We start from the raw sequence: 56,569 nt of genomic DNA on the forward strand, positions 1-56,569 counted from the left end.
TTGGGGATACTTCCTCGGGGCTGGCATCGTGACGTGATTCTCCCTTCCGCCAGCAGATGATGCTGGCTTCAGGGCCTCCACGAAAGTCGGAGTGGTTCAATCGATCGGCTCACCGGCCGGCTGGCAGCGCTGGTCACAGAGCTTGCCAGCAGGCGCTCGTCTGTCACAGGCACCGGGACGTTGTGATCTCGAGGTCCACGGCCCTGCGGCTGCTTATACGCGTGCCGCTGCCGCCATCATGTACGGCCTGCTGATCACGAGTGCAGCGGTGTGGCTCTCTGAACCGCCCCGAGCGCTGACCACATGGTCGGCTCGCCTGCAGCACGCGGATAAGGCGCAGGCGCAGACCGAGTCTAGGAGCTCGCAGCTCTGATCAGCGATCGTCCAGGCAAGTTCTCCAGGCTGGGGGACGGCACTGGCCTTCGTCTTCGTCGGTTTGAGCGGCCCGTGCGTGCGGGCCTCTTCGACGCCGCCGCTGGGTGCTGGGCCGGCGGTGAGCGCGTGCACGCCGAAAACGCGCTCAGGCCACCGGCTTCCGGTGGTCAGCCGCGTACGGCTTCGCGTTCGGCGGTGATTCGGGCGGCCCACCAGGACAGCCCGCCCGCCGCGCAGCGCTTGGCGGCCGTGTCCAGGTGCGCCCGCGCCGCCTCCGGCCCGGCCGCCCCACCCAGAGGGGCCATCCGCCCCAGGTAGTAGCCGACCGGCCCGGCGCAGAACGTCCCCGCCCCGAAGGCGATCCTGTCCTCGTACGGCAGGAGCCTGCGATAGGTCACGGCGCACGCCTCCCGGTCGCCCGCGACGATCTGGGCCTCGCCCAGCAGGCACAACCCCGGCAGCTCGCCGAAGTCGCGCGGCAGCGCGTGCCAGCCCTGCTCGCGCGCCGTCTCGGCCGCCGTGCGGTCGCCCCGCGAATCGGCGATGAGCAGGCCCATCACCTGCTGATGGGCGGGGAAGGGCGAGTAGTGCGTCATCAGCTCGTCGGCGCCCTCGAAGTCGCGCATGGTGAAGTGGCGGGCGAGCAGCGCCGAGGAGAGCGTCGCGCTCGTGTGCCACAGGTTGAGCCGCTCACCGGCCTCGGCCGCCGCGGCGTACGCGTTGCCCGCGCCGTCGAAGTCCCCGTCGAGGAGGCGCCGGGTGCCGGTCCAGATGAGGTGCTGGAACCGGGGCCAGGGCAGGTCGAGCCGCTCGACCAGCACCCCCGCCCGCTCGGCGGCGCGGTCGGCGGCCGCCACGTCGAACAGATCGATCCGGGTCCGCTCTCTGATCATGTGGCCGAGCAGTTCGAACCCGGGCAGCCCGAGCCGGGTGAGCTCCTCGCCGATGGCGTCGAGCTCCGTCATGTGCTCGGGAAGCTGCACGCCCAGATAGCGCGCGTTCAGGGTGATCGCCAGCAGCTCCGGGCCGGCCTCCCCGGAGGCCACGAGACGGCGGGCCATCGCCAGGGCCTCGGCCGTGGCGGTGTCACAGCGGGGGTCGGCCGAGCCGTCGTAACGTTCCATCCCGAGGCAGCCGAGCAGCCGGCAGCGCAGCTCGGAGTCCCCCTCGGGCAGCGCGGCGAGGGCGTCCTCGATCCGCCGCACGGTGTGCAGCTCGACGTCGCCGTAGGTGTAGAACTTCCACAGTCCCGGGGCGTCCAGGCTGGTCAGCGCCCGTGCGGCGAGCAGCGGGTCACCCGACCTGTCGGCGGCGAGCACCGCCTCCGCGCGGGTCTGCCGGGCCTCGAAGCCGTGACCGGCGGCGAGCTGCGCGCGGACCAGCCGCAGCAGGAGCTCGACGTGCTCGCGGGGGTCCGCGCCGGGCAGCGTCCCGTGCGCCTCCACCGCCCGGCGCCACCACTGCGCGGCGTCCTCGTACGCGTGCCGTCCCGCCGCCTGCCCCGCCGTGGCCGACGCCCAGCGCACCGCGTCGGCCACGGCGGCGGGTCCGGCGGCCATCGCGTGCCTGGCGAGGAGCGCGAGGTCGGCCCCCGGCCGCAGTTCGAGCGCCCGGAGCGCGGCCAGGTGCAGCCCGGCCCGGCGGCGCGGCGGGATGTCGGCGTAGACGGTCTCCCGGACCAGGTCGTGGGTGAAGCGCAGGTCCTCGCCGAGAACGCGGAGGGCGGTCGCGGCGTCGAGCGCCTCGTCCACATCCATGTCCGCGTCCGGGGTGTCCGAGGCGTGCGCGACGACCTCGGCCAGCAGCCACCGGTCCGCGCCGGTGCCGAGCACGGCCGCCGCGTCGATGGCGGGGCGGTGCCGGGCGGGCAGGTCGAGCAGACGGCGGCGCAGCACGTCGGCCAGGCCCTCGGGCACCCCGGTGAGCGCCTTGTCGATGCCCTGGTCTTGGGCCAGCCGGAGGGTCTCGCGGATGAACAGCGGATTGCCCCGGGTGCGCTCGGCGAGCGCCGCCACGCTCGCCGCGTCGCGCAGCCCCGACAGCTCGGCCACCGCCGCGGGGTCGAGCCCGGCGAGCGGCAGGCGGAGGGCGTCGTGCCGCCCGAGCAGGCCAAGGGTGTCGTGCACCGCAGCAGGACCGTCGCCGGACCGTACGGTGATCACGACGGCGACCGCGCCGCGCAGCAGCAGCGCGAGGTCGGACAGCAGGCCGAGGGAAGCCGTGTCGGCCCACTGGAGGTCATCGATCACCACGAGCAGCGGCCGGTCGGCCGCGACCGCCCGCAGGTAGTTCGCGGTCGCCTGGTGCAGCCGGAACCTGGCCTCGCTCGCCTCGGCGGGCCGTCCGGCGCCCGTGGCGGGGTCGTCTTCGGGGGCGGCGTCGCCGAGCAGCACGCGCAGGGCGGCGGCCTGCGCGCCGGAAGGGGGGACCCGGCCGGCGAGATCCCGCACCACCTGCTGCCACGGCCACAGCGCGGGCGCACCGGAGGTCTCATGACACCGGCCCCAGGCGACCAGCCAGCCCTCGGCGGCCCGCCGTTCCGCGAACGCCTCCGCCAGCCACGTCTTGCCGATGCCCGGCTCGCCGGAGATCACCGCGATCCCCGGACCGCGCTGTGCCACGCCCCGGGCCGCCTGGACCACGTCGCGCGCCAGCTCGTCGAGCCGGTCGACCTGCGTCCCCCGGCCGACGGCGCGCCGTTCCGGCCGCGCTGTTCCTCCGCTCCCTGGCCGTGCCGCCTCGACATCGGCCGGTGCCGCATGGACCGGCGCCGCCTGCCGTACGGGGGCGTCGAGGGCGGGGTCCTGGGCGAGGATCGCCTCCTCCAGGCGGCGCAGCGCCGGTCCAGGGTCGAGCCCGAGCTCCTCCGCCAGGTGGCCCCGGGCCGTACGCAGCGCCTCCAGCGCGTCCGCCTGCCGCCCGAGGGCGTAGAGCGTGCGGGCGAGCAGCTCCCACAGCCCCTCGCGCAGGGGATGCGCGGCCACCAGGGCCTCCAGCTCGCCCACCACGTGGGGGTCGCCCACCCGCCCGGCGAGGAGACGTTCCCGCGTCACCAGATGCGCCTCGGCGAGCCGCTCGATCTCCGGCCGGAGCCAGGGCACGTCGCCGAACTCCTCGTACGGCGTGCCGCGCCACAGGGCCAGGGCGCGTTCCGGCTCGCCGGCCTGGGACAGGCGGACGAACTCGTCGGCGTCCACCTCGTGCGGCCCGAGCGCGTACCCCGGTGGGCGGCTCAGCAGCACGGACGAGGGCGTGCGCGGAGCGCGGCCGGGTTCGAGCACCCGGCGCAGGTTGGAGATGTAGCTGTGCAGCGTGCTCTGGGCGCGCGGCGGCGGCGCGCCGTCGTACAGGTCGTCGAGGATCGCGTCCACCGACACGGTCGCGCCCCTGGAGATCAGCAGGCGGGCCACCAGCAGCCGGGGCCGCGGCCCGCCGAGGTCGACGGGAACGCCGTCGACGTACGCCTCGACCGGGCCGAGCACCCGGAACATGACCGCCATGCCGGGATTGTGCCACGATCATCGGCCGACGCTGAGCCCGCGGACGATGCGCGCCGCTGCGCCTGAACGCATGGCAGGCGTCTCACAGGCGCCCGGCGGCCAGCACCCGGCGGTCAGGCGCCCGCTTACAGCACCCGGCGGCGAGGCGCCGGCACTCTGCCTTGAGCACAGAGCACCGCGCTTTCAAGCACCCAGCACCCCGCTTTCCGGGCGCAAAGCACCCCGCTTTCCGGGCACACGGCGCCCCGCATATGGGGTGCAAAGCACCACGCATATGGGGTGCAAAGCACCACGCGTTCAGGCGCCCAGCACCCCGGGCACGGCCTCGCGGAGGTGGGCGAGGCTCGCGGCGGCGGCCTCCATGGCCCGCCCGACCGGACCGGTGAGGACGCCGTCCCGCTTCACGACCACGCCGTCGCAGACGACCGTACGGACCAGCCCCGGGTGGCCGGCGAGGACGACGGCGGCGTACGGGTCGAGCATCGGGGCCATGGCGGGAGTGCCGGCCTCGACCACGATGAGGTCGGCGCGCTTGCCGGGCGTGAGGCTGCCGGTGACGGCCGACAGCCCGGCCACCGCGGCGCCGTCGGCGGTGACCATCCGCAGCAGGCCGGCGGCCGTCAGCGGCGCCGGGTCCTGCGTGAACCTGTGGTGCGCCAGGACCGCGCGCATCTGCGTGAACATGTCTCCCGAGGTGGCGACCTCGGTGTCGGTGCTGAGACCGGTGACGAGGCCCGCCCGCAGGAGACGGCCGGTCGCGGGCGTGCCGAGCCCGGGCATGGTCATCTCGATGAACGGCGACACGCTCGCGGTCGCGCCCGCGTCCGCGGCGGCCTTCAGCTCGTCGTCGCCGGTGGCGCTCGCGTGCACCAGCGTGATCGTCTCGTCGAGCAGGCCCTCGTCGTGCAGCCACCCGACGCTGCCGGCCTTCTCGGAGGAGCCGACGTGCATGGTGGCCCGCAGGCCGAGCTCCCGCGCGAGCAGCAGGTCGCGCCGGGCGGCGGAGGGGGCCGACATCTCGGGGCCGCGCGCCGCCAGGGCCATCGTCACGCGGGCGGTGTCGTCGCCGAGCACGTCCCTGATCCGGCGGACGTCCGCGGGAAGCTCCGCGTCGCTATGGTCGCCCACCCACGTGAGCGGGTCGATCTGCGGCCAGCCGTAGGCGAAGACGCCCCGGATGCCGCTGTCGCGCAGCGCGGCCACGGCGGCGTCGCCGTGCTCGGGGGTGTTCTGGATGTGGGACCAGTCGACGAGCGTGGTGATCCCGGCCTCCAGCGCGCCGAGCGCGCCGAGCAGGGTGCCCGCGTAGACGTCCTCGGGCCGGAAGTTCGGCCCGAACTGCAGGAACGCGGCCCCCAGGTAGTCCATCAGGCTCCAGTCCAGCCCGATGTGGCGCAGCGAGGACTGCCAGGTGTGGCGGTGGGTGTCGACCAGGCCCGGCATCACCACGCAGCCGGAGGCGTCCACGACCTCCGCCTCGGGGGACGCTTCGGCGGCGGGGCCGACCGACACGATCACGCCGTCGCGGACGACGACGTCGGCGGGGCCGTCCGGCCCCGCCGGGTCCATGCCGATCACGTGACCGCCGGTGACGATGAGGTCGTTGCTGAGAGGCATCCTTGGCTCCTTGGTCGTTCGAGGTGATGCCTCTTTGTCCCACCGCATGCTTGTGGCCGGCTCCACGCGGCGCGCGCCGCCGCGTCAAGCCGGCCACAAGTCCGTACGGAGCCCGATCAGGCGGGGCCCCGATCAGGCGCCGGATCAGGAGGTCACGGTCATGCGGGACCTCAGGATGCGGGCGCCGTCGTCTCCAGTTCGTGGACGCGCGGGTCGCCCTGGTCGGCGAAGTAGTCCTCCGGCTTGGTGCCGTCCGGGCCGTCGGCGCTCTTGAGCGCGCGGGCCACGAAGGTCCCGAGCACGGCGACGACCAGGTTGACGATCAGCGCGAGGAACCCGGCGAACACGGTGATCTTGGTGTCGAACCCGAGCTGTGACAGCGGGAAGGCCGAGCTGCCGAAGTGCTCGTGCCCGGTGGCGGGGTTGGAGATGTTGTACAGCATCAGCATCCCGGCCGCCATGCCGGCCGCCCAGCCCGCGATCAGCCCGCCCCGGTGGAACCACCGGGTGTAGAGCCCGAGGGCCACCGACGGCAGCGTCTGCAGGATGATCACGCCGCCGATGAGCTGGAGGTCGATCGAGAACTGCGGTTCGAGGAGCAGGATGCACAGCACCGCGCCGATCTTCACGACCAGCGACGCGATCTTGCTGACCCTGGCCTCCTGGGCCGCGTCGGCGTTCCGGTTGATGTACTCCTTGTAGACGTTACGCGCGAACAGGTTGGCCGCGGCGATCGACATGATCGCGGCGGGCACGAGCGCGCCGATGCCGACGGCGGCGAAGGCGACCCCCGCGAACCAGTCGGGGAAGACCTTGTCGAACAGCTGCGGGACGATCGTGTTGTTGTCCTTGCCGATGGGCGTGACCCCGGCCGCGATCGCCATGTAGCCGAGCAGCGCGATCAGGCCGAGCAGCAGGCTGTAGGCCGGCAGCGCCGACATGTTCCGCTTGATGACGTTGCGGTTCCGCGACGCGAGGATGCCGGTGACGCTATGCGGATAAAGGAACAGCGCCAGCGCCGAGCCGAACGCGAGCGTGATGTACTGGAGCTGGTTGTTGGCGTTCAGCAGGATGCCGCCGGTGCCGGTGGAGTCGAACTTGGCCTTCGCGGCGTCGAAGACCGACCCCCAGCCGCCGAGCTTGGCCGGGATGTAGATGATCGCGACCAGGATGACCAGGTAGATCAGCGAGTCCTTGACGAACGCGATCAGCGCGGGGGCGCGCAGCCCCGACTGATAGGTGTAGGCCGCCAGGACCGCGAACGCGATGATCAGCGGCCAGTCGCCGCTCAGCCCCATCGTCTTCAGCACGGCCTCGATGCCGACGAGCTGCAGCGCGATGTACGGCATGGTCGCGACGATGCCGGTGATCGCCACGAGCAGCGCCAGCGTGGGGGAGCCGAAGCGCACGCGGACGAAGTCGGCCGGGGTGACGAGGTTGTGCACGTGCGACACCGACCACAGCCGGACCAGCACGAGCATCACCATGGGATAGACGACCACCGTGTACGGCACGGCGTAGAAGCCCATGGCGCCCGCGCCGAAGACCAGGGCGGGGACGGCCACGAACGTATAGGCGGTGTAGAGGTCACCGCCCACCAGGAACCAGGTGATCCAGGAGCCGAAGCTGCGGCCGCCGAGGCCCCATTCGTCCAGCGTGGCGAGGTCGTCGGGACGGCGCCACCGGGCGGCGACGAATCCCATGCCGCTGACGATGAGGAACAGGAGCGTGAAGATGACGATCTCGGTGGTCTTCACCGGCTCCTCCTCGTGACGCGGTAGACGAGGGTGGTGGAGGCCACGCCGAGGATGATGAAGGCGAGCTGCAGCCAGTAGAACAGCGGGATGCCGAACAGCCGCGGTTCGTCGGAGTTGAACAGGGCCGGGATGAGCGGGATCACGATCGGCAACAGGAGCAGCCAGTTCAGCGGGCTCTTGTCGGGGTTTCGGCCGTGGTCGGCACGGGGGGTCGTCACACGTACTCCAATCGGACACGGACCAGGCGTGACCGGCAGATCCGCGTGACTGGCCGTCGCGCGGATCAGCGGGACGGTTTTCGGCGGAAGCGTAAGGACGCACAGGTAACAGGGACATCACCGATCGCCGAACGGTCGTGTTGGCGCGCCCAGCGACGACAGAAGCTCCTGACAATCCGATGTCCGACGCTGTCCGACAGGAACGCGCGGCTTCGCGCCAACCTCGACGCGATGGGCGTCAGCCCGCACGCGCCGGCCCGCCGCAGGCGGCCGGTCGTGTTCGCCGACCTCGTCCATCGCGGGTACACCTTCGCTACCTGTACGGGTTCCTGCGCGACTGGATCGACGACGAGCACGAGGCGTGGGACGTGATCCGGCTGAAGCTGTGCTTTCTCGGCATCACCGAACGCGGGAAGACCAGCCCGAAGACATGGCGCTGGTGGCAGGGCTGCGCCTGGACGGCGGACCTGCCGCGCAGCGCGGTCACCAACGTCTCCGCCGACCGCTTCTTCTGGTTCTATCCGGGTGACCACCAGAAGAAGCTGACGCCGTCCTTCCGCCCCACCCGCTGGGCCGACGAGACGGTCGCCCGGCCGCGGCACGACGAGAAGACCCTGAACACCCTGGCCGAGGCCGTCGCCGTCGCCGGACGCGGGGGGACCCCGGAGGTCCGTGCCGCGCTCGCCCGCGTCATGGCGCGGAAGCCGTCCTTCGCGGAACCGTGGCTGCGCTCGCTCATCCTCGAACTCCGGCACGGCTCCCGGTCGCGACGCCACGCCGTACGGCGGGGCTCACGCGGGACCCAGTAAGGTCGGTGTCCTGATGAGCGCCACTCTTGTCGCGAAGGAGCTCGCCGCCGGGCACGGCGACCGCGTCCTGTTCGCGGATCTCGATCTGGTCGTCGCACCCGGGGACGTCGTGGGGCTGGTGGGGGTGAACGGCGCGGGCAAGTCGACGCTGCTGCGCCTGCTGGCCGGCCTCGCCGCCCCCGAGCACGGCAGCGTACGGCTCAGCCCGCCCACCGCCAACGTCGGGCATCTCCCGCAGGAGCCCGAACGGCGGCCCGGTGAGACCGTCGCCGCCTTCCTCGCCCGCCGCACCGGGGTCGCCGCCGCGCAGCGGGATCTCGACGCGGCCACCGAGGCGCTCGTGAGCGGCGACCCCGGCGACGCGTACGCCGAGGCCCTCGACCGCTGGCTCGCCCTCGGCGGCGCCGACCTGGAGGAGCGGGCCGCGGAGGTGGCCGCCGACCTCGGTCTCGCGGTCGGCCTGGATCAGGAGATGACGTCGCTGTCCGGCGGCCAGGCCGCCCGGGTCGGGCTGGCCTCGCTGCTGCTCAGCCGTTATGACGTGTTCCTGCTCGACGAGCCGACCAACGACCTCGACCTCGACGGCCTGGACCGGCTCGAACGCTTCGTGACGGGGCTGCGCGCCGGCACCGTGGTCGTCAGCCACGACCGCGAGTTCCTCGCCCGTACGGTCAACAGGGTGGTCGAGCTCGACCTGGTCCAGCAGCAGGTCCGCGCGTACGGCGGCGGTTACGACGCCTATCTGGAGGAGCGCGAGGTCGCCCGCAGGCACGCCCGCGAGCAGTACGAGGAGTACGCCGAGACGCGGGCGTCCCTGGAGGCCCGCGCCCGGGCCCAGCGCGCCTGGATGGAGAAGGGCGTCAAGAACGCGCGCCGCAAGGCCACCGACGGCGACAAGCTCGGCCGGAAGTTCCGCACCGAGGCGACCGAGAAGCAGGCGGCCAAGGCCCGGCAGACCGAGCGGCTCATCGAGCGGATGGAGGTCGTCGAGGAGCCGCGCAAGGAGTGGGAGCTGCGGATGGAGATCGCCACCGCGCCCCGCTCGGGAGCGGTGGTCGCGACGCTGCGCGGCGCGGTCGCGCGACGTGGCGGCTTCACGCTCGGGCCCGTCGACCTGCAGATCGACTGGGCGGACCGGGTCGCGATCACCGGTGCGAACGGCTCGGGCAAGAGCACCCTGCTGGGCGTCCTGCTCGGCCGGATCCGCCTCGCCGAGGGGACGGCGGCGCTCGGCCCCAGCGTGGTCGTCGGCGAGGTCGACCAGGCGCGCGCCCTCTTCGAAGGCGGGGAGCCGCTGCTCGACGCGTTCGGGGCGCTCGTCGACCTGCCGCCCGCCGAGGTCCGCACGCTGCTGGCCAAGTTCGGCCTGCGCGCCGGCCACGTGCTCCGTCCGGCGGCCACGTTGTCGCCTGGTGAGCGGACGAGGGCGGCCCTGGCGCTTCTGCAGGCCCGCGGGGTGAACCTGCTCGTCCTGGACGAGCCCACCAACCACCTCGACCTTCCGGCGATCGAACAGCTGGAGTCGGCGCTCGCCTCCTACACCGGCACCCTGCTGCTCGTCACCCACGACCGGCGCATGCTCAAGGCGGTCCACACGACACGGCGCATCGTCGTCGAGGCCGGCCGGATCCACGAAGGCTGAGCGCCCGTCCGGCACGGGTCACGGCGGGACCGGCCGGGCATATTGCTCTCGCCGGATAGATCGCGCGATGTCACCATGTGGGGATGAGGAGCTGGCGCCGCGTCGTGCTGCCCGCCGCAGGGGTGGTCGTGGTCGCCGGGATCGGCTACGGGCTCACCGCGCTCTCCGAGTCGGACGCGGCGGTCAACTGGGCACAACTCGCCAGCGTGGCCCTCGGTGTTTTCACGCTGATCCCTCCCCTGGTCAGCACCTGGCGACGGCGCCAGCCAGGCGGCACGAGCACGATCGAGCAGATCGAGCGTGCCGAGCGGACGCTGCGGGTGCTCGTGCACGAGCAATGGCACGAGGAGATCGCGATGCGCGAACTCGACGAGCCGGCCCGGCTGCCGGTCCGCTGGAGGATCTCCGGTCTCGACGTGATGGACCAGGACGAGCGCGTCGACGGGCTGCGCCTGCTGCGCTCGTGGTTCGGCTTCGGACGGGTGCGCTTCGAGGGGCGCACCGACCGGATGCCGGAGATCGCCGTTCGGTTCCGCAAGCTCGCCCGGCGCCGGCTGGTGATCCTCGGCGAGGCCGGCATGGGGAAGACGACGCTGGCCGTGCTCCTGCTCAGGGAACTGCTGATGGACCCCAAGCCCGGTGATCCGGTTCCCGTGCTGCTGTCGATGTCCGGGTGGGATCCGGCGGCCGAGCCCGTGCACCGGTGGCTGGGCAGGCGGCTGCGGGAGAACTACCCCGCCCTGCGCGCCCCCGAGTTCGGCCCGGACGTTGCTCGCGGACTGGTCTCTCATCGGCGGATCCTCCCGGTCCTGGACGGCCTGGACGAGTTGCCCGACGCGGTGCGCCCGAAGGTGGTCAACGCGCTGAACGCCGCCTCGGCCGTCGAGTCGCTCATCCTCACCTGCCGCACGGGCGAGTACGTGACGGCCGTGAACCTCCGCGACGGCGCCGTGCTCGCCGGCGCTGCCGTCATCGAGCCGAGGCCCGTGAAGAGCTCGGACGTGATTTCGTACCTCCGCGACCGGCTCGCTCCGGGACAACGGGCCGACTGGACCGGGCTGCTGTCGGCGTTGAAGGCCGACCCGGACGGCCCGCTGTCCGAGGCACTCTCCACGCCGCTCGTCGTGTGGCTGCTGCACAAGGTGTACGTCGAGACCCGCGCGGACCCCGCCCCGCTGTACGACACCGAACGCTTCCCGACGGCGGCCGCCGTCACCGACCACCTGCTCGACACCCTCGTCCAGGCGAGCTTCGCGGCCGCGCCGCCCGACGACGATCCCGGTGAACGGCACGAGCACGACCACCCGTTCCGCCCCCGGCGGACGTGGGAGCCGGGCGAGGCCCGCCGGTGGCTGTCGTTCGTCGCCCATCACATGTCGGCGATCGGCACCCGGGACTTCCGCTGGTGGCACCTCCACCGGGCGATCTCACGACGCTGGAGCGTTCTCGTGGGAGGCGTCACCGTCGGACTGTCCGTCGGCGTCACAGTGGGCCTGACCAGCGACGCAGTGGTGGCGCTGCGCAGCCCGCACGAAGGCAGCCTCCGCGACGCGCTCCTGTTCGGTCTCGCGGGGGGACCGGTGGGCGGGCTCGTCGGCGGCCTCACCGGCGGGCTCATCCTGGAGCGCCTGAAGGGCTACACGCTGGAGCCGGCGTACGCCAACCTGCGCTGGCGCGGCAACGCCGGCAGGCTCGCCGGGCAGCTCGCGCTCGGCCTGGTCACGGTGCTCCCGGTCGGCCTGATCGCGGCGCTGGCGCTGTGGCGGGTCGCGGGGATGTCCGCGCGGGTCGACGGACTGATTCCCTATGCGCTCGTCATCGGCGCCATCGGCGGGCTCACTCTCGGTCTCAACAACTGGGTGACGACCCCCTCACGAACGACCGGCCGCAGGGCCCGCTGATCACGCTGCGGCGGGACCTCCAGCTCGTGTACGGGCGTTCCCTCACCTTCGGGCTGGCGCTCGGCCTCGCGTTCGGCTTCGCCGGGACGCTCGTGAACGGTTTCTCCGGGCTGCTGCGCGGCGCCGAGGCGGGCGTCGCCTTCGGGCTCGCGGGCGGTGTCGTGTTCACGCTCACGTTCGGGTTCACGGGAGCCAGCTCCACCTACCTCGTCGCCGTCACCATGCTCCGCGTCCGCGGACGGATCCCGCTACGGCTGATGAGCCTCCTGGAGGACGCCCGTCGCATCGGGTTGCTCCGCCAGGTGGGGCCCGTCTACCGGTTCCGGCACGAGAAGCTGCAGGACCGGCTCGCCCACCTTCACGTTCACAGCGATCGGCCGGAGCCGAAGTAGCGGGCCACGACCTGCGTGTGCAGCGGGAACGCCAGCTCCTGCGGGCCGTCGATCACCAGCCACTCGCTGGTCTCCGCGGTGGGAACGACCGGCGGCAGGGCGCCGGCGGTCGTGCGCGGCCCGAGGCCGAAGACCAGCAGGGTGCCGTCGGGCGCGCTCACCGTGTCGAACAGCCGCACTCCGGCCGCGTCGACGGCGACGCCCGTCTCCTCGCGGAGCTCCCGGGCGGCGGCCTGCTGCCAGGACTCGCCGACGTCGATGAAGCCGCCGGGGAGGGCGAGCAGGCCGCGGTGCGGCTCGACGTCCCGGCGCACCACGAGCAGGCCGTCGTCCACCGGAAGCACCATGACCGCGACCGGCAGGGGATTGAGATATGCGGTGTCGCCGCACTCCCGGCAGGTCCGCGGCCAGGGCAGGCCGGGCGCGTAGGCCGCTCCGCAGAAGGAGCAGTGGGAGTTCCTGATCGCCATGATCGCGAGGGTAGCAACGGCGGTGGCGGGCCGGCGCCGTGACCTCCCGCCGTGACCTCCCGCAGTGCCGCCCTGCCGCGACGACCGGACGAGACAAGCCGGAGGTCAGGACAGTGCGGGGAGGATCACGGCCGAGGGGTGGCGGGAATCGTGGAGGATCTCCTGGTCGGAGGCGACCATCGGGGTGCCCGCCGTCAGCGGCGCGCCGGTGCCCGGGTTGCGTGCGATGCGCGGGTAGGCCCCGCTGGCCACATGCACCCGGATGCGGTGGCCGCGGCGGAACCGGTGGCCCATCGGCCACAGGTCGATCTCCACCCGGCGCACACCGTCCTCGTCGCAGCGGTCGGCCGGGGTCAGGCGGCGCACGCCCTCGCAGACGTTCATCGACGTGCCGTCGGGATGCACGTCGCACACCCGTACGACGAAGTCGGTGTGCTCCCTGCTCGTACGCGCGAACAGTTCGGCGCTCACCGGGCCGATCATGTCGGTGTCGCGGTCGAGCACCTCGGAGGTGTAGACGAGCACGTCGCGCCGGGCCTCAAGCCGCCGGTTGTCCCTCGGCTCGGAGTTGCCGATCAGCACCGGGCCGCCGATCACGGGCGTGGGGTGCGCGGGGTCGTAGCGGTAGCGGTCCGGCTCGCCGCCCGCCGGGTTGTCCCGCGACAGGGCGAAGCCCGGCTGAAGGTGCCAGCGCTCGCGCCGCATGCCGGGCGGCGGCCAGTCGGACTCGTCCCGCCACTCGCCCGCGCCGGTCACGTACAGCCGGACGGGAGAGGGGCGCAGCCCCGACGGGTCGCCGAGCAGGTGGGCGCGGAACCAGGCCAGGGCGTCGGCGTTGGCGGCCCACCCGTGGCGGATGTCGGCGTGATACCAGGGCCCGATGGTCAGGTACGGCTGCCGCCCGGCCCTCCGCAGCGCCGCGTAGTCCTTGAGCTGCCAGGGCAGGAACACGTCATACCAGCCGCCGGTCATCGTGATCTCCGCGCCGACCTGCCCCACCGACGCGGAGAAGTCCACCCTGTCCCAGTAAGAGCAGTAGGTCTCGCCGTGGTGGGCCAGCAGCTCGCGGAAGAACGGCAGTGGCCTGCCGGCCGACAGCAGGTCGAGCTCGTGCAGCGGACGGCCCGACAGCACGGCCCGCCGCGTGCGCCGGGGCGCGATGAAGGCGGCCACGCCGCCCAGCCGGCCTTCCAGGTGGGCGGTGAGCGTCGTCCAGATCAGCGTCGACTCCAGCGCGAACGACCCCCCGACGTACGCCGCGTCGCGGAAACAGGAGGCGGTCACCTGGACGGCCATCGCCCGCAGGTCGGGGGTCTCGGCCGCGATGGCCCACTGGGTGTAGCCGAGGTAGGAGGGCCCGTGCATGGCGAAGCCGCCGCCGTACCACGGCTGGGCTCGCATCCACTCGACCGTGGCCAGGCCGTCCTCCTGCTCGTGGACGAGGGGATCGAGCCGCCCGCCGGAGCCGAAGCCGCCCCGGCAGCTCTGCAGCAGCACCTGGAACCCGTGCCGCGCGAAGGTCCAGCCGTACATCCAGCCGACCACCCCGCCCCTGCCGTACGGCGTGCGGATCAGGATCGTCGGCGGTCGTTCGGCGCCCACCGGCATGTAGTGATCGGCCAGGAGCGTCACGCCGTCCGGCATCGGCACGGGCATGTCGCGGCGGACCCGGACGCGGTGGCCCTGGAGGCCGACCGGCCCGGCTGGACCGCGGCGGTGCACCGGCACGCGGACCATGCCCCCTCCTTCCCCGGCGTCGGGCCGATCGACCCACGCCGAGAGTGAGGTTTCCCCACCAGTAACAGAATATCTATCCGCCATTCGCCGTTCCAGTCGCGCCGCGTTGCATGATCGCGCTTCCCGCCGCTACCCTTGGCCCATGCGAACTCAAGCACCCTCGCAGTGGTGGCGCCGCTGACAGGCGGCGTTTTCGCATTCGCGTCGAATTGACCGGCCGCCCCGTGAGTGGCGGCCTTCTGTATGTCCGCCCCGGGGCATACGAAAAAAGGGGCGTGGACAGTGGAGATCAGCGGATATACCACGGCCGGCGGCATCGCGGTCGAGCGCCGGGTGCGCGATGTGCCCGAGGAGGCGCTGGAGGAGATCGTCACGTCGCTGGGGGAGCGGCGCGGCGGGGCCTTCTCGTCCGGCATGGACTACCCGGGCCGCTATAGCAGGTGGGCGTTCGGCTACGTCGATCCCTGCCTTGAGATCGTGGCGCGGGGGCGGCGCATCTCCGCCCGAGCGCTCAACGAGCGCGGGCAGGTCGTGCTGCCGGTGGTCGCCTCCTGCCTGCTGGCGGCGGGCAAGCCGGTGTCCGAGCCGGCCCACGGCTTCATCGAGGTGCACGTCCCCGAGTCGGAGGACCTGCTGCCCGAGGAGATGCGCAGCCGCAGGCCCACCGTGTTCACCGCCATCCGCGAGATCATCGCGGCCTTCCGGTCCGACGACCCCCACCTCGGCCTGTACGGCGCCTTCGGCTACGACCTGGCCTTCCAGTTCGAGCCCATCCGCTATCGGCTGACCCGCCCCGGCGACCAGCGCGACCTGGTGCTGCACCTGCCCGACCGGCTCGTCGTGATCGACCGCGTCCGCGAGACCAGCGTGGAGCACTGCTACGAGTTCACCGTCGACGGCGTCTCCACCAGCGGCCTGGAGCGCACCGGTGAGGCCGTCCCGCTGGTCGCGCCCCGCGAGATCCCGCCGAACCCGGTGCGGGGGACCTACGCCGAGGTCGTCGCCAAGGCCAAGGAGAAGTTCCAGCGCGGCGACCTGTTCGAGGTCGTCCCCGGCCAGGTCTTCCACGGCGCCTGCGCCGACCCGTCCGCGTTCTACCGCTCGCTGCGCACCGAGAACCCCGCGCCGTACGAGTTCCTGCTCAACCTCGGCGACGGCGAGCACCTGGTCGGCGCCTCGCCCGAGATGTACGTGCGGGTGACCGGCGACCGCGTCGAGACCTGCCCGATCTCCGGCACCATCGCCCGCGGGGCCAACCCCGTGGAGGACGCCGAGGCGATCCGCACCCTCCTGTCCAGCGTGAAGGAGGAGTCGGAGCTGACCATGTGCACCGACGTGGACCGCAACGACAAGTCGCGGATCTGCGTGCCGGGCAGCGTCCGGGTGATCGGCCGCCGCCAGATCGAGATGTACTCCCGGCTGATCCACACCGTCGACCACATCGAGGGCCGCCTGCGTCCCGAGTTCGACGCCCTCGACGCGTTCCTCACCCACATGTGGGCCGTCACCGTCACCGGCGCCCCCAAGACGTGGGCCATGCAGTTCATCGAGGACCACGAGGAGACCACCCGGCGCTGGTATGGCGGCGCGGTCGGCTTCATCGGCTTCGACGGCTCGATGAACACCGGCCTGACCCTGCGCACCGCGCAGATCCGCGACGGCGTCGCCACCGTGCGCGCCGGGGCCACGCTGCTGTACGACTCCGACCCCGAGGCCGAGGAGCGGGAGACCGAGCTCAAGGCCAGCGCCCTGCTCGGCGCGCTCGCCGCGGCCGCCCGGCCCAAGGAGGCGGCGAAGGCGGAGCCCCGGGCCGACCTGCCGGGCGAGGGCCACCGCGTGCTGCTGGTGGACCACGAGGACTCCTTCGTCAACACGCTCGCCGACTACTTCCGCCAGCAGGGCGCGTCGGTGGTCACCCTGCGGCACGGGTTCCCGCTGGACAAGCTCGACGAGATCGCGCCCACGCTCGTCGTGCTGTCGCCCGGCCCGGGCTGGCCGTCCGACTTCGGCTGCTCGGCGCTCATCGAGGCGCTGTACGCCCGGAACCTGCCGGTGTTCGGGGTGTGCCTGGGCCTGCAGGCCATGGTCGAGCAGGCGGGCGGCACACTCGAACTGCTGCCCTACCCGGAGCACGGCAAGCGCGGCCGGGTCCGCCGCGAGGGCGACAGCGCGCTGCTCGACGGGCTGCCCGACGAGTTCGTCGCGGCCCGCTACCACTCCGTGCACGCCAAGGAGCCGGGGGTCAAGGGCTTCCGGGTCACCGCGTTCACGCCGGACGGCGCGGCCATGGCGATCGAGGACACCGACAACCTGCGCTTCGGCGTGCAGTTCCACCCCGAGTCGATCCTGACCACGCAGGGCGGCGCCGGGGCGCGGATCATCGCCAACGTCCTGCGGCTTTGCGCGCGTCATGGCTGAGTAAAGGGGCCGTTTAGGGCGGCGCCGGCGCGGCGGGGGAGCCGTAGAGTCCACTGCCGTGCCGGAGCCGAGATCACACGACATGCTGCCCATGCCCCTTCCCGACGCGGTGCGCGCCGCCCTGCTCGCGCCCATGGTCGACCAGCACTGCTGCGGCGTGCGCCGCGACGACACCACCAGGTCGGGATTCGAGCAGCTCATCGGCGAGGGCGGCACGCCCGCCCCCCCGGGCACCACCCACTTCGACACCCCGGCAGGCGCCGCCATCCGCCGCTGGTGCGCGCCGGTCCTCGGCCTGGAACCGCACGCATCGGCCACCGTCTACCTGTCGCGCCGCGCCGAGCTCGGCGCGGCCGAGGTCAACCGGCGGCTGCTGCGCGGCGCCGGGGCGTCGGCCTTCCTGGTCGACACCGGGCTCGACGTCCCCGGGCTGCTCTCACCCGCCGAGATGGGGCGTCTCGGCTCGGCCGCCGCCGACGAGATCGTGCGGCTCGAACAGGTCGAGCAGGACGTCGCCGAGGCCGGGCTTCCGGCGGCCGACTACGCCGGGCTGCTGCGGGACGAGCTCGCCGCCCGCGCGGCCCGCGCCACCGCGCTCAAGTCGGTCGCGGCGCACCACTGCGGCCTCGGCTTCGATCCCTCCCGGCCCTCGCGCGGCAGCGTGATCGCGGCGGCCGGCCGCAGGCTCGCCGACCCCAAGTCGCGCCTGGACGACCCCGTCCTCGTACGGCACCTGCTCTGGGCGGCGGTCGACGTGGCAAGGGAGCGGGGCCTGCCGGTGCAGTTCCACTGCGGCCTGTCCGGCTGGGGCCTGTCGGGCCTGAGCATGTCGGGCTGGGGGCTGTCCGGCGGCGGCCCGTCCGGCGTCGGGATCGGCCACCGGGCCGACCCCGCGCTGCTGACCGGCTTCGTCCGCGCCCTCGCCCCGCTCGGGGTGCCCGTCGTCCTGCTGCACTGCTACCCCTATCCCCGCCAGGCGGCGTACCTGGCGGGCGCCTTCCCGCACGTGTACGTGGACGCCGGGCCCGCCGTCGCCCACACCGCCGCCGGCTCCGCCCAGGTGCTGCGCGAGCTGCTCGAACTCGCGCCGTTCCACAAGCAGATGTACGGCTCCGGCTGCCACGGCGCCGCCGAGCTGTGTTTCCTGGCCGCGCTCTGCCATCGCCGCGGCCTGGCCCGCGTGCTCGCCGACCGCATCGCCGAGGGCGAGTGGAGCGTGGCCGACGCCGCCCGGATCGCCCACATGATCGGCTCTGGAAACGCGCGCCGGGTTTATCGCCTCTGAAATTGATGATTTCATCCCAGCCGAAACGATCCTCCTTTGTGAGGATGATTTCCGATCTGTTGCGCGGAATAATCGCGCCCGATGGCTGCCATTGAGATCAGAAATCTGGTGAAGTCGTTCGGGCCGGTCAAGGCCGTGGACGGCGTTTCGTTCAGCGTGGAGGCCGGATCCGTTACCGGATATCTCGGCCCGAACGGAGCCGGCAAGACGACCACGCTCCGTTGCCTGCTCGGCCTCGTCACGCCCGATTCCGGCGAGGCGCTCGTGAACGGCGAGCGTTATGTCACGCTCGCCAATCCGGTGGCCGAAATCGGCGCCGTACTGGAGGCCACGAGCTTCCATCCCGGCCGCACCGCCCGTAACCACCTGCGCGTCCTGTGCACGGCCGCCGGGCTGCCCGACGCCCGTGCGGACGAGGCGCTGGAACAGGTCGGTCTCGCGGACGCCGCCGGAAAGCGCGTCAGCGGCTTCTCGCTGGGCATGCGGCAGCGGCTCGCGCTCGCCTCCGCCCTGCTCGGCCGGCCCCGGGTGTACATCCTCGACGAACCCGCCAACGGCCTCGACCCGGCGGGCATCGAGTGGCTGCGCGGGTTCCTGCGCCACCTCGCCCACGACCAGGGAGCGGCGGTGCTCCTCTCCAGCCACGTCCTGGCCGAGGTCGAGCAGACGGTCGACAACGTGGTGATCATCGCCAGGGGCCGCCTGGTGCGCCAGGGCAGCCTCGCCGAGCTCACCAGCGACGGCGCGGACGCCGTACGGGTGCGTGCCGCCCAGGCCGCCGAGCTCGCCCCCGCGCTCGAAGCGGCGGGCGGCGTGGTCGAACACGTCGAGGACGGCCTGCTGCGCGTGCGCGGGCTGGACCCGGAGGCCGTCGGCCGGGTCGCTCTGGATCGGCGCGTCGTGCTCACCGAGGTGGCACAGGAGCGGTCCGGTCTGCACAAGGTCTTCCTCGATCTGACGGAGGGGCGATGAGCGGGCTCGTCAAGGCGGAGCTGCGCAAGCTGTTCACCACGAGACTGTGGTGGATCATGCTGCTCGTCATGCTGGTGCTGGTCGGGGTGGGCATCGCCTTCCTCATCGCGTTCGCGGGGGTGGACCAGAACGGCAGCGCGCTGCCCGCGCGGGACACCGCGGAGTGGGCCGAGATCGCCTGGTCGAGCGCGTCCAGCGGCGGGATCTTCGTGATGATCCTCGGCGTCGTCATGATGACCTCCGAATATCGCTACCAGACGATCACCGGCACCTTCCTCACCACCCCGCGGCGGGGCCTGGTGATCGCCGCCAAGGTGGTGGCCGGGCTGGTCGTGGGCGCGTTGTTCGCGGTGGCCGTGCTGGTCTTCCAGGCGGTCACGGTGATCCCGGCCGTGACGCTGTCCGGGGGCGAGTTCTCCCTGTCCGCCTCGCGCATCCCGCAGATCAGCCTCGGCGTCCTCGTGACGCTCGCGCTGTACGCGGTGTTCGGCATCGGGCTGGGGGCGCTCGTCCGCAACCAGATCGCCGGCATCGTCGCCGCGGTCGTCTGGGCGTATGTGATCGAAGGCATTTTCACCGGCATCCCGGCCCTGCACTCGGTGGGCAAGTGGCTGCCGGGCGGGGCCGCGCAGGCGCTGATGAGCATCGACGTGGACACCGGCCTGGGCAGGCCGGAATGGCTGCCCGCCTGGGCGGGCGCCATCGTCCTGGTCGGTTATGGCCTGCTGTTCGCCGCCGTCGCCACCGGCACCACGGTCCGCCGCGACATCACCTGAGGCGCTGACACCCGGGGGCCGACCCCCGGACCTCGCAGGGCCGGCCGGGTGATCCTCGCTTCGCTCCGGGTCGCCCAGCCGGCCACACCGGCCCCCGCCCCCGGATCCCGCCGGACTCCGGGGGAGGGGGCCGGGTCGCGATCGTGGGCCCGAGCTGGTTTGCTTGGACGGTCATCCATCGGCAACCACTTCACGGGGAATGTGAATGCGCAGCGTCGAGCCCGAGGTCTTCCTCGTCGCCAAACCCTCTGTCGACTACGACGAGCTGGCCCGCTATCTGCACGAGATCGGCGGAGAGAGCTGGCTTGAGCGGCTGGAGCGGGGCGAGTTCGACGCCCAGAACCTGGCGGAGTTCGCCGGGCGGCTGTGCTATCGCTCGTTCGAGCCGGGCCTGAACCCCAATGTGACCCGGATCCGGCAGGACCAGGACGCGTACCTGCGCAACATCCTGGCCAGCGCGCACGGCAGCGTGCTCGAACACCTCAGCTTCAGCTTCGTGCTGCACAACGTCTCGCGGGTGCTCACGCACGAGCTCGTACGGCACCGGCCCGGGGTGGCGATCTCGCAGGAGTCGCTGCGGTTCGTCCGGCTGAACGACATCCCGTTCTGGTTCCCCGAGTGGGCGCGCGAGGACGCCGAGCTGATGAAGCGGGCGACCGAGATGCTCGACCGCATGGAGGAGTTCCAGAAGTGGATGGCGGCCCACTTCGGGCTGGACGAGGACGGCGTGCCGTTCGCGGAGAAGAAGCACCGCACCTCGTTCATGCGCCGCTTCGCCCCCGAGGGTGTCGGGACCGGCCTGGTCTGGACGGCCAACGTGCGCACCCTGCGGCACACGATCGAGGCCCGTACGGCCGCCGGGGCCGAGGAGGAGATCCGCCTCGTCTTCAACCGCATCGGGGAGATCATGCGGGAGGAGGCCCCGGCCCTGTTCGGCGACTACGTCGTCGAGGACGGCGCCTGGGTGCCCGGCTACCGCAAGGTCTGAACCGCCGAAGTCCGGCCCGCCGGGGAGCCGCCGGAGCGTGAGCCGCCGGAAGGCGCCGAGGCCGCGGGCGGCCGCGCGCGTGTTCGCCCCGCGGCCGCCCCGAAGGGCGCCGCGGGGCGATGGTGCGGTCAGAGGGCGGCCGCCCGCACGCACAGCACGTCGGGCAGGTGACGGGCGATCAGCGACCAGGTCTCGCCCGCGTCGGCCGAGCCGTACACCTCGCCGTCCCGGGTGCCGAAGAACACCCCGGCAGGCCCGGCGGACATCGCGTCCCTGAGCACCGAGGAGTGCACCGGGCCCTCGGGCAGCCCCGCCGAGAAGCCCTGCCAGGTGGCCCCCGCGTCGTCGCTGCGGAACACCTGGTAGCGGTGATCGAGCGGCGTCCGGTCGACGTCGCCGTGCAGCGGGAAGACGTAGAGCCGGTCCGGGTCGTCCGGGTCGACCGCGATCGGGAACCCGAAGTCGGAGGGCAGGCCCGACCCGATCTCGGTCCAGGAGTCGCCGAAGTCGTCGGACCGGTAGACCCCGAAGTGGTGCTGCAGGTAGAGCCGGTCGGGCACCGAGGGATGCTGGGCGACCTTGTGCACGCACTGCCCGAACTCGGGATACTGCGCGCCCTCAGGCAGGAAGGGCGCGCGGATGTTCTTGTTGGACGGCCGCCAGGTGGCCCCCGCGTCGTCGCTGCGGAAGAACCCCACGGCGGAGGCGGCGACCGCGATGCGCCGCGGGTCGGAGGGGTGGGGGATCACCGTGTGGAGGCACAGGCCACCGCCGCCGGGCTGCCACTGGGACCGGGTGGGGTGGTCCCACAGGCCGTCGACCATGGTGTAGGTGGCCCCGCGGTCCTCCGACCGGAACAGCGCGGCGGGCTCGGCGCCCGCCCAGACCACGTCCGGCTCGGACGGCGACGGCTGGAGCTGCCACACCCGCGCCAGCGCGGCACCCGTGCGCTCGGGGAAGGCGACCGGCGGGGAGGTCGCCTCCTCCCAGGTCTCGCCGAGATCGTCGGACCACATCACCGACGGGCCGAAGTGGCCGTACTCGATCCCGGCGAGGAGGCGGGGCGTGCTGCCACGGGTGTCGATCGCGACCGAGTGAATCCCGATGGTGGAGAACCGCACGGGCTCGACCTCGAACGAGCCGCCGTCGGAGGAGCGGGCGAGGAACAATCCTTTGCGAGTCCCGATGGCGAGTAGTGCGGGCATATGTCCTCCCTGTGCCGATTTCGATCACGTTTTCGATTCGAATCCTGCCAGGAAACCCTCCACCTCGCCCGCTGTTCCGGTCAAGCCTCGCTGCGGACCGTGCCGCCGCGCACCGGATCACCATGCGCAGGAACGCCATGCACCGGATCACCATGCGCCGGGACGCCGTGCACGGGATCACCATGCACGGGGTCACCATGCACGGGGTCGCCATGCACGGGGTCGCCATGTACCGCGCCGCCGTGTGCCAACGTGTCGTTGTTAACCGCGCCGCCATGGACTGTGCCGCCATGAACCGTGCCGCCGTGCACCATGCCGCCGTGCACCATGCGGCCCGGTGATGGGTCGCCGGGCACGGCGTCGCTGTGTATCGGGTCGCGGTGGATCCGCGCGAGCGGCACGCCCGACATCTGCAGGCGCCGTACGGTCTCGTTCACCATCGCCGCAGGCCCGCAGACGTACGCCTCGTGGTCGGCCCAGGAGTGGAACCTCTCGACCACGTCGGGAAGCCGGCCGCGCATCCCGTCGTAGGCCGGGTCGTCGGAGACCGCCGGCACGACCCGCAGCCAGGGGAAGGCGGCCTCCATCCTCGCCAGGTCGGGCATGTCGTACAGGTCGCACGCGCGGCGGGCGCCGAACAGCAGGTGGATGTTCGGGCGCTCGCCGGAGGCGATGACGTGCTCGATGACGGCCTTGAGCGGCGCGAGGCCGGTGCCGCCCGCGACGCAGAGCACGTCGCGGCCCGGCTCGGGCGGCGTCATCGTGCCGACCGGCGGGCCGAGCAGGAGCTGGTCGCCGATACGGGTGTGGCGGACCAGCGCCGTGCTCACCCAGCCGCCCGGCACGGCCCGCACGTGCAGGCGGAGCGTGCCGTCCGCGCGGGGCGCGTTGGCGATGGAGAACCGCCGCCACACGCGTGGCCATCTGGCCGTCTGCACCGTGACGTACTGCCCGGGGACGAAGTCCATGGGCTGCGAGGGCCGCAGCGTGAGCACCGCGATGTCCCGGGTGCGTGGTTCGTGGTCGATCACCTCCGCCAGCCACCAGGCGGGCGTGGTCTCGGCGTCGGCAGCGTCGATCATGATCTTCGCCGCCATGGCGTACGCCTCGGTCCAGGCGGCCTCGATCTCGTCGGTCCAGATCTCGGCGGCGAAGTGCCTGATCGTGGCGAGGAGGGCGTTTCCCACGACTTTGTAGTGCTCGGGGGACACGCCGTACTTGCGATGGTCCCGCCCCAGCTGGGCGAGATAGGACGCCAGCCCCTCGGGGCTGTCGAGCATCCAGACGATCCTCGTGAGCGCGTTGAAGAGCCGGTCGCGCTGCACCTCCATGCCCGGCGGGAACATGCCCCGCATCTGCGGGCAGTGCGTGAACAGTCGTCCGTAGAAATATCCCGCGGCCTTCCCGGCGACGGGCTCGACGACCGAGAAGCTCTCCTTGACGAGGCGCGGATTCAGCGGCATCAGTTGTGTCCCACCCTAGGGACCGGAAGCGTGCTCCGGTCTGTCGATCCACCTCCCTGACGGCTCCGGGTGACGAGCGGCGGCGGCCCCGGCTCAACCGATCGCTCAACGGTGAGTGTTTCACTCGCTCTCGGGCGTCACAACCGATTCCCCGCAAGGCAACCGACTGTGAACACTTCGTTATTTTTCGTGACGCCCTCCGTGTGACTCGTGTGACTGATGTGAAAAGTGACAAAAGGGAAAACGATCTGCGACATGATGGGGCCTGCCTGCACGCACACCTTCAGGAGATTGGCCATGGCGCGTCCCATCGTCGGCATCACCACCTATCTAGAGGCCGCGCGCTGGGGCACGTGGGTCCGTGAGGCGGCGATCTCGCCCCAGGCGTACGCGCGCGCGGTGGAGAAGTCCGGCGGCGCGCCCGTCCTGCTGCCGCCGTTGAGCCCCGTGTCCGCCGGTGACTACATTCGCCGCCTGGACGCGGTCATCCTCGCCGGGGGCGTCGAGGTCGATCCGGCCCTGTACGGCGAGGTCGCGGCGGGGGAGCCGGACGACGACGGGTTCGGCGGGCCGCAGCCCCAGCGCGACCGGTTCGAGACGGCGCTGGCGCAGGCGGCGGTGGAGGCGGACGTGCCGCTGCTGGCGATATCGCGCGGCATGCACGTGCTCAACGTCGCCCAGGGCGGCACGCTGATCACGTCGCTGCGGGAGTCCGTCGGCCACAACCGTCACGCGACGGCCGCGCACGTGGTCACGGTGAGCGTGTCGAGCAAGGGCGGCAAGGCCGTGGGCGACCGCGCGGAGGTGACCGGCGCGCACCACCAGGCCGTCCGGCGGCTCGGCACCGGCCTGATCGCGGTGGCGTGGGCGGACGACCAGATCGTCGAGGCCGTCGAGCTGCAGGGGCACCGGTTCGCCGTCGGCGTCCAGTGGCACCCCGAGCGCGGCGCGGACAACCGCCTGGTCGAGGCCCTGGTGGACGCGGCCCGCCCCTGACCTCGTACGGACCGTGTCCCGGGCCGGCGCGGCCACCGCGGACGGCGTGAGGCGGCGTCAGGGGCCGGAGGCGGCGCGGGCGGCCGGGGAAGCGCGCCGCGGCCGCTTCGGTGGTCCTGTCGGCGGGCGCTGTTACTGTGCGGGGCATGGCGATGCGTCCCCGGGCGGGAGGACCCTAGCCACATGCTGTTCCCCCGGGCGGCGGTGGTCCGCGACCCCCGGCCGCAGGGATCAGGCGAGGAGTGGCGTCGTGAGGGAGTACGAGAAGCTGAAGGTCGGCTGGGCCGCCGACGGCGTGCTGCGCGTCGTGATCAGCGAGCCGTCGCGGCGCAACGCCGTGGACCGCACCGGCCACCGGGAGCTGGCCGAGATCTGGCGCGACGTCGACCGCGACGACGAGGTCAGGGCGGTGATCATACGCGGGGAGGGCGAGGCGTTCTCGGCCGGCGGCGATCTGTCGATGATCGAGGAGATGATCCGCGACCACGCCACGCGCCTGGAGGTCTTCGCCGAGGCCCGCGACATCGTCTACGACGTGCTCAACTGCTCCAAACCGGTTGTCTCGGCGATCCAGGGCCCGGCGGTGGGGGCGGGGCTGGCCGTCGCGCTCCTGGCCGACATCTCGGTGGCCGGGCGGACGGCCCGCATCATCGACGGCCACACCCGGCTGGGCGTCGCGGCGGGCGACCACGCGGCGATCATCTGGCCCCTCCTGTGCGGGATGGCGAAGGCGAAATATCACCTGCTGCTGTGCGAGCCGGTCACCGGCGAGCAGGCGGAGGCGATGGGGCTGGTGAGCCTGTGCGTCGACGACGACCAGGTCCACGACAGGGCGCTGGAGATCGCGACACGGCTGGCCGCCGGGTCGGCCGAGGCGATCCGGCTGACCAAATACGCGCTGAACAACTGGTTGCGCATGGCCGGGCCGTCGTTCGACGCCTCGCTGGCCATGGAGTTCCTCGGCTTCACCGGCCCCGATGCCGCCGAGGGCGTGCGGGCCCTGCGCGAGAAGCGCCCGCCCCGCTTCCGGCCGGAGCCGTGAGCGCCGACCGGCAGGCCGTGCCCTGACCGAGTGGCCTGGGTCTTGATCGCCGTTGAAACCGGCCGGGCATCGGCCCCGGAAGCAGGTGGTGAGACGACTCGGGGAGCATCCGGCACACGCTGCCCGTGGCGGGCCCGGGTCACGCGCAGCAGGGCCGGGATTCGTCCGGCACGCTCAGCCGAAGCGTTTGCGGAGCGATTCCAGGCCGGGGACGAAGACGCCCCGCGTGAGGATCTTGGCGATCTTCTCGGGGTCGTCGGCCTCGAAGGTCGCGTGCCACTCCACGAACGCCTGCCCGGAGTCCGTCACCGGGGCGACCCGGCAGGTCGCGTGGTAGTCGCGCATCGGCAGCGGCGACTCGATGATCGCGTAGGTGAACGTACGGGCCTCGTCGTCGAGGGTCAGCAGCCGCTCACGGAACACCCCGCCCGCCCCCTCGACCCGCCGCACCGCTCCCGGGGCGAGCGGTGCGCCCTCCTCGATCTCGCAGGTGGCCACGCCCGGCAGCCATTCGTGGAGGTTGCCGAACTCGCGCAGGAACGCCCAGACGTCCCCGGCGTCCGCGTTGATCACCGTGCTGGCGTACGGACCGCGCATGTGTGACTCCTTCCGCTGCCTCAAGTAGGTGCCCCGCGACAGCGGCGCGCAAGCGGCCGGAAGCGACTCGGAGGCGATCCGGAGGCGGTCGGGAGGCGGTCGAAGGCCGATCAGATGCGGTCAGAAGCTCCTGGGCAGGCCGAGCACCTGGGTGGCCAGATAGTTGAGCAGCAGCTCCTCGGTCACCGGCGCGATCCGGCCGATCCTGGCGTCGGCCAGCAGCCGGGCGACGGGATACTCCAGCGAGTACGCCATGCCCCCGTGGGTCTGGAACGCCGCGTCGGCGGCCTCCCACGCGGCCTGCGAGGCCGTCAGCTTGGCGATGTTGGCCTCCGTGCCGCAGGGCAGGTGGTTGTCGAACGACCATGCCGCCTTGTACAGCATCAGCCTGGCCAGCTCGATCTTGGCCTTGACCTGGGCGAGCGGGAACGCGACGGCCTGGTTGGCCCCGATGGGCCGGCCGAAGACCTCCCGCTGCTTCGCGTAGTCGACGCCCACCCGCAGCGCCACCTCGGCCCCGCCGAGGGCGCTGGCCGCCAGGAGGATCCGCTCGGGGTTTAGCACGTCCCACAGCACGGCCACCCCCCGGTCGACCTCGCCGACCACGCTGGAGGCGGGCAGCCGCAGGTCGTCGATGAAGACCATGTTGGACGGCGTGGTGTTCGCGCCCATCTTGGGGATCGGCCGGTAGGACAGCTGTCCCGCCGCCACCGCCTCCGGCACGTTCACCAGGAACACCGTCAGCCCGTCGCTGCGCGGCCTGGCCTCCGCCGCCGGGATCGTCCGGGTGACGAGCAGCATCCAGGAGGCCCGCTGGACCCCGGTGATCCAGATCTTCTGGCCGTTGACGACGAAGTCGTCGCCGTCCCTGCGGGCGAAGGTCGAGATCGCCAGCGAGTTGGACCCGGCGTCGGGCTCGGTCAGCGCGAAGCAGGTCTCGACCTCGCCCGTCGCCAGCTTCGGCAGCAGCGCGGCCTTCTGCTCGGCCGAGCCGTGCCTGGCCAGCGTCAGCGCCCCGAACCCCGGCGTCAGCACGTACATGAACGCGGAACCGCCCGCGGAGCCGGAGGCCGACAGCGTCTCGGTGGCCACGGCCAGCTCCAGCAGGCCCTGCCCGGCTCCGCCGTACTCCTCGGGTACGGCCAGGCCGAGCCAGCCGCCCTTGGCGAGCTCGGCCCACACCTCTTCCGGCCAGCGCTTTTCGGCTTCGCAGCGCTGCCAGTAGTCCATGTCGTATCGCGAGCAGATGTCCGCGATGCCCCGGCGCACCGCCTGCGCGCTCTCCGGCAGCGTGAAGTCCATGCCCGTCACTTTAGAACGTCATTCGGCGGGCCGCGAGATCATCGGCGGGGGCGGCGCGCGTGGTAGACGAAGGCGGGCGGCAGGTTCCGCCACACCGTGCGCCCGGCCACGACCTCCTCGAACGCCTCGCCCAGCCTGCGGCGGAACCGCAGGGCCGCGCGCAGCAGGCGGGCGTGCACGTAGGAGAACGTCGTGAACGCGCCCCCCGGCGCGAGCGAGGCGACCACGGCCCGCAGCAGGTCCGCCTGGTGGGCGGGGGGAAACGCCGCCCAGGGCAGCCCGCTCACGATCACGTCGGCGGCGGCCACGCCCCGGCCGGCGAGCAGCTCGGGCAGCCGCGCGGCGCTGTCGACCACGAGCTCGACCCCCGGATAGCGGGCGCCGAGATGACCGGCCAGCCGCGGATTGATCTCGACCGCAAGATGCCGCCCCCGCCCGCCGATGCGGCGCTGGATCTCGGCGGTGAAGGGACCCGTGCCCGGCCCCAGCTCGACCACGACGGGGTCGCCGCGCTCCGGAACCGGCACGCACACCGCCTCCGACAGCCGCCGTGAGCTGGGCGCGACCGCCCCGGTCACGGCGGGGGAGCGCAGGAACTGCCCGAAGAAGCCCGCTGTTTCGTTCGCCATGCCGCGACGCTATGGCCGCGGACGGCCTGGTTCGCCCGCCGTACGGACCGACCTGGCGGCCAGGCGGATCACCGCGTACGGCCCATCGGCGGGCGGAAGCGGCCAGAAGGAGGAGAGGCCTCCTCCGGCCGAAGGACGGGTTTCCACCCGGACGGGCGGTAGCGTTCCCTCATGCGGTGGCACTCGGCGCGCCGGTTCGTCGCCCGGCGCCCCCTCACAGACCGTCCTCCAACAGACACTCCCGTCACGGACTCTCCTGGCACAGACCGTCCCCAAACAGACTCTCCCCTCACAGACCGTCCCCCCACCGACCGTCCCCCCACCGACCGTCCCCCCACCGATCGGTCCCTCGCCGGCCGGCCCCTCGCGCTCTCACGCGGCACGGCCCTCGACATCGGCCTCGCGGTGGCCGGGACCGCGTTCGACGTGCTCGTCAGCGCCGGCTCCTGGGGCTTCTCGGGCGACGGGAGCTCCCCGGTCCCGGTGTGGGTGGGGATGGGCTTCGCCCTGCTCGCCGGGCTGCCGATGGGCCTGCTGCGCCGATGGCCCGGCCCTGTGGCCGTCTATCTGTCCGTGCTGCTGGTGATCTGCGACCAGCTCGGCGCGTTCACCGTCAACACCCTCCAGGTCCTGCTGCCGATCTCGGTGGGCGTGCTGGCCCGGTCGCGCGGCTGGGGCTGGACGGCGCCGGCCGCCGTGCTCGCCGCCGCCGCGACCGGTGTGAACCTCGCCGATCCCGGCGTCGCGCTGACGAGCAACACCTGGTTCTACTCCGTCGGGCTGATCGCGGCCCCGGTGCTGATCGGCCGCTACCTGCGCGGCCAGGAGGGGCGCCGCAGGGAGGACCCCGCGCCGCTGCTCGACCTGCTGCTCGCGGGCGGCGGGGTGGCGCTGTCGGTGCTGACCACCTGGCCCTACTGGCACAGCGGCGAGCCGCCCGTGTGGGCGGTCGCGCTCGGGGTGATGCTCTCGGGGCTCGCCCTGGGCGTCGTGCGGCACCTGCCCGGCGCGGTCCTGCTGCTGGAGAGCGTCGCGCTCGTGGTGGCCGACCAGTACGTCCCGAGGACCGGCAACAGCCTCCAGCTGCTCGCCCTGGTGGCCCTCGGCGTGTTCGCGACCCGCGCCACCTGGCCGTGGGTCGCCGCGGCGTACGCCCTGACCTGCTCGGTCGCCGCGATCGTGATCGTGGACGACCCGGGCGACATCACCCCGTTCCGTACGGTGGCGCTGATGACCATGGTGACCGCGCCCGTGGCGATCGGCCGCTACGTCGGCGTACGGCAGGCCCAGGCCAGGCACGCCACCGAACTGTCCGCGGAGCGGGCCAGGGCCGCCCGGCTCGCCGAGCGGGAGCGGATCGCCCGCGAGGTGCACGACATCGTGGCCCACCACGTGGGGGCGATGGTGCTGCGCGCGAGCGCCGCGCAGTACGCGGGGGCCGACGGCCCGGCCGCCGAGGCGCTGGCCGACATCAGGGACACCGGCCACCGCGTGCTCGAGGACCTGCGCGGCCTGCTGTCCGTGCTGCGCGACCCCGGCGAGGCGCTCGGGTCCGATCTCATGCTCGCGAACATGCTGGCCGATCCCGGCGACGTGCTGCGCGACGCCGTGTCCCGGATGACGACGGCCGGCCTGCGGGTGGATCTGCGTCTCGCGCCCGAGGCGGAGCGGGCCCCGCTGGTGGTGCTGGCCTCGGCGGCGCGGATCGTCCAGGAGGGGCTGACGAACGTGCTGAAACACGCCGGGCCGGGAGCCCGGGCGGAGGTCGACGTGGCGATGCGCCCGGACGCGCTCACGGTCGAGGTGCGCAACGGTCCCGGCACGTCCGGCGCCCCGGACGTGCTGCCGTCCCACGGCCAGGGCATCGCGGGCATGCGGGAGCGGGCCCGCGCCTTCGGCGGGCACGTCACCGCCGGCCCGGCCGAGGGCGGCGGCTGGCGGCTGACCGCCTCGCTGCCGGTGCCGGGCGAGAACCGGCCGGCGTGCCGCGTCTCCGGGAGGCTCGCGTGATCCGGGTCGTGGTCGCCGACGACCAGGCCCTGGTGCGGGCGGGCGTCCGGATGATGCTGGAGGCGGCCGGCGACATGGAGGTGTGCGGGGAGGCCGCCGACGGGGCGGAAGCCGTACGGCTGGCCGAGCGGCACCGCCCCGATGTGGTGCTGATGGACCTGCGGATGCCGCGCGTCGACGGCCTGGAGGCCACCCGCAGGATCCTCGCCGCCCAGCCGTCCGCCCGGATCGTCGTGCTCACGACGTTCTCCGAGGACGAGAACCTTTATGCCGCGCTTGGCGCGGGCGCGCTCGGGTTCCTTGTGAAGGACGACCCGCCCGCCCGGATGGTCGAGTCCGTACGGCGGGCCGCGACGGGGGAGCCCCCGCTCGCGCCGTCGGTGCTGCGGCGCGTCGTCGAACGGGCCCTGGCGGCCGAGCGGCAGGCGGTGCCGCTCCCGCCGGGCCTCACCGAGCGTGAGGCGCAGGTGCTCACCCTGGTCGGGGTCGGCCTGTCCAACGCCGAGATCGCCGACCGGCTGCACGTGGGGGTCACGACGGTCAAGAGTCACGTCGCCGCGCTCATCGACAAGCTGGGGCTGCGCAACCGCACCCAGGCGGCGGTGATGGCGCACCGGTTCGGCTTGGTCGACACCGGGTTCAACCCCGTGGCTCCTGCCCGGAACGACCGGGAGAGCGGCATGTAGGGTCTGGGGCGTGAACGCTGCCGAGGACCGGATCTGGACGGTGCCCAACCTGCTGAGCGCCCTGCGGCTGCTCGGCGTCCCCGTCTTCCTCTGGCTCGTGCTGGGTCCCCACGCCGACGGGTGGGCGATCGCGCTGCTGGCGCTCGCCGGCGTGAGCGACTGGCTCGACGGCAAGCTCGCCCGCGCCTGGAACCAGATCAGCCGGCTCGGCCGGCTCATCGACCCGCTGGCCGACCGGCTCTACATCCTGGCGACCCTGCTCGGCCTGGTGCTGCGCGGTGCCGTCCCCTGGTGGCTGGCGCTCGCGGTGCCGCTGCGCGACGTGCTGATGCTGTGGATCCCGCCCGTGCTGCGGCGGCACGGATACGGCCCCGCGCTGCCCGTCCACTTCCTGGGCAAGGCGGGCACCGCCGCCCTGATGTACGCCTTCCCGCTGCTGTTCCTCGCCTCGCACGAGGGATGGTACGCCGAGATTGCCGCGATCTTCGGATGGGCCTTCGCCATCTGGGGAACTGGTCTGTATTGGTGGGCGGGGGTGTTGTATGTCGTACAGGTGCGCCAGCTAACGAAGGGGTGACCCGTGAAGGCCGTCGTCATGGCGGGCGGGGAGGGGACACGGCTACGGCCGATGACCGCGAACCAGCCCAAGCCCCTGCTCCCCATCATCAACCGGCCGATCATGGAACACGTGCTCCGGCTGCTCAAGCGGCACGGGTTCACCGAGACCGTGGTGACGGTGCAGTTCCTGGCCGCGCTGATCCGCAACTACTTCGGCGACGGCGACGAGCTGGGGATGACCCTCCACTACGCCACCGAGGAGGTCCCCCTCGGGACGGCGGGCAGCGTGAAGAACGCCGCCGACAAGCTCCGCGACGACCGCTTCCTGGTCATCTCCGGCGACGCGCTCACCGACATCGACCTGACCGACATGCTCCGTTTCCACCGCGAGAACCGGGCGCTGGTCACCATCGGGCTCAAGCGCGTGCCCAACCCGCTGGAGTTCGGGATCATCATCGTGGACGACAGCGGCCGCATCCAGCGCTTCCTGGAGAAGCCCACCTGGGGCCAGGTGTTCTCCGACACCGTCAACACCGGCATCTACATCATGGAGCCGTCGGTCCTTGACGAGATCGCCCCCGGCCAGTCGGTCGACTGGTCGTCCGACGTCTTCCCCCGGATGCTCGAACGCGGCTGCCGGCTGTTCGGCTACGTGGCCGACGGCTACTGGGAGGACGTCGGCACGCACGAGAGCTACCTCAAGGCGCAGGCCGACGTGCTGGAGGGCAAGGTCAAGGTCGACTTCGACGCGTTCGAGCTGGCGCCCGGCGTGTGGGCCGCCGAGGGCGCCTCGGTGGACCCCGAGGCCGTGCTGAAGGGCCCCCTCTACATCGGCGACTACGCCAAGGTCGAGGCGGGCGCCGAGCTGCGGGAGTACACCGTGCTCGGCAGCAACGCCGTCGTCAAGGAGGGCGCCTTCCTGCACCGCGCCGTGGTCAGCGACAACGTGTACGTCGGCCCTGCCGCCCACCTGCGCGGCTGCGTGATCGGCAAGAACACCGACGTGATGACCGGCGCCAGGATCGAGGAGAACGCCGTCGTAGGCGACGAGTGCGTCATCGAGTCCGAGGCGTACGTCTCCTCCGGGGTGAAGATCTACCCGTTCAAGACGATCGAGGCGGGCTCGGGCGTCAACACCAGCGTCATCTGGGAGTCGCGCGGCCAGCGCAGCCTGTTCGGCCCCCGGGGCGTCTCCGGGCTGGTCAACGTCGAGATCACCCCGGAGCTGTGCGTACGGCTGGCCAGCGCGTACGCCACGACGCTGCGCAAGGGCGACACGGTCGTCACCTCCCGCGACGCCTCGCGCGCGGCGCGGGCGCTCAAGCGGGCGGTGATCAGCGCGCTGAACTCCAGCGCGATCAACGTGGTCGACCTGGAGGCCGCCGCCCTGCCCGTCGCCAGGTTCAACACCTCGCGGGAGAACGTCCGGGGCGGCATCGCCGTGCGCACCACGGCGGGCGACCCCCAGAGCGTCGACATCGTGTTCATGGACGAGACGGGAGCCGACCTGTCCCAGGCGGCCCAGCGCAAGCTGGAGCGGGTCTTCTCCCGGCAGGAATACCGGCGCGCCTTCCCCGGTGAGATCGCCGAGCTGACCTTCCCCGCCCGCGCCGTCGACACGTACGCCAGGGAGCTGCTGGCCTGCATCGACATGTCCGGGGTGAAGGACGCCGAGATGAAGGTCGTGGTCGACTGCGCGGGCGGCACCTCCTCGCTGGTGCTGCCGAGCCTGCTGGGCCGGGCCGGGGTCGACGTGCTGACCGTGAACAACCGCCTCGACGACGCGTCGCCCACCGAGACGATCGCCGAGCGCCGCCGCGACCTGCAGCGCCTGGCCGACCTGGTGGCGTCGGCGCGGGCCGCCTTCGGCGTACGGTTCGACCCGGTGGGCGAGCGGGTCTCGCTCGTCGATGAGATGGGCCAGCTGATCAGCGAGGAGCGGGCGCTGCTCGTGGTGCTCGACCTGGTGGCGGCCGAGCGCCGGGGCGGCAGGGTGGCCCTGCCGGTCACCACGACCCGGGTGGCGGAGATGGTGTGCCGTTTCCACGGCGTGCAGGTCGACTGGACGGCCACGAGCCTCGACACCCTGACCCGGGCGGCCCGGCACCCCGACATGATCTTCGCGGGCGACGGGAAGGGCGGCTTCATCGTCCCGGAGTTCGCGCCCACCGTGGACGGCCTGGCGGTGTTCCTGCGCCTGCTCGGCCTGGTCGCGCGCACCCGGCTGTCGCTCAGCCAGATCGACGCCCGCATCCCCGAGGCCAAGCTGCTCAAACGGACCGTTCCCACGCCCTGGGCGCACAAGGGGGCCGTGATGCGCTCGGTCGTCGAGGCCGCGGAGGGCCACCGCCTGGACACCACCGACGGCGTCCGGGTCGTGGAGGACGACGGGAGCTGGGCACTCGTCCTGCCCGACCCCGCCGAGGCCGTCACCCACCTGTGGGCCGAGGGCCACGACATGGACACCGCTCAGGCCCTCCTGGAGCGCTGGGCTCATGTCGTCGAACAAGCGGCCGGAGCTAGATGACATTGAACGTCCGCTGGCTGTAGCGTTGGTCAGTCCACGCCCAGCCGCGGTCTTGACCTTTGTGCCTGATCAGCGTAAGTTGCGGCATTCGCAGTTTGAGCCAGTCCTAGAGCAAGTCGTGAGAGAGGCCGAGCCGTTCGATGCCCAGCGTCTACTGCACGCAGTGCGGTCATGCCAACCCCGAGGATGCCCGTTTCTGTTCACGATGCGGTTCGCCGCTGAGCGCTCCGGCGCCCGTCGCAGCCGACACGACCTCGACGATCTCTCTCGAGGCGCTTGAGGCGGAGACGGGCCAGACGCTTCTGCCGGACAGGGCCTCGGTCGAGCAGCTGCCGCCGGGCACCGCTCTTCTGGTGGTCATGCGGGGCCCGAACACGGGGAGCCGATTTCTGCTCGACAGCGACCTCACTACGGCGGGTCGCCACCCGGAAAGCGACATTTTCCTGGACGATGTGACGGTGTCCAGGAGACACGTGGAGTTCTACCGGCGCGGCGGCCAGTTCACCGTGCGTGACGTGGGCAGCCTCAACGGCACCTACGTCAACCGGGAGCGCATCGAGGAGTGCCCCTTGCAGGGCGGCGACGAGGTGCAGATCGGCAAGTTCCGGCTGGTGTTCCTCACACGTGGTCCCGGAGGGCTGTGATCGGTGAGGAGGAGGAGTCATGAGCGCGCAGGCCGTACGGGCGTTCATGAGCATCGGGGAGGTGCTCGCCCTGCTGCAGGGCGAGTTCCCGGACGTGACCGTCTCCAAGATCCGGTTTCTGGAGGGTGAGGGGCTGATCGAGCCCCAGCGGAGCCCGTCGGGCTACCGCAAGTTCACCTACAAGGACGTCGAGCGCCTGCGGTTCATCCTGCGTGCGCAGCGTGACCAGTACCTGCCGCTCCGGGTGATCAAGGATCAGCTGGACGAGCAGGCGGCACGCCCGCACGACGTGTCCGCCGGCACCCCGCCGGTGCGTCTCAGCCGGGAGGAGCTCATCGAGGCCGCGGGCATCGACGAGGAGACCCTGGCCGAGATGGAGAGCTACGGCCTGGTCGCCGCCGTGGCGCGCCGCTACGACGGGGAGGCGCTGGAGATCGCGCGCAGCGTGGGGGCGCTGGCGCGGTTCGGCCTGCAGGCGCGTCACCTGAGGGCGGTGCGCGCCGTGGTGGAGCGGGAGGCCGGTCTCATCGAGCAGGCGGTGGCCCCGCTGCTGCGGCGCAAGGCGCCGGGGGCGATCGCCGAGGCGGACGAGACCGCCCGGGAGATCTCCGGACTTCTCCAGGAACTTCACAATGCGTTACTGCGTGGGAGTGTTCGCGGCGTTCTGGGGCGGTGACCGGCACATCCGCACCTCCGTGGGTGTTACGTTGAATGCCTGGTGATATGCCGCGACGCTTGAGACGGAGCCGCCCGTGTTGCAGATGGAGGTCGTGGGGGTTCGCGTTGAGATGCCCACCAACCAGCCGATCGTTCTCCTGAAGGAGACGAGCGGTGATCGGTATCTGCCGATCTGGATAGGCATGACCGAGGCGACCGCTATCGCGTTGGCCCAAGCGGAGGAGCCGCCGCCCCGGCCGCTGACCCACGACTTGTTCCGTGACGTTCTTGAGGCCTTGGGGGTGCGGTTGCGCACCGTCAACATCGTCGCGCTCCGCGATGGAATCTTCTTCGCCGATCTGGTTTTCTCCAACGGCGTGGAGGTCAGCGCGCGTCCATCGGACTCGATCGCGCTGGCGTTGCGTACGGGTGCGACGATCTACGCGAGTGAGGACGTGATCCAGGAGGCGGGCGTCAGCATGCCCGACGACCAGGAGGACGAAGTGGAGAAGTTCCGCGAGTTCCTGGACAAAATCACACCGGAAGACTTCGGCCGGGCGGGCTGACGTGCCGGACGATTTCGGGAGATTACGCTTCACGACGCGCCGGACGGGGTCGTTGACTGACGATGGCCCCGGTCCTACGGTGCAAGGGAAACCACGGTTGTAATTCACGAACCCCCAGATCAGACCGTGGGATGAGAGAAAGCCGGAGGTCCGCAGTGGCGGTCAGCAGCGGCGAGGGTAAGTCGGCCGGCCAGCACGACCCGGTTCGGCAGGCGGCGCGCGAGCGCGCCGGCGAACAGGGTCTGCTGTTCGACGAGCAGCCGACGGCGCTGCCCCAGGGCATCGGATACCGCGGCCCCACGGCGTGCGCGGCGGCCGGGATCACCTACCGGCAGCTCGACTACTGGGCCCGGACCGAACTGGTGCTCCCGACGATAAGGGCCGCCCAGGGATCCGGGTCCCAGCGACTGTACAGCTTCCGCGACATCCTCGTCCTGAAGGTCGTCAAACGTCTTCTGGACACGGGCGTCTCCCTCCAGCAGATACGCGCCGCCGTACGGCACCTGCGCGACCGCGGCGTCAACGACCTGGCCCAGATCACCTTGATGAGCGACGGCGTGAGCGTCTACGAGTGCACGAGCGCCGACGAGGTGATCGACCTGTTGCAGGGCGGCCAGGGCGTGTTCGGCATCGCGCTCGGGAGGGTCTGGCGGGAGGTCGAGGGATCGCTGGCCGAGCTTCCGGGCGAGCGGGCGGAGGCCGCTCCGGATGCGGAGGGGGACCATCCCGCGGACGAGCTGGCCCGCCGGAGAAAGGCCCGCAGGACCGGCTGAGCGGATGCCCGGCGATCACAGGTTCGACGGTCGGGCGCGCGTGCCGGGCCTGACCGGGGGCAGGTCGAACTCGTCGTCACGCATGCGCAGCAGGGCGACGGACGCGCCGGCGAAGCCCACGGCCGTGACCAGCAGGCCGATGCCCGACGCGGTGTGGCCGGGCATGAACGGATGGGTGAACCCGCCGGCCGCGAGCAGGACCCCCATCCAGGCCGGCGCCGCGCCGCTGCGCCACAGCGCCAGGCCGAGCAGCAGCAGGCCGACGACGATGCCCACGATGAACAGCAGGCTCGCCACCAGCTGTACGGGGTCGTCCTCGAGCGCGTTCTGAATCCTCGCCATGGTCGCCACGTCGAAGTGCCTCGTCACCGTCAGGTACGCGAGGTCGTCGCCGCCACGGATCAGGGGGAAGCCGGCCAGGTCGCCGAGCAACGCGAGGAGGGCACCCGCCGTGGTGAGCCTGGGAGCGCCGCGACGGGCCACCCACGCCACGGCGAAGGTGGCCGGGATCAGCCCGACCAGGAACGGCAGGGCGAACCATCGGAGCACGCCCGCGGCCTGCTCGTGGGCCGCGTACGCCGCGACCGTGGCCTCGAACGACTCGCCGCCGTCCACGGAGCTGAACAGATAGTTGAGGCCCATGCCGAGCATGGGGAGCGGGGCGACGACGGCGAGCAGCACCCGCCAGAAGCCGCGCACGTCCCGCGGCGGTTTCCGCGGGGTGGCGGCGGCGCGGGCGTCGGTGTCCGGCTGCATGATGATCCTCCGAGAGTCCGGGAGTTGTCCGATCGAGTCCGAGGATGGGCGCGGACGGCTCCCTTCGTCGTGGGGGCGTGGTCCCGATTCCAGTCCCGTGCACCCCGTGATCCGGGAGCACGCTCCTATGGCCGATGGGAGCGCCGGGATCGGATGATGAGCGCATGGCAGTCAGACGGGCCGGCCCGGTCGCGGTGCTCACCCTCACGGCCGTCGTGGTGGTGGCGGCGTGGGTGTCGTGGTTCCTCGGCGGGCTCACCTTCGCCGACGCGGCCGACGACTCCTACCTGCTGACCAACAGCGCGCAGGCGCTGACCTTCACCACGTTCGGCGCGCTGGTGCTCGCCCACCGTCCCGGGCACCGCATCGGGCTGCTGTTCGTGGCGTACGGCGCCTGCTACACGCTGAGCGTGGCCTGCCTCGGGCTGCTCACCGACGCGGTCGGGCTGCCGGAGGCGTGGGCGCGGGCGGTCGAGCTGTTCGGCATCACCGCGTGGATCCCGGCGCCGGTCGTCTGCCTTCCGCTGATCGTGCAGTTGTTCCCCGACGGCAGGCCGCTGTCGCGGCGCTGGCGGCCGCTGGCCGTCGCGACCCTCGCCGTCCTGCCGTTCACGCCCATCCCGACCCTGTCCGTGGCGGCCGGGCCGGCGGGGGCCGGGCCGGCCGCGGGGGAGCCGATGCTGCCCGTCATCGTGGGCGAGGTCGCCCAGCGGCTGATTCCGGTGTTCGCCGCCGTCGCCGCGCTGGTGCTGCTGGCCTCCCTCGGCGCGCTCGTCCTGCGCGTCCGCCGGTCCCGCGGGGTGCCGCGGCAGCAGCTGATGTGGCTGCTGTGGGCCGTGGGGCTGTTCGCCGCGCTCAACGCGCAGCGGATCGTGACGACCGACGGGCCGGTGTTGTTCCTGCTGACCCTGCCGCTGATCCCGGCCGCGGCCACGGTGGCGATCCTGCGCCACGGGTTGTACGACATCGAGCTGATCGTCAACCGCTCGCTGGTGTACGGGGTGCTCACGCTCGGCGTCGTGCTGGCCTACCTGGGCATCGTCGCGGGGCTGTCCGCGCTGGCGCGGGACCGGCTGTCGGCCGCCCCGCTGATCGCGACCGCGGTTGTCGCTCTCGCCTTCGCGCCCGCCCGTTCGGCCGTGCAGTCCTTGGTGGACCGGGTCATGTACGGCCAGCGCCGCGATCCTGTGGCGGCCGCCGCCCGGGTCGGCCTGCGGCTCGGCGCCGGCCTGGACGGGGTGTTGCGAGCCGTGTGCGAGGCGCTGCGGCTGCCGTACGCCGCGGTCGCCTCCGACGGGCGGCTGGTCGCGACGTACGGCCGGTCACCGCGGCGGCGGCACACGGTGTCGCTGGAGGTGGCCGACGGGCCGCCCGCGGACCTGCTCGTCGGGCTGAGGGCGGGGGAGAGCCGGCTGTCCGGCGCCGACCGGCGCGCCCTGGAACTGCTGGCCGCCCCGGTCGGCCTGGCCCTGCAGGCGGTGCGCCTGTCCGAGCAACTGGGCGAGTCCCGCACGCGCATCGTGGCCGCGCGGGAGGAGGAACGCCGGCGGCTGCGCCGCGATCTGCACGACGGCCTCGGCACCGTGCTCACCGCGGTGACCCTCAAGGCCGACGCGGCCCACAACCTGCGTCACACCGATCCCGAGCGGAGCGCACGGCTCCTGCTCGACCTGCGCGCCGACCTGACCGCCGCGATCGCCGATATCCGCCGGCTCGTCTACAACCTGCGGCCGCCCGCCCTCGACGAGCTCGGACTGCTGGGCGCGCTCCGCCAGCGCGCCCAGGACTCGTGGCGGCACGAGCACGCCGGGTACGTGGTCACGATCGACGCCCCGGACGGCCTGCCGCCGCTGCCCGCCGGGGTGGAGGTGGCCGCCTATCGCATCGCCACCGAGGCGGTCACCAACGCGCTGCGCCACGGCGGGGCGACGGCGTGCCGGGTCTCCCTGCGCGCCGACCACGCCGCCCTGCATGTGGAGGTGAGCGACAACGGCTCCGGGGGCGCCGGAGCGTGGCCGCACGGCGTCGGTCTGCGCTCCATGCACGAGCGGGCCGGCGAACTGGGCGGTACGCTCACCGCCGGCCCCACCGACTGCGGCGGCCGCGTCCACGCCCGCCTTCCACTGGAGCAGACATGAGCGCCGGGGAACCGATCAGGATCGTCGTCGTCGACGATCACCCGCTGATGCGGGAAGGCCTGCGTGCCCTCGTGACGTCGCTGCCGGACATCGAGGTGGTGGGCGAGGCCGGCGACGGCGACGCCGCCCGTCGTGAGGTGCGGCTCACGCGCCCCGACGTCGTGGTCATGGACCTGCACATGCCGGGCGTCAACGGGGTGGAGGCCACCAGGGCCATCGTGCGCGCGGTGCCCGCCACCCGGGTGCTCGTGCTCACGATGTTCGAGGACGACGAGTCGGTGTTCGCCGCGATGCGCGCCGGAGCCTTCGGATACCTGGTCAAGGGCGCGAAGCAGGAGGAGATCGTCCGGGCGGTCCGCTCTGTCGCGGCCGGACATGCCGTCTTCGGCCCGAGCGTGGCCCGCCGGATCATCGACTTCTTCGCCGCCGGGGCCTCTCGCGCGCCGGCCCCGGAGCCCTTTCCCGAGCTCACCGCCCGCGAACGGGAGGTCCTCGACATCATCGCGGCCGGCCGGTCCAACGCGGCGATCGCCCGGCATCTGGCCATCAGCGGCAAGACCGTCAGCAACCACATCACCGCCATCTTCGCCAAGCTGGCGGTCGCCGACCGGGCCGAGGCCATCGTCCGCGCCCGCCAGGCCGGTCTCGGCGCCGATCTCGAGCAGGGTGCGAGTCGGGCCGATCCGGGGTAGCCGGTAGAGTGGAACGGCCGACGACCTCGTGCGGGAGAGACCCCTGATCTTCGAAGGGGCGCCGAAGGAGCAAACCTCCCCGGAATCTCTCAGGCATCCGTACCGCACGGACGAGGCGACTCTGAAAAGCAGGCCCGCCGGCCAGGCGGCGCCTCACCGAAGGGGAAAGCCGGGCCCGACGGCCCGGTGAAGCTCTCAGGTCCGATGACAGAGGGGGAGACCGCTACACGACCGCCGCGCCACACCGGGCGCGGGACGGTCGCCGCAGGTCTCGACCCGCCAGGAGGCCCCTGTCATGACCGATCGGTCCACGCTTCGCGATCTTTCCGCTCCGCCCTTCCCCCCCCGCCACATCGGCCCCTCCGAGGCCGACCGCGACCGGATGCTGGAGGTCGTCGGCTACGAGTCGGTGGCCGACCTGGTCGCCGTGGCCGTGCCGGAGGCCATCCGCACGCGCGGCCCGCTGAACCTGCCCGAGGCGGTGGGGGAGGCCGAGGCCCTGGCCGAGCTGCGCGCCCTCGCCGGGCGCAACCGGGTGCTGACCCCGATGATCGGCCTCGGCTACTACGACACGATCACGCCGGGCGTCGTCCTGCGCAACGTGCTGGAGAACCCCGGCTGGTACACCGCGTACACGCCCTACCAGCCGGAGATCTCGCAGGGCCGCCTGGAGGCGCTGCTGAACTTCCAGACCGTGATCTCCGACCTCACCGGCCTCGCCGTCGCCGGCGCGTCCCTGCTCGACGAGGCGACGGCCGCGGCCGAGGCGATGACGCTGGCCCGCCGGGCGAGCAAGGTGAAGACCGACGTGTTCGTGGTGGACGCCGACGCGCTGCCGCAGACCAAGGCCGTGCTGGCGACCCGCGCCGAGCCGCTCGGCATCACGCTGGTCGAGTCGGACCTCGCCGGCGAGCTGCCCGAGTGCTTCGGGGTCCTCGTCCAGTATCCCGGCGCGAGCGGCCGGGTGGCGTCCTTCCGCGCGGTCGCCGAGCGGGCGCACGCCCAGGGGGCGCTGCTGGTGGCCGCGGCCGACCTGCTGGCGCTGACCCTGCTGGAGTCCCCGGGCGAGCAGGGCGCCGACATCGCCGTCGGCTCCTCCCAGCGCTTCGGCGTCCCGCTGGGCTACGGCGGCCCCCACGCGGCGTACATGGCCGTACGCGAGGGCCTGCAGCGGCAGATGCCGGGCCGCCTGGTCGGCGTCTCGCTGGACGCCGACGGCCGCACGGCCTACCGCCTGGCCCTGCAGACCCGCGAGCAGCACATCCGGCGCGAGAAGGCCACCAGCAACATCTGCACCGCGCAGGTGCTGCTGGCCGTCATGGCCTCGATGTACGCCGTCTACCACGGCCCGGAGGGCCTGAAGCGGATCGCCCAGCGGGTGCACCGCCACGCGGCCGTCCTCGCCGCCGGGCTGCGCGAGAGCGGCGTGGAGGTCGTGCACGACGAGTTCTTCGACACCGTGCTCGCCCGCGTGCCCGGGCGGGCCGCCGAGGTCGTGGCCGCCGCCGCCGAGCGGGGCGTCAACCTGCGCCTGGCCGACGCCGACCACGTCGGCGTCGCCTGCGACGAGAAGACCACCACGGGCCACCTGCGGGCGGTCTGGGCGGCGTTCGGCGCGTCCGGGCTCGTGGTCGAGGACCTCGACCGGGCCACCTCCGACGCGCTCCCCGCCGGCCTGCAGCGGACCTCCGGCTTCCTCACCCACCCGGTGTTCCACACCCACCGATCCGAGACGGCCATGCTGCGCTACCTGCGGCGGCTGCAGGACAAGGACATCGCGCTCGACCGCTCGATGATCCCGCTGGGCTCCTGCACGATGAAGCTCAACGCGACCACCGAGATGGAGCCGGTCACCTGGCCGGAGTTCGCCTCGATCCACCCGTTCGCGCCCGCGGACCAGGCCGAGGGCTACGCCGAGCTGATCGCGACGCTGGAGGGCTGGCTGGCCGAGGTCACCGGCTACGACCGGGTGTCGATCCAGCCGAACGCGGGCTCCCAGGGCGAGTTCGCCGGGCTGCTGGCGATCAGGTCCTACCACCGCTCCCGGGGCGAGGAGGGCCGCGACGTCTGCCTCATCCCGTCCTCCGCACACGGCACGAACGCCGCCAGCGCCGTCATGGCGGGCATGCGGGGGGTCGTGGGGGCCTGCGACGCGAACGGCAACGTCGACCTGGCCGACCTCGCCGCCAAGATCGACAAGCACCGTGACGCGCTCGCCGCGATCATGGTGACCTACCCGTCCACCCACGGGGTGTACGAGGAGACGATCGTCGAGATCTGCGAGCGGGTCCACGAGGCCGGCGGGCAGGTCTACGTCGACGGGGCCAACCTCAACGCGCTGGTGGGCCTGGCCAAGCTGGGCGAGTTCGGCGCGGACGTCTCCCACCTCAACCTGCACAAGACCTTCTGCATCCCGCACGGCGGCGGTGGTCCCGGCGTCGGCCCGGTGGCGGTCAAGGCCCACCTCGCCGAGCACCTCCCGGCCCACGTGTCGGCCGCGCCGTACGGCTCGGCGGGCATCCTGCCGATCTCCTGGGCGTACGTCAGGATGATGGGCGGCGACGGGCTGCGCCAGGCCACCGAGCAGGCGATCCTGTCGGCCAACTACCTGGCCCGGCGGCTCGCGCCGCACTACCCGGTGCTCTACACCGGCAGGGACGGCCTGGTCGCCCACGAGTGCATCGTCGACCTGCGCCAGATCACCAAGGAGACCGGCGTCACCGTGGACGACGTGGCCAAGCGGCTGATCGACTACGGCTTCCACGCGCCCACGATGTCGTTCCCCGTCGCCGGGACGCTCATGATCGAGCCGACCGAGAGCGAGGACCTGGCCGAGCTCGACCGCTTCGCCGACGCGATGATCGCCATCCGGGGCGAGATCGCGAAGGTGGCGTCGGGCGAGTTCGACAAGACCGACAACCCGCTGCGCAACGCCCCGCACACGGCCGAGTGCCTCACCGCCGACGAGTGGGCCCACCCCTACTCGCGGGCGGTGGCCGCCTACCCGGTGCCCGGCCTGCGGGACGACAAGTACTGGTCGCCGGTGCGCCGCATCGACCAGGCGTACGGCGACCGCAACCTGGTCTGCTCCTGCCCGCCCCTTGAGGCGTACGAGGACTGATCAGTTGAGCATGTCGGCCCCGCCCGGCGGCCGGTCTCGTTAAGATCGCGGTGATCGTTTCTATCCCCTGCGACCATGCGAGGCCCCCTGTATGACGGCCATCGATTCCGGGCGGCGGTCCGACCGGCTCGACCACGCGCGCCGACTCGCCGAAAGCGGCGACCTCGACGGCGCGGCCGCGATCTTCGCGGAACTCGCCGCGGACGAGAACGCGCCGGAGCGCGGCGAGGCGGGCGAGGGCCTGTCGGTCGTGGCCGAGCGGATGGCCGAGCGGCTGCTGGAGGACGGCGAGCCCGAGCGGGCCGCCGACGTCCTGCTGGAGGCGCTGTCGATCAGCGCGGTGGCCGATCCCGCGCGCCTGCGGGTGCTGCTCGGCATGGCGCACCTGGAGATGGCGTGCGCGCAGTTCGCCGGGGCCGTGGAGGACAGCCGCCAGGAGGGGGCCGACGCCGGCACCGGCGCGCTCGCGATCGAACTGCTGGCCCGCACGCTGCCGCTGCGGGGCCGTGACGCCGACGCCGAGACCGTCTGGCGCTACGGCCTCGACCATCCCGATCCCGCGCTCGCCGAGCAGGTGCTGCTGCGCCTGGGCCGCGACGTGCGCCCCGCGATGGAGGCCGGCGCGGCCGGGTGACCCCCGTGATCCCCCTGTGACCCCCCGTGGTCGTCCGCTGGTCGTCCTGCCGCGTGTCAGCGCTGGTGGCGGCGGCCGAGGGCGTGAGCGAGGTTGACCGCGATGATCCCGCCCCAGGCCAGGAGCAGGCCCGTCGCGCCGGAGGTCTGCGCCGCGATGGCGGTCAGCGGGATGCCCAGGGCCAGCGAGCCGATGGCCATGCCCACGGCGCCGTCCCTGTGCTTGGACTGGCCGCGAGGCGGCTGGTGGGCGAGCTGGGCCGCCACCTCGTTGCGCACCCGCGCGGCGATCTCCACGTCGAGCTTGTCGAGGAACGAGTCGACCAGGGCGTCCTCGTAGTCCGGCCCGAGGTCGCGGCGGGCCGCCATGACGGCGCGCAGGTCCTCGCGGTTCGAGGGGGCCGCCTGCGGCGGAGGGACGGGGTGCCCGGTTCCGGGCGGCGGTTGGTGCGATGCGATGTCCGGCACCATGACATTCTTGCCTCTTTATCGGATGACTGCCATCCTCCGATCGGAGGGTCGCCTCCTCCTGCTCCTGCCGGACCCGTTACCTTCACCGCATGGAGATCGAGACCCCGCACGGCCGCGCGCTGGCCGAGGTGGACGAGGCCGCCGATCCCCGGCTGCTGCTGGTCCTGACCCACGGGTCCGGGGGAGGCGTGGAGGCCCCCGACCTGCTCGCCGTACGGGACGCGGTGCTGGCGATCGGAGGAAGCGTCGCACGGGTGACCCAGCCGTTCCGGCTGCGCGGCGCGCGGGCGCCGGGGTCGGCGGTCAAGCAGGACGAGGCGTGGCTGTCGATCGTCGCCGCGCTCCGCGAGCGTCACCCTGGCCTGCCGCTCGTGCAGGGCGGGCGGAGCAACGGCGCGCGGGTCGCCTGCCGCACGGCGAGAGCCGCAGGGGCGGAGGCGGTGGTGGCGCTCGCGTTCCCGCTCCACCCTCCGGGCAAGCCGGAACGCTCACGGGCGGACGAGCTGCGGCAGGCGGGGACCCCGGTGCTCGTGGTCAACGGTGACCGGGATCCGTTCGGCGTGCCGGACGAGAAGGACGCCGAATGTCTCGTGGTCCTTCCGGGGGAGGGACACGAGTTCAAGAAGGATCCCGCCCGCGTGGGCGAGGTCGTGGCCCGGTGGCTGCTCTCGCGCCGCTCCGCCGCTCCGCTCAGGTGAGCATGGTCTCGCCCGCCTCATGGCCGATCATGGCCAATTTTTGACTGACTAGACACTCTCTTATATTGTCGGATCATGCCTAGACCACGCAGTGAGGACCGGCGTAACGCGATCCTGCGGGCGGCCACCCGCGTCATCGCGTCCCAGGGGCTCGGGGCGGCCACCGCGACGATCGCGAAGGAGGCAGGCGTCTCCAACGGATCGTTGTTCACCTACTTCGACACGAAGGCGAAGCTGCTCAACGAGCTCTTCCTCGCGCTGAAGACGGAGATGAGCGCCGCGGCGACCGCCGATCTCCGGGCCGGGGACGCACCCCGTGAGCAGGTCCGCCACATGTGGACGCAGTGGTGGCGCTGGGCGACGGCCAACCCGGACAAGCGGCGGGCGCTCGCGCAGCTTCAAGTGGCGGACGACATCACCGCCGACACCCATCGGGCGGCGAGCCTGGCCTTCAGCGGCATCGCCGGCCTGCTGGAACGGAGCCGGGCCAACGGGCCGATGCAGGACGTGCCGCTCGGTTTCGTCCTGACCCTGGTGAACGCGATCGCCGAGGCGACGATCGACGAGATGATCCGCGAGCCTGCCGAGGCCGAGGCACGCGGCAGTGTCGCGTTCGAGGCCATCTGGCGGGTGCTGGCCGGCTCCTCCACCGCGCCCACCGCCTGATCCGCGCCCAGTGCCTGATCTCCATCTCCATGATCTCCACAGTGAGGGAGCCGACGTGCCCGACTTCAGCCGCAGCACATCGCCCGCAAGGGCGTGGATCATCACCGGGCCGACGTCCGGAATCGGCAGGCGCACCGCGATCGAGCTCGCCGAGCACGGCTCCGTCGTGCTGGTGGGCCGTGACCCGGGCAAGCTCGCGGAGGTCGAAGCCGAGATCAACGCGCGGCCCGAGGGGCACGCGGTCTCGGTGGTCTGCGACTTCTCCGATATCCCGAGCGTGCGGCGCGCGGCCGCACGGGTCGTCGCGCTCGGTCTTCCGATCGCCGGCCTGCTCAACAACGCGGGCATCATGCCGGCCCGCGCCGACCGGACCGCACAGGGGTGGGACCTCGCCTTCACGACCAACCACCTCGGACCGTTCGCGCTGACGGAGGCGCTCATTCCGCACCTTCCCGACGGCGCGAACGTCGTGTTCGTCTGCTCGGGCGTCGAGGATCCACAGCGCAAGCCCGCGGTCGCCGCCGGCTTCCGCGGCGGGCGCTACATCTCGGCGCAAGCCAGTGTGCGCGGCCAATGGCGGCCCGGGGGCTCGTCCAAGACCGGCTTCGACGCCTACGCCACCTCCAAGCAGTGCAATCTCGCCACCGTGCTCGCGTTCGCACGTGAGACGCCGCGGCTGCGCTTCAACGCGGTCGAACCGGGCTTCAATCCGGGCACCGGCCTCGGCCGCGACGCCAGCGCCGTGGTCCGGTTGCTGGCGAGGTATGTCGCCGCGCCGCTCGCGCCCCTCATCAAATACTGGAGCACACCGAAGCGCGCCGCTCGGATGATCACCGGGGTGCTGACCGACGGGTCGGATCGGACAGGGGTCTACTACGACGAGAACGGCAAGCCGATGGTGGGCTCCGCGCAGGTCCGTGACCCCGCTTTCGCCGACCGCGTCGTCGCCGAGACCCGCGCGCTGCTCGCCACCATTCCCCTGGACGAGGCACCCACGAATCGGTGATCGCTGACCGCGACCCGGTCGCGGACCACGATTCCGTACCCCATCGGCAGATGCCGCTGCCGGGGGCACGGTCCGCCGGGAAGTCACCCGTCGCACTCGTGGTCCTGCCGGGGGAGGGGCACGAGTTCAAGAAGGATCCCGCCCGCGTGGGCGAGGTCGTGGCCCGGTGGCTGCTCTCGCGCCGCTCCGCCGCTCCGCTCAGGTGAGGGTGGTCTCCGCCCCCGCAGGGGAGACACCCGTCCAGGGCCAGAGCTTCTCCGGGTTGCGTACCGCCCAGATCCGCGTGATCCGGTCGCCCGGCGCGTCGAACGCCGCCACCGTCACTGTGACGCCGTCGAGCCGGGCCACCAGGCCGGGCTGACCGTTGACCGTACGCTCCAGGCATGCCGACCGACTCGTCGAGCGTGATCCGGTCGGCCGGGTCGGCCGGGTCGGCCGTGCCGCCGCCCCGCCCGCCGATCCACTCCGTCCGATCCGGCAGCGGCTCCGGGACCCACTCGCCCACGTAGCTCTCCCGCCGCGCACGCGCCGAGCCGAGCAGGTCGAGGCAGACGCGGCCGGCCACCCTCGTCAGCCACGCGCCGGGCGACGCGATGGCCTCCTGCTCCTGCCGCGACATGGCATACCAGCGGGCGTACGTCTCCTGCACGACGTCTTCGGCGTCGGCCAGGGAACCGAGGAGCCGGTAGGCGAGATTGATGAGCCGACGCCGCTCGCTCATGATCGCGCTCAGGCCCGGCTCGGATGTGGTGGTCATGGCGCCCCGGCTTCTTCGGTCGTGTCTTCCCTCACCAGACCGACGAGACAGCGCGCCCGAATGTGAGACCGGCGCTACGTGAGGCCGATGCGTCACCTCACATTCCCGGCGGCCACGTCGTCTGACTGTCGGGACACCGAGTCCTGGGCCTCACACCCGGTGAGATCGAGAAGGGAAACACGCCATGCCCACGCACGCGACGACGAAGCCAGGCAACCTCATGCTCCTGCGTGCCGCGACCACCGTGCAGACCGTGGTCGTCTTCGTCCAGGCGATCACCGCGGGACTGCTGCTGTCCGCGCGCGGCCATGGGGCACCGCACAGCGCCGGGGCGTACACGCTGTTCGGCGTGACGGTGCTGCATCTGATCGTCGCGATCGTGACGTGGCGGCGGGGCGGCGGCGGCTCGCCCAGGCCCGCCCTGTACGCCGCCGGGTTCCTGGTGCTCACGCTCGCGCAGGTGGCGCTGGGCATCGCACACGTGAAGATCGTGCACATCCCGCTGGGCGTCCTGATGTTCGGCCTGAGCGTCCTGCAGCTCGTCTGGATCTGGTCCGGGCGCCGCGCTACAGGCGCCGGTGCCGTTCGAGCGTGAGCAATGGCGCGGGATCGGGCGGCGCCGGGCCGGTGCGGCGCCCCCGTGACGATCACGGGGTGACCATGTGGTGGGTACGAATGACTACTCCACCGGTCGCCCGCGCGTCCTCGCGGGTGGGAGCGAGGGCATCGGCCGCTCCCACTCCGCGTCGGCCGCGTCTCCCCGGTCTCCCACGCCGATCACGGTGCGGGTGGAACGCCGATCACCTCGGCGTCCGGGAACGCGACCTTCAGGCCGCGCTGATGGCCATGTCGGTGGGGCGGTGCGGGGCGATGACGCCGCCGTCGGGCAGCAGCTCGCCGGTGTCCTCGAACAGCACGACGCCGTTGCAGAGCAGGCTCCAGCCTTGCTCGGGGTGACAGGCTATCGTGCGGGCGGCTTCTCGGTCCTTCGCGTCCGCGCTGGGACAGGCCGGTTCATGAGGGCACATCGCCGGGGCTCCGTGTCTTTATCGTTCGCTCGGTTTTGTCTTCCTGGCGTCCGTGGGGTATGACGCACACCACACTGGACTACACCAGTTTGCGGCTCGGCCGCATCCGTACGACATAGCCCGTTCGGAGCATTTCCGCCGGTCGGGCAGGGGACCCGGCCACCCCCCGAGCAGGCTCGCGCGCACTGATGTGACCTACTACACAAGAATGCCCCAATGCAGGCAACGGTCCGGCCTCGACACGCCGACGGCCGGATAACCGAGGTATCACAAATTCCGGACATCTCGCGCGGCTGATGCGGACAGTCCGAAAGCGACAGGTCTCAGCCGCCGAGGCCGGCGATCAGCGCGTCGAGGCCGTGCTCGAAATCGCGCTCGCCCTCGGCGGTGCGCGCGTCGCGCACCTCGGCGTCCGGGTCGGCCCATCCCGACTGCTGGACCTCCACCGCCACGCTGCCGAAGACGTACGCCCGCAGCGCGCGGACCGCCCCGGCAGGGTCGCCCGCCCCCGCCTCGCGCAGCTGCTCGGTCTGCTCCGTGATCGCGATGAGGGCCGACCCCTTCGGCGGCTTGGTCAGCGCCAGCGACAGCACGCCCGGGTGTTCCAGCAGTGCGGCACGGCTCGCGCGGGCCCAGGCTCGCGCCCTGTCCTGCCAGGTGGCGGCGGTGGCCGGATCGACCTCCACGGTCGTCACGTGCTCGGCGAGGGCGTCCATCAGCGCCTCCTTGCCCCGCGGCAGGTGGTGGTAGATCGCCATGGCCTCCACCTGGAGGGCGTCGCCGAGCCGGCGCATGGTAAGCCGGCGCAGGCCCTGGCCGTCGGCGATGTGCAGCGCGGCGTCGATGATCCGCTCGCGGGACAGGGGGACGGGTGGTCGCTTGGCAGGCACGGCGATCATGCTGCCACATGCGTCCTTACTTCGTAAAGGGCGGCACACCCTGCGGTGCGGGTCCCGGCGGGGAGCGCGTACGCTACCGATTGCGACGCGAGTTCGATTGCGCACATCCGATTGCGCGAGTCCGATACCGAAGGGGCTGACGATGGCGTTTTTCCGTCCGCGGGTGAGCCGGGAGGCGGAGGTCCGCTACCACGCGGATCTGGAGATCCGGAAGGACTTCGACCAGGTGCTGGAGAAGGTCCGGGTGGCGCAGCGGCGGTTCCAGGAGGCGAAGGCGGCGGGCGTGCCGCTCCCCGAGCTCCGTGAGGCGGCTCTGGGTCTCGACGCCGCGCTGACCGAGGCGCTGCGCGCCGCGGAGGCGGGCCAGCGGGCCACCTTCGGCGTGAAGGCCTACGACAGCAGGATCGCCCGGCGCAAGGCGAAGGCCACTCCCGAGGGCGCGCTGTGGACCGACGAGGTGAACCGCCTGCGCACGCTGCGTGAGGCGCACCGCCTCAGCGGCATCCCGCGGCTGCCCCGCGCCTCCAAGACGGGCGACCCCGCCCGCCTGACCCCGCGCGACGTGCGCAAGGGCCTGGCCGCCGCCGGTCGCTGAGCCCGGACAGCCGTACGGCCCGCACCCCGGAAGGGATGCGGGCCGTACTTGTGATGGGATCAGCTCGCCCAGTCGAGCAGCGGGCGGGTGTTGCTCGGGTGCCGCAGCTTGGACAGCGACTCCTTCTCCAGCTGGCGGATCCGCTCCCGGGTCAGGCCCAGGTGCTTGCCGATCTCGTCCAGCGTGTGCGGCTTGCCGTCGGCCAGGCCGAAGCGCAGGCTCATTATCTTGGCCTCGCGCGGCGACAGGTTGCTGAGCACGCCCTTGAGCTGCTCGGCCAGCAGCTGCCGGTCGACGACCTCGGACGCCTCGGGGGAGTCGACGTCCTCGATGAGGTCGCCGATGCGGGTCTCGCCGTCCTCGCCGATGGTCGAGTCGAGGCTGATCGGCTGCCGGCTGGTGCGCAGCAGCTCCTCGATCTGGTCCGGGGTCTTGTCCAGCTCGACGGCCAGCTCCTCCGGCGTGGGCTCCCGGCCGAGCCGCTGGTGCATGTCACGCTCGACGCGCGACAGCTTCGACAGCATCTCCAGCACGTGGACGGGCAGCCGGATCGTCCGCGCGGAGTCGGCGAAGCCGCGCTGGATGGCCTGCCGGATCCACCACATGGCGTACGTCGAGAACTTGTAGCCCTTGGTGTAGTCGAACTTCTCGACGGCGCGGATCAGGCCGAGGTTGCCCTCCTGCACGACGTCGAGCAGGGCCATGCCGCGGTCGGTGTACTTCTTGGCCACCGAGACGACCAGGCGGAGGTTGGCCTCCAGCATGTGGTCCTTGGCCCGCCTGCCGTCCTCGATGACCCACTCCAGGTCCTCGCGTACGTGCGGGGGCAGGGGCTCGCCGCTCTCGATCGCGGTCTCCAGCTTGTACTCGGCGTACAGCCCGGCCTCGATGCGCTTGGCCAGCTCCACCTCCTGGGCGGCGGTGAGCAGCGTGCGGCGGCCGATGGACTTCAGGTAGGTGTGGACCGAGTCGCCCATGACCGAGGAGGTGTCGTCGAGGTCGAGCGTGCCGCTGTCCTCCACCTCGGCCTCGTCGGCCTGGAGCTCCTCGTCGTACGGCTCCTCGTCGGCGGTCTTGGCCGTCTTCTTCGCGGAGCTCTTGGCCTGCGCCGCGGCCTGGGCGGCCCGGCGGGACTTCCTGGCCGGCGCCTTGGCGGGGGCGACCTCGGTCTTCTCGCCCGGCTCGCTCTCCGCGGCGTTGTCGGAGGCCAGGTTCACGCCCGCCTCGGTGAGCTCGCGCAGGATCGAGCGGCCCTCGGCGGGGCTGACGCCGGCCTTCGCGAAGGCCTCGCGCAGCTCCGACAGGGAAAGGCGGCCCTGCGTACGGCCTCGCTCCAGGAGCAGGTCGAGCGTCGTCGGGGTCACCTCGCGCTCGGGCGAGTCCGCCACGGCGGTCCGGGGCATGAGGACACCTCCTCCTTGCGGAGTTCGTGGATGATCGAGGTTCTGATGCTTGCGAATCGGGGCCGCGGCGTCCGGCCGCGCAGCGCACCAGTATCAATAACGCTCTCGCGCCTGGTTTGTTCCCTCGCCGGGCGGGGGAGACTGGCACACCCGCCTGAGCGGGCCGGTCAGTCGGGGATGATGCTGACGCTGACCTGGGGCATCGGCATGGGGTTCGCGCCCCGGATGCGCTCCTGGGTCCAGTAGTCGGCGACCCCGTCCGGGTCGTCGGTGAGCTCCTTCAGCACCACGTCGGGGTCGACCTCGGGAGTGGCCTGTGCCCTGGTGACGTCACCCTGGGCGGGATCGTCGGGGGAGACCTCGACCGTTCCCCCGCGACCACCCGGCCCGAGCTTGGCGGCCGGGGCGTCGCCCGCCTTCGCGGCGTCGTCAAGGCGGCCGGCGAACGCGGCGGCCGTGACCGACGCTCCGCCCACGATGACGACGGCGACGAGCACGGCGGAGGCCATCATCTTCTGGGCCGGCGTGAGGCGGATCGGTTGCATGCGGCGTCCCCTTCCCCCTGCTCTTACAGACGCACGAAGGTCATCCGCGGTTCCGGTTCTTGATTGCGACCATATCGGGTTTGCCGTTGGGCAGGAGCGGGATCTGGGGCACCAACTCGACGGCGCGGGGCGCGGCGTAGGCGGGCAGCCGCTCCTTGGCGAAGTCTCTCAGCCCGCCGAGCGTGACCTCGCCGGCATCCCGGGGGACCACGACGGCGACCACGATCTCGCCCCACTCGGGATCGGGCCTGCCCACCACAACGACGTCGCGTACGGCCGGGTGACCGGCCAGGACCTCGGCGACCGCGCCGGCCACGACCTTGCGGCCCCCGGTGTTGATCACGTCGTCGGCCCGGCCCAGCACGGTGAGCCGCCCGTCCTCGATCGAGCCCAGGTCGGAGGTGACGAACCAGCCGCCTTCGAACGGCCGCTCCTCGCGCAGCCGGTAGCCCGAGAACAGCACGGGACCCGCGATCCGCACCCGCCCGTCGCCGCCGATCTTGACCTCGACGCCGTCGAGCGGCACGCCGTCGTACACGCACCCGCCGCTCGTCTCGCTGGAGCCGTACGTGGTGACGATCCTGGCCCCGGCCGCGCGGGCCTCGGCGAGCAGGCCCGCGGGAGCGGCGGCCCCGCCGAGCAGGATCGTGCCGAAGGCCGCGACGTCGGCCCCCGCGTCGAGCATGCGCCGCAGCTGGGTGGGGACCAGCGAGACGTGGTCGGCCCCGCTCGCGGCGACGCCGGCGGGGGAGAAGCGCGCGTGGATGATCGGCTCGGTGCCGCACAGCAGCGACCGGATCAGCACCTGCGCGCCCGAGATGTGCGACGGCGGCAGGCAGCACAGCCAGCGGTCGCCTTCGCGTGCGCCGAGCCTGGCCAGCGAGGCGCGGGCCGAGGCGAGCAGCGCCTCGGCCGTCAGCTCCACCCCCTTAGGCGTGCCGGTGGAGCCGGAGGTCGCGATGATCAGCGCGGCGTCGGACGGCTCGCCGTCCGGCTCGCGCCGCACGCCGTCGGCGGTGACGACGTGCGTGGGGCGCAGCGCGGCGAGCGTCGCCTCCAGCGCGGCCCGCGGCAGGTCGGGCGACAGCGGCAGCACGGCCGGCCCGTCGCCCGTCAGGGCCTGCCGTACGGCCTCGGACAGCGCGGGCCCCGGAGGCAGGACGAGAGCGTGCACGGGACGCTGTCCTGAGCGCTGTCCTGGGCGCTGTCCCGGGCGATGTCCGTGAGGGCTGAGCACGGTCGTAAGGTTAGTCCCGGCGCGGTGGCCGGAGGCGACCGCCTGGTCGGCGGCGCGCGGTCGGCGACGGCGCCTGGTTGATGACGACGAAGGAGCGGGTGTGACGAGCGGGGTCGACTGGAAGCGGTCGGGCGAGTATGAGGACATCATCTACGAGACCGCGGAGGGGATGGCGAAGATCACCATCAACCGCCCCGAGCGGCACAACGCCTTCCGGCCCACGACCTTGTTCGAGCTCCGCGAGGCCTTCAACCGCGCCCAGGAGGACACCGAGGTCGGTGTGATCATCTTCACCGGCGCGGGGGACAAGGCGTTCTGCTCCGGCGGCGACCAGAAGATCCGCGGCGACGACGGCTACGTGGACGACAAGACCCACGGCATCGGCAGGCTCAACGTCCTGGACCTGCAGGTGCAGATCCGCCGCTGCCCCAAGCCGGTCATCGCCATGGTGGCGGGCTACGCCATCGGCGGCGGCCATGTGCTGCACGTCTGCTGCGACCTGACGATCGCCGCCGACAACGCGAAGTTCGGCCAGACCGGCCCCAAGGTCGGCTCGTTCGACGGCGGGTACGGCTCCTGGCTGCTCGCCGAGACGGTGGGCCTCAAGCGGGCCCGCGAGATCTGGTATCTGTGCCGGCAGTACGACGCCCAGACCGCGCTCCAGTGGGGCCTGGTCAACGCGGTGGTGCCGCTGGAGCGCCTGGAGGAGGAGACCGTCCAGTGGGCTCGCGAGCTGCTGGAGAAGTCGCCTCTGGCGCTTCGCATGCTGAAGGGCGCGCTCAACGCGGTGACCGACGGCGCGGCCGGCATGCAGCAGTTCGCCGGCGACGCGACGCTCATCTACTACATGAGCGAGGAGGCCCAGGAGGGCCGCGACGCGTTCAAAGAGAAGCGCAAGCCGGACTTCTCGAAGTTCCCCCGCCGCCCGTAGAGGCCGCGCGATGACGGCGGCCACTCCTTTTTGCCGTACGCTTGCGCCTGCGGAAACGGGAGGAGACGCGCGGGTGGACAGAAACCGGGCCGACCGGGGCGTTGTGGAGGCGCGGCGGTGAACCCGGCGACCGCCCTCTCGACCGTCCTGATCGACGAACTGGTGCGCTGCGGGGTCACCGATGTGGTGCTCGCCCCGGGATCCCGGTCCGCGCCGCTGGCGCTCGCCGCGCACGCGGAGTCGCGGGTGCGGCTGCACGTCCGCGTGGACGAACGGTCGGCCTCGTACCTCGCGATCGGCCTGGCCAAGCGGTCCGAGCGGCCGGTGGCCCTGATCTGCCCCTCGGGCACGGCGGCGGCCAACTTCCACCCCGCCGTGATCGAGGCGTCCGAGTCGGGTGTGCCGCTGATCCTGCTGACCGCCGACCGGCCGCCCGAGCTGCGCGGCACCGGCGCCAACCAGACGATCGACCAGATCAAGCTGTACGGCTCGGCCGTGCGCTGGTTCGCCGAGGTCGGCGTGCCGGAGGACCGGCCGGGCCAGGTGGCCTACTGGCGGTCGCTGGTGTGCCGGGCCTGCCAGCGCGCCGCCGGGCCGCCGGACCCCGGGCCCGTGCACCTCAACGTGGCCTTCCGCGAGCCGCTGATCCCCGACGGCGACACGACCTGGAGCGAGCCGCTGGACGGCGACGCCTCCGGCGCGTGGTTCCGGGCGCGGGTCGCGCCGCCCTCCGCCGCCCTGCACATCCCGCCGACCCGGCGCGGAGTGCTGGTCGTCGGCGACGGCGCCGCCAACGTGCGGCGATACGTCGCCGCCGCGGGAATGGCGGGCTGGCCCGTGCTGTCGGAGCCCAACGGCGGCGGCCGATACGGCGACCACGCCGTCTCGACCTACCACTTCCTGCTGGGCGACCAGGAGTGGGCCGACGCCCACCGGCCCGACGTCGTGGTGACGCTGGGCCGCCCCGGGCTGTCGCGCCCGCTGCTGTCGTGGCTGCGCCGGGCCGAGGAGCACATCGTGGTCTCGCCCGACCTGACCCGGTGGCCCGACCCGACCCGCTCGGCGACGCAGGTGGCCCAGGCCGTGGAGATCCCGATCGCGGCCGGCGGCGACGCCTGGCTGCGGGCCTGGCGGCACGCCGACCACGTGGCCCGCCAGGCGATCGACGAGGTGCTCGACTCCTCGGGCCTGACCGAGCCGCGGATTGCCAGGGACCTCGCCGAGGTGGTGCCCAACGGCTCGCTGCTGTTCTGCGGGTCGTCCATGCCGATCCGCGACCTCGACCAGGCCATGCGCCCCCGGCGGGGGCTGCGGCTGATGGCCAACCGGGGCGCGTCGGGCATCGACGGCCTGGTCTCCTCCGCCGTCGGGGCGGCGCTCGCCCACAACGGCCCGGCGTACGCGCTGATCGGCGACCTCACGCTGCTGCACGACCAGAACGGCCTGATCCTCGGGCCGCGCGAGCCCCGGCCCGACCTGTGCTTCGTGGTGGTGAACAACAACGGCGGCGGGATCTTCTCGCTGCTGCCGCAGGCCGCCTTGGAGGACCCGTTCGAGCGGGTGTTCGGCACGCCCCACGGGGTGGACTTCGGCTACGTCGCCGCCGCGCACGGCCTGCCGTACGCGCTGGTCGAGGAGCCGGAGGAGCTGTCGAAGGCGCTCAAGGGGGACGGCCTGCGCATCGTGGAGGCGCGCACCGACCGGATGAGCAACGCGGCCGTCCACGCCGCGATGCGCGACGCCGTGCGCGCCGCGATGCGTGACTGATCCTCTCCAGGACGGAGGCGGCGGACGCCCATCCTCCTTTCCGGTTACCCGCCATGGTCCTCGCGGCGGATGCCGCACTCGTGGAGCGACGGCACAATGGGGGCTGTTGGCGCGTTGAGGGAGTGAGATGCACGTAGACGAGTGGCTGCAGACCATCCCGTCCGTCTGGGTCTACGTGCTCGTGGGCTTCGTCATCGGGCTGGAAAGTCTCGGCATTCCGCTCCCGGGCGAGATCGTGCTGGTGAGCGCCGCGCTGCTGTCGTCCAAAGGGGTCGTGGCCCCCGGGATCGTCGGGCTCTGCGCGAGCGTCGGCGCGATCGTGGGCGACTCCATCGGCTACCTGATCGGCCGCAAGGGCGGACGGCCGCTGTTCGACCGGCTGGGACGGCGCTTTCCCAAGCATTTCGGCCCCGCGCACATCGCCAAGGCGGAGCAGATGTTCAACCGCCACGGGATGTGGGCGGTGTTCTTCGGCCGTTTCGTCGCCCTGCTGCGGATCCTCGCCGGGCCGCTGGCCGGGGCCCTGCACATGCCCTACTGGCGTTTCCTCATCGCCAACGTCCTCGGCGGCGTCGCGTGGGCCGGTGGGACCACGGTCGCGGTCTACTACCTGGGCATCGTGGCCGACAAGTGGCTGAAGGGCTTCTCCTGGGTGGGGCTGGCGGCCGCCGTCCTGGTCGGCCTCGGCACCACGGTGTGGCTCAAGCGCAAGGC

At 72.3% G+C, this 56,569-nt stretch carries 52 protein-coding genes, 1 pseudogene and 1 riboswitch (1 of these 54 cut by a window edge); of the genes and pseudogenes, 33 read left to right on the forward strand and 20 right to left on the reverse strand.

The window, feature by feature from the left end:
• Positions 1-542 precede the first annotated feature (542 nt).
• From FLV34_RS21415 to FLV34_RS21430, 4 genes are all read right to left on the reverse strand, one after another.
• Complete coding sequence (locus FLV34_RS21415; protein ID WP_147943886.1) at positions 543-3,875, reverse strand: BTAD domain-containing putative transcriptional regulator; 3,333 nt, start codon at positions 3,873-3,875, stop codon at positions 543-545.
• A 297-nt stretch (positions 3,876-4,172) separates the two neighbouring features.
• Complete coding sequence (locus FLV34_RS21420; protein WP_187280689.1) at positions 4,173-5,492, reverse strand: amidohydrolase family protein; 1,320 nt, start codon at positions 5,490-5,492, stop codon at positions 4,173-4,175.
• Between the two features lie 170 nt (positions 5,493-5,662).
• Positions 5,663-7,249 (reverse strand): monocarboxylate uptake permease MctP, encoded by a 1,587-nt coding sequence (gene mctP / locus FLV34_RS21425; protein WP_315985206.1) that lies wholly within the window; start codon positions 7,247-7,249, stop codon positions 5,663-5,665.
• Positions 7,246-7,467 (reverse strand): DUF3311 domain-containing protein, encoded by a 222-nt coding sequence (locus tag FLV34_RS21430; protein WP_221889894.1) that lies wholly within the window; start codon positions 7,465-7,467, stop codon positions 7,246-7,248. Before FLV34_RS21430 ends, mctP begins: the two co-directional genes overlap by 4 nt.
• 368 nt (positions 7,468-7,835) lie before the next feature.
• Here FLV34_RS21430 and FLV34_RS21435 point away from each other — a divergent pair, with 368 nt between their 5' ends.
• The 4 genes from FLV34_RS21435 to FLV34_RS21450 all read left to right on the forward strand — a co-directional run bounded on the left by FLV34_RS21435 (position 7,836) and on the right by FLV34_RS21450 (position 12,211).
• Complete coding sequence (locus tag FLV34_RS21435) at positions 7,836-8,276, forward strand: hypothetical protein (RefSeq protein WP_147943888.1); 441 nt, start codon at positions 7,836-7,838, stop codon at positions 8,274-8,276.
• 13 nt (positions 8,277-8,289) lie between these two features.
• Complete coding sequence (locus FLV34_RS21440; protein ID WP_142646955.1) at positions 8,290-9,918, forward strand: ABC-F family ATP-binding cassette domain-containing protein; 1,629 nt, start codon at positions 8,290-8,292, stop codon at positions 9,916-9,918.
• An 83-nt stretch (positions 9,919-10,001) separates the two neighbouring features.
• Positions 10,002-11,819, forward strand: coding sequence for an NACHT domain-containing protein (locus FLV34_RS21445; RefSeq protein ID WP_147943889.1), 1,818 nt, complete (start codon positions 10,002-10,004; stop codon positions 11,817-11,819).
• Between the two features lie 26 nt (positions 11,820-11,845).
• Complete coding sequence (locus FLV34_RS21450; RefSeq protein ID WP_147943890.1) at positions 11,846-12,211, forward strand: hypothetical protein; 366 nt, start codon at positions 11,846-11,848, stop codon at positions 12,209-12,211.
• Here FLV34_RS21450 and FLV34_RS21455 read toward each other — a convergent pair.
• Together FLV34_RS21455 and FLV34_RS21460 are read right to left on the reverse strand one after the other, a co-directional pair.
• Positions 12,184-12,681, reverse strand: coding sequence for an NUDIX domain-containing protein (locus FLV34_RS21455; RefSeq protein WP_142646957.1), 498 nt, complete (start codon positions 12,679-12,681; stop codon positions 12,184-12,186). The two genes, FLV34_RS21450 and FLV34_RS21455, sit on opposite strands and share 28 nt — an antisense overlap.
• Positions 12,682-12,786: 105 nt before the next feature.
• Complete coding sequence (locus FLV34_RS21460) at positions 12,787-14,418, reverse strand: CocE/NonD family hydrolase (RefSeq protein ID WP_168065819.1); 1,632 nt, start codon at positions 14,416-14,418, stop codon at positions 12,787-12,789.
• 282 nt (positions 14,419-14,700) lie between these two features.
• On the opposite strand from FLV34_RS21460, the gene FLV34_RS21465 reads away from it, so the two are divergent.
• The 5 genes from FLV34_RS21465 to thyX all read left to right on the forward strand — a co-directional run bounded on the left by FLV34_RS21465 (position 14,701) and on the right by thyX (position 20,857).
• Positions 14,701-16,836 carry an anthranilate synthase component I gene (locus tag FLV34_RS21465; protein WP_142646958.1) on the forward strand — a complete coding sequence of 712 codons (2,136 nt, stop codon included), beginning with the start codon at positions 14,701-14,703 and terminating at the stop codon, positions 16,834-16,836.
• Between the two features lie 58 nt (positions 16,837-16,894).
• Entirely contained in the window at positions 16,895-18,121 is a 1,227-nt protein-coding gene (locus FLV34_RS21470; RefSeq protein ID WP_261985857.1) for an amidohydrolase family protein, read from the forward strand.
• An 81-nt stretch (positions 18,122-18,202) separates the two neighbouring features.
• Positions 18,203-19,093, forward strand: coding sequence for an ABC transporter ATP-binding protein (locus tag FLV34_RS21475; protein WP_142646959.1), 891 nt, complete (start codon positions 18,203-18,205; stop codon positions 19,091-19,093).
• Entirely contained in the window at positions 19,090-19,869 is a 780-nt protein-coding gene (locus tag FLV34_RS21480; protein WP_147943891.1) for an ABC transporter permease, read from the forward strand. Before FLV34_RS21475 ends, FLV34_RS21480 begins: the two co-directional genes overlap by 4 nt.
• 205 nt (positions 19,870-20,074) lie before the next feature.
• Complete coding sequence (gene thyX / locus FLV34_RS21485) at positions 20,075-20,857, forward strand: FAD-dependent thymidylate synthase (protein WP_142646961.1); 783 nt, start codon at positions 20,075-20,077, stop codon at positions 20,855-20,857.
• 128 nt (positions 20,858-20,985) lie between these two features.
• Here the strand turns inward: thyX and FLV34_RS21490 are convergent, their stop codons facing one another.
• On the reverse strand, positions 20,986-22,062 hold the full coding sequence (locus tag FLV34_RS21490; protein WP_147943892.1) for an exo-alpha-sialidase: 1,077 nt from the start codon (positions 22,060-22,062) through the stop codon (positions 20,986-20,988).
• Between the two features lie 80 nt (positions 22,063-22,142).
• The gene (locus tag FLV34_RS21495; RefSeq protein WP_147943893.1) at positions 22,143-23,525 is read right to left on the reverse strand and encodes a globin domain-containing protein; all 1,383 of its coding nucleotides are present in this window, start codon (positions 23,523-23,525) and stop codon (positions 22,143-22,145) included.
• 297 nt (positions 23,526-23,822) lie between these two features.
• Between FLV34_RS21495 and FLV34_RS21500 the strand changes: the two genes are divergently transcribed.
• The gene (locus FLV34_RS21500; protein ID WP_147943894.1) at positions 23,823-24,521 is read left to right on the forward strand and encodes a gamma-glutamyl-gamma-aminobutyrate hydrolase family protein; all 699 of its coding nucleotides are present in this window, start codon (positions 23,823-23,825) and stop codon (positions 24,519-24,521) included.
• Between the two features lie 250 nt (positions 24,522-24,771).
• Positions 24,772-25,563, forward strand: coding sequence for an enoyl-CoA hydratase/isomerase family protein (locus tag FLV34_RS21505; RefSeq protein WP_147943895.1), 792 nt, complete (start codon positions 24,772-24,774; stop codon positions 25,561-25,563).
• A gap of 174 nt (positions 25,564-25,737) precedes the next feature.
• Here the strand turns inward: FLV34_RS21505 and FLV34_RS21510 are convergent, their stop codons facing one another.
• The 3 genes from FLV34_RS21510 to FLV34_RS21520 form a co-directional block, all read right to left on the reverse strand.
• Positions 25,738-26,160 carry an SRPBCC family protein gene (locus FLV34_RS21510; RefSeq protein ID WP_142646966.1) on the reverse strand — a complete coding sequence of 141 codons (423 nt, stop codon included), beginning with the start codon at positions 26,158-26,160 and terminating at the stop codon, positions 25,738-25,740.
• A 120-nt stretch (positions 26,161-26,280) separates the two neighbouring features.
• Positions 26,281-27,462: an acyl-CoA dehydrogenase family protein gene (locus tag FLV34_RS21515; RefSeq protein WP_142646967.1), complete on the reverse strand. Its 1,182-nt coding sequence runs from the start codon at positions 27,460-27,462 to the stop codon at positions 26,281-26,283.
• 38 nt (positions 27,463-27,500) lie between these two features.
• Complete coding sequence (locus FLV34_RS21520) at positions 27,501-28,091, reverse strand: class I SAM-dependent methyltransferase (protein WP_147943896.1); 591 nt, start codon at positions 28,089-28,091, stop codon at positions 27,501-27,503.
• Between the two features lie 405 nt (positions 28,092-28,496).
• Between FLV34_RS21520 and FLV34_RS21525 the strand changes: the two genes are divergently transcribed.
• The 8 genes from FLV34_RS21525 to FLV34_RS21560 all read left to right on the forward strand — a co-directional run bounded on the left by FLV34_RS21525 (position 28,497) and on the right by FLV34_RS21560 (position 36,512).
• Positions 28,497-30,101, forward strand: coding sequence for a sensor histidine kinase (locus tag FLV34_RS21525; RefSeq protein ID WP_260617187.1), 1,605 nt, complete (start codon positions 28,497-28,499; stop codon positions 30,099-30,101).
• On the forward strand, positions 30,098-30,787 hold the full coding sequence (locus tag FLV34_RS21530) for a response regulator transcription factor (protein ID WP_142620377.1): 690 nt from the start codon (positions 30,098-30,100) through the stop codon (positions 30,785-30,787). Before FLV34_RS21525 ends, FLV34_RS21530 begins: the two co-directional genes overlap by 4 nt.
• Positions 30,788-30,797: 10 nt before the next feature.
• Positions 30,798-31,364, forward strand: a complete 567-nt coding sequence (locus tag FLV34_RS21535; RefSeq protein ID WP_142620378.1) for a CDP-alcohol phosphatidyltransferase family protein — start codon at positions 30,798-30,800, stop codon at positions 31,362-31,364.
• 3 nt (positions 31,365-31,367) lie between these two features.
• Positions 31,368-33,872 carry a mannose-1-phosphate guanyltransferase gene (locus FLV34_RS21540; RefSeq protein ID WP_147943897.1) on the forward strand — a complete coding sequence of 835 codons (2,505 nt, stop codon included), beginning with the start codon at positions 31,368-31,370 and terminating at the stop codon, positions 33,870-33,872.
• Positions 33,873-34,012: 140 nt separating this feature from the next.
• Positions 34,013-34,516, forward strand: coding sequence for an FHA domain-containing protein (locus FLV34_RS21545; RefSeq protein WP_147943898.1), 504 nt, complete (start codon positions 34,013-34,015; stop codon positions 34,514-34,516).
• Positions 34,517-34,535: 19 nt separating this feature from the next.
• Positions 34,536-35,192: a MerR family transcriptional regulator gene (locus FLV34_RS21550; protein ID WP_142646970.1), complete on the forward strand. Its 657-nt coding sequence runs from the start codon at positions 34,536-34,538 to the stop codon at positions 35,190-35,192.
• Between the two features lie 76 nt (positions 35,193-35,268).
• The gene (locus FLV34_RS21555; protein ID WP_139577972.1) at positions 35,269-35,739 is read left to right on the forward strand and encodes a bifunctional nuclease family protein; all 471 of its coding nucleotides are present in this window, start codon (positions 35,269-35,271) and stop codon (positions 35,737-35,739) included.
• Positions 35,740-35,894: 155 nt separating this feature from the next.
• Complete coding sequence (locus FLV34_RS21560) at positions 35,895-36,512, forward strand: MerR family transcriptional regulator (protein WP_260617188.1); 618 nt, start codon at positions 35,895-35,897, stop codon at positions 36,510-36,512.
• A gap of 15 nt (positions 36,513-36,527) precedes the next feature.
• Here FLV34_RS21560 and FLV34_RS21565 read toward each other — a convergent pair whose 3' ends face one another.
• A complete protein-coding gene (locus FLV34_RS21565; protein ID WP_142646972.1) occupies positions 36,528-37,268 on the reverse strand; it encodes a hypothetical protein in 741 nt (246 codons plus the stop codon).
• Between the two features lie 164 nt (positions 37,269-37,432).
• Between FLV34_RS21565 and FLV34_RS21570 the strand changes: the two genes are divergently transcribed.
• From FLV34_RS21570 to FLV34_RS21585, 4 genes are all read left to right on the forward strand, one after another.
• The gene (locus tag FLV34_RS21570) at positions 37,433-39,406 is read left to right on the forward strand and encodes a sensor histidine kinase (protein ID WP_187280690.1); all 1,974 of its coding nucleotides are present in this window, start codon (positions 37,433-37,435) and stop codon (positions 39,404-39,406) included.
• Entirely contained in the window at positions 39,403-40,098 is a 696-nt protein-coding gene (locus FLV34_RS21575; RefSeq protein WP_147943900.1) for a response regulator transcription factor, read from the forward strand. The genes FLV34_RS21570 and FLV34_RS21575 overlap by 4 nt, the downstream gene beginning before the upstream one ends.
• Before the next feature lie 21 nt (positions 40,099-40,119).
• A riboswitch (glycine riboswitch) is annotated at positions 40,120-40,213 on the forward strand.
• A gap of 180 nt (positions 40,214-40,393) precedes the next feature.
• Positions 40,394-43,219 carry an aminomethyl-transferring glycine dehydrogenase gene (gcvP, locus tag FLV34_RS21580; protein ID WP_147943901.1) on the forward strand — a complete coding sequence of 942 codons (2,826 nt, stop codon included), beginning with the start codon at positions 40,394-40,396 and terminating at the stop codon, positions 43,217-43,219.
• A gap of 91 nt (positions 43,220-43,310) precedes the next feature.
• The gene (locus FLV34_RS21585; protein WP_147943902.1) at positions 43,311-43,853 is read left to right on the forward strand and encodes a hypothetical protein; all 543 of its coding nucleotides are present in this window, start codon (positions 43,311-43,313) and stop codon (positions 43,851-43,853) included.
• Positions 43,854-43,909: 56 nt separating this feature from the next.
• Here the strand turns inward: FLV34_RS21585 and FLV34_RS21590 are convergent, their stop codons facing one another.
• Positions 43,910-44,323 carry a hypothetical protein gene (locus tag FLV34_RS21590; RefSeq protein ID WP_147943903.1) on the reverse strand — a complete coding sequence of 138 codons (414 nt, stop codon included), beginning with the start codon at positions 44,321-44,323 and terminating at the stop codon, positions 43,910-43,912.
• Between the two features lie 89 nt (positions 44,324-44,412).
• Between FLV34_RS21590 and FLV34_RS21595 the strand changes: the two genes are divergently transcribed.
• The 4 genes from FLV34_RS21595 to FLV34_RS21610 all read left to right on the forward strand — a co-directional run bounded on the left by FLV34_RS21595 (position 44,413) and on the right by FLV34_RS21610 (position 46,899).
• Positions 44,413-45,021: an alpha/beta family hydrolase gene (locus tag FLV34_RS21595; RefSeq protein WP_142646978.1), complete on the forward strand. Its 609-nt coding sequence runs from the start codon at positions 44,413-44,415 to the stop codon at positions 45,019-45,021.
• Positions 45,022-45,096: 75 nt separating this feature from the next.
• Complete coding sequence (locus FLV34_RS21600) at positions 45,097-45,687, forward strand: TetR/AcrR family transcriptional regulator (RefSeq protein WP_142646979.1); 591 nt, start codon at positions 45,097-45,099, stop codon at positions 45,685-45,687.
• 55 nt (positions 45,688-45,742) lie between these two features.
• Positions 45,743-46,693: an SDR family NAD(P)-dependent oxidoreductase gene (locus FLV34_RS21605; protein WP_147943904.1), complete on the forward strand. Its 951-nt coding sequence runs from the start codon at positions 45,743-45,745 to the stop codon at positions 46,691-46,693.
• Complete coding sequence (locus tag FLV34_RS21610) at positions 46,690-46,899, forward strand: hypothetical protein (RefSeq protein WP_142646981.1); 210 nt, start codon at positions 46,690-46,692, stop codon at positions 46,897-46,899. The genes FLV34_RS21605 and FLV34_RS21610 overlap by 4 nt, the downstream gene beginning before the upstream one ends.
• Here FLV34_RS21610 and FLV34_RS42585 read toward each other — a convergent pair.
• Positions 46,892-47,041 carry a hypothetical protein gene (locus FLV34_RS42585; protein ID WP_240971305.1) on the reverse strand — a complete coding sequence of 50 codons (150 nt, stop codon included), beginning with the start codon at positions 47,039-47,041 and terminating at the stop codon, positions 46,892-46,894. The genes FLV34_RS21610 and FLV34_RS42585 overlap by 8 nt on opposite strands.
• A gap of 35 nt (positions 47,042-47,076) precedes the next feature.
• On the opposite strand from FLV34_RS42585, the gene FLV34_RS42590 reads away from it, so the two are divergent.
• Positions 47,077-47,202 (forward strand): hypothetical protein, encoded by a 126-nt coding sequence (locus tag FLV34_RS42590; protein ID WP_260617194.1) that lies wholly within the window; start codon positions 47,077-47,079, stop codon positions 47,200-47,202.
• Between the two features lie 74 nt (positions 47,203-47,276).
• Here FLV34_RS42590 and FLV34_RS42595 read toward each other — a convergent pair.
• Positions 47,277-47,450 (reverse strand): annotated as a pseudogene (locus FLV34_RS42595) (sigma factor); the annotation flags it as partial.
• A 184-nt stretch (positions 47,451-47,634) separates the two neighbouring features.
• On the opposite strand from FLV34_RS42595, the gene FLV34_RS21620 reads away from it, so the two are divergent.
• Positions 47,635-48,045, forward strand: a complete 411-nt coding sequence (locus tag FLV34_RS21620; protein WP_147943905.1) for a hypothetical protein — start codon at positions 47,635-47,637, stop codon at positions 48,043-48,045.
• Positions 48,046-48,277: 232 nt separating this feature from the next.
• On the opposite strand, the gene FLV34_RS21625 is transcribed toward FLV34_RS21620, so the two are convergent.
• Positions 48,278-48,478, reverse strand: coding sequence for a DUF5999 family protein (locus FLV34_RS21625; protein WP_079313908.1), 201 nt, complete (start codon positions 48,476-48,478; stop codon positions 48,278-48,280).
• Between the two features lie 323 nt (positions 48,479-48,801).
• On the reverse strand, positions 48,802-49,377 hold the full coding sequence (locus tag FLV34_RS21630) for a TetR/AcrR family transcriptional regulator C-terminal domain-containing protein (RefSeq protein ID WP_142646983.1): 576 nt from the start codon (positions 49,375-49,377) through the stop codon (positions 48,802-48,804).
• A gap of 142 nt (positions 49,378-49,519) precedes the next feature.
• On the opposite strand from FLV34_RS21630, the gene FLV34_RS21635 reads away from it, so the two are divergent.
• Positions 49,520-49,972 (forward strand): hypothetical protein, encoded by a 453-nt coding sequence (locus tag FLV34_RS21635; RefSeq protein ID WP_205830064.1) that lies wholly within the window; start codon positions 49,520-49,522, stop codon positions 49,970-49,972.
• Positions 49,973-50,031: 59 nt separating this feature from the next.
• Here FLV34_RS21635 and FLV34_RS21640 read toward each other — a convergent pair whose 3' ends face one another.
• The 3 genes from FLV34_RS21640 to FLV34_RS21650 form a co-directional block, all read right to left on the reverse strand.
• Positions 50,032-51,375: an RNA polymerase sigma factor gene (locus FLV34_RS21640; protein WP_147943906.1), complete on the reverse strand. Its 1,344-nt coding sequence runs from the start codon at positions 51,373-51,375 to the stop codon at positions 50,032-50,034.
• A gap of 167 nt (positions 51,376-51,542) precedes the next feature.
• The gene (locus FLV34_RS21645) at positions 51,543-51,920 is read right to left on the reverse strand and encodes a hypothetical protein (RefSeq protein WP_142646985.1); all 378 of its coding nucleotides are present in this window, start codon (positions 51,918-51,920) and stop codon (positions 51,543-51,545) included.
• 40 nt (positions 51,921-51,960) lie between these two features.
• Positions 51,961-53,094, reverse strand: coding sequence for an AMP-binding protein (locus tag FLV34_RS21650; protein ID WP_147943907.1), 1,134 nt, complete (start codon positions 53,092-53,094; stop codon positions 51,961-51,963).
• A 163-nt stretch (positions 53,095-53,257) separates the two neighbouring features.
• Between FLV34_RS21650 and menB the strand changes: the two genes are divergently transcribed.
• From menB to FLV34_RS21665, 3 genes are all read left to right on the forward strand, one after another.
• A complete protein-coding gene (menB, locus tag FLV34_RS21655; RefSeq protein WP_142646987.1) occupies positions 53,258-54,088 on the forward strand; it encodes a 1,4-dihydroxy-2-naphthoyl-CoA synthase in 831 nt (276 codons plus the stop codon).
• A gap of 117 nt (positions 54,089-54,205) precedes the next feature.
• Positions 54,206-55,855, forward strand: coding sequence for a 2-succinyl-5-enolpyruvyl-6-hydroxy-3-cyclohexene-1-carboxylic-acid synthase (gene menD, locus FLV34_RS21660; protein ID WP_147943908.1), 1,650 nt, complete (start codon positions 54,206-54,208; stop codon positions 55,853-55,855).
• A 127-nt stretch (positions 55,856-55,982) separates the two neighbouring features.
• A protein-coding gene (locus FLV34_RS21665; protein ID WP_142646989.1) for a DedA family protein crosses the window boundary here: on the forward strand, positions 55,983-56,569 show its 5' portion. It continues 55 nt past the right edge of the window; 587 of the gene's 642 nt are visible here — the first part of the coding sequence; its start codon is at positions 55,983-55,985; its stop codon lies off the right edge, out of view.

This window comes from Microbispora sp. CSR-4 (genome assembly GCF_008033685.1).
In the GTDB taxonomy this organism is placed as follows: Bacteria; Actinomycetota; Actinomycetes; order Streptosporangiales; family Streptosporangiaceae; genus Microbispora.

Coding starts and splice junctions, on each gene's coding strand:
- FLV34_RS21415 (WP_147943886.1), bottom strand. CDS start 3,875: ATGGCGGTCATGTTCCGGGTGCTCGGCCCGGTCGAGGCGTACGTCGAC.
- FLV34_RS21420 (WP_187280689.1), bottom strand. CDS start 5,492: ATGCCTCTCAGCAACGACCTCATCGTCACCGGCGGTCACGTGATCGGC.
- FLV34_RS21440 (WP_142646955.1), top strand. CDS start 8,290: ATGAGCGCCACTCTTGTCGCGAAGGAGCTCGCCGCCGGGCACGGCGAC.
- FLV34_RS21445 (WP_147943889.1), top strand. CDS start 10,002: ATGAGGAGCTGGCGCCGCGTCGTGCTGCCCGCCGCAGGGGTGGTCGTG.
- FLV34_RS21455 (WP_142646957.1), bottom strand. CDS start 12,681: ATGGCGATCAGGAACTCCCACTGCTCCTTCTGCGGAGCGGCCTACGCG.
- FLV34_RS21460 (WP_168065819.1), bottom strand. CDS start 14,418: ATGGTCCGCGTGCCGGTGCACCGCCGCGGTCCAGCCGGGCCGGTCGGC.
- FLV34_RS21475 (WP_142646959.1), top strand. CDS start 18,203: ATGGCTGCCATTGAGATCAGAAATCTGGTGAAGTCGTTCGGGCCGGTC.
- FLV34_RS21480 (WP_147943891.1), top strand. CDS start 19,090: ATGAGCGGGCTCGTCAAGGCGGAGCTGCGCAAGCTGTTCACCACGAGA.
- thyX (WP_142646961.1), top strand. CDS start 20,075: ATGCGCAGCGTCGAGCCCGAGGTCTTCCTCGTCGCCAAACCCTCTGTC.
- FLV34_RS21490 (WP_147943892.1), bottom strand. CDS start 22,062: ATGCCCGCACTACTCGCCATCGGGACTCGCAAAGGATTGTTCCTCGCC.
- FLV34_RS21495 (WP_147943893.1), bottom strand. CDS start 23,525: ATGCCGCTGAATCCGCGCCTCGTCAAGGAGAGCTTCTCGGTCGTCGAG.
- FLV34_RS21500 (WP_147943894.1), top strand. CDS start 23,823: ATGGCGCGTCCCATCGTCGGCATCACCACCTATCTAGAGGCCGCGCGC.
- FLV34_RS21510 (WP_142646966.1), bottom strand. CDS start 26,160: ATGCGCGGTCCGTACGCCAGCACGGTGATCAACGCGGACGCCGGGGAC.
- FLV34_RS21515 (WP_142646967.1), bottom strand. CDS start 27,462: ATGGACTTCACGCTGCCGGAGAGCGCGCAGGCGGTGCGCCGGGGCATC.
- FLV34_RS21520 (WP_147943896.1), bottom strand. CDS start 28,091: ATGGCGAACGAAACAGCGGGCTTCTTCGGGCAGTTCCTGCGCTCCCCC.
- FLV34_RS21545 (WP_147943898.1), top strand. CDS start 34,013: ATGCCCAGCGTCTACTGCACGCAGTGCGGTCATGCCAACCCCGAGGAT.
- FLV34_RS21550 (WP_142646970.1), top strand. CDS start 34,536: ATGAGCGCGCAGGCCGTACGGGCGTTCATGAGCATCGGGGAGGTGCTC.
- FLV34_RS21565 (WP_142646972.1), bottom strand. CDS start 37,268: ATGCAGCCGGACACCGACGCCCGCGCCGCCGCCACCCCGCGGAAACCG.
- FLV34_RS21570 (WP_187280690.1), top strand. CDS start 37,433: ATGGCAGTCAGACGGGCCGGCCCGGTCGCGGTGCTCACCCTCACGGCC.
- FLV34_RS21575 (WP_147943900.1), top strand. CDS start 39,403: ATGAGCGCCGGGGAACCGATCAGGATCGTCGTCGTCGACGATCACCCG.
- gcvP (WP_147943901.1), top strand. CDS start 40,394: ATGACCGATCGGTCCACGCTTCGCGATCTTTCCGCTCCGCCCTTCCCC.
- FLV34_RS21585 (WP_147943902.1), top strand. CDS start 43,311: ATGACGGCCATCGATTCCGGGCGGCGGTCCGACCGGCTCGACCACGCG.
- FLV34_RS21590 (WP_147943903.1), bottom strand. CDS start 44,323: ATGGTGCCGGACATCGCATCGCACCAACCGCCGCCCGGAACCGGGCAC.
- FLV34_RS21595 (WP_142646978.1), top strand. CDS start 44,413: ATGGAGATCGAGACCCCGCACGGCCGCGCGCTGGCCGAGGTGGACGAG.
- FLV34_RS21600 (WP_142646979.1), top strand. CDS start 45,097: ATGCCTAGACCACGCAGTGAGGACCGGCGTAACGCGATCCTGCGGGCG.
- FLV34_RS42590 (WP_260617194.1), top strand. CDS start 47,077: ATGCCGACCGACTCGTCGAGCGTGATCCGGTCGGCCGGGTCGGCCGGG.
- FLV34_RS21620 (WP_147943905.1), top strand. CDS start 47,635: ATGCCCACGCACGCGACGACGAAGCCAGGCAACCTCATGCTCCTGCGT.
- FLV34_RS21625 (WP_079313908.1), bottom strand. CDS start 48,478: ATGTGCCCTCATGAACCGGCCTGTCCCAGCGCGGACGCGAAGGACCGA.
- FLV34_RS21630 (WP_142646983.1), bottom strand. CDS start 49,377: ATGATCGCCGTGCCTGCCAAGCGACCACCCGTCCCCCTGTCCCGCGAG.
- FLV34_RS21635 (WP_205830064.1), top strand. CDS start 49,520: ATGGCGTTTTTCCGTCCGCGGGTGAGCCGGGAGGCGGAGGTCCGCTAC.
- FLV34_RS21640 (WP_147943906.1), bottom strand. CDS start 51,375: ATGCCCCGGACCGCCGTGGCGGACTCGCCCGAGCGCGAGGTGACCCCG.
- FLV34_RS21645 (WP_142646985.1), bottom strand. CDS start 51,920: ATGCAACCGATCCGCCTCACGCCGGCCCAGAAGATGATGGCCTCCGCC.